58 protein-coding genes, 1 tRNA gene and 2 pseudogenes are annotated in these 50267 nt (G+C 61.6%); 27 read left to right on the forward strand and 34 right to left on the reverse strand.

Annotated elements, in window-relative coordinates; genetic code table 11:
- Positions 1-184 precede the first annotated feature (184 nt).
- The 7 genes from AC0L25_RS24480 to AC0L25_RS24510 form a co-directional block, all read right to left on the reverse strand.
- Positions 185-1093 carry a carbohydrate ABC transporter permease gene (locus AC0L25_RS24480; protein WP_473597877.1) on the reverse strand — a complete coding sequence of 303 codons (909 nt, stop codon included), beginning with the start codon at positions 1091-1093 and terminating at the stop codon, positions 185-187.
- Position 1094: 1 nt separating this feature from the next.
- On the reverse strand, positions 1095-1946 hold the full coding sequence (locus tag AC0L25_RS24485) for a carbohydrate ABC transporter permease (protein WP_473597923.1): 852 nt from the start codon (positions 1944-1946) through the stop codon (positions 1095-1097).
- 207 nt (positions 1947-2153) lie between these two features.
- The gene (locus AC0L25_RS24490) at positions 2154-3479 is read right to left on the reverse strand and encodes an ABC transporter substrate-binding protein (protein ID WP_473597878.1); all 1326 of its coding nucleotides are present in this window, start codon (positions 3477-3479) and stop codon (positions 2154-2156) included.
- A gap of 35 nt (positions 3480-3514) precedes the next feature.
- Entirely contained in the window at positions 3515-4603 is a 1089-nt protein-coding gene (locus AC0L25_RS24495; RefSeq protein ID WP_473597879.1) for an ABC transporter ATP-binding protein, read from the reverse strand.
- A 287-nt stretch (positions 4604-4890) separates the two neighbouring features.
- Positions 4891-5130, reverse strand: coding sequence for a DUF2188 domain-containing protein (locus AC0L25_RS24500; RefSeq protein ID WP_077371423.1), 240 nt, complete (start codon positions 5128-5130; stop codon positions 4891-4893).
- A 31-nt stretch (positions 5131-5161) separates the two neighbouring features.
- On the reverse strand, positions 5162-5470 hold the full coding sequence (locus AC0L25_RS24505) for a DUF982 domain-containing protein (protein ID WP_473597880.1): 309 nt from the start codon (positions 5468-5470) through the stop codon (positions 5162-5164).
- 97 nt (positions 5471-5567) lie between these two features.
- On the reverse strand, positions 5568-6671 hold the full coding sequence (locus AC0L25_RS24510; RefSeq protein ID WP_473597881.1) for an NADH:flavin oxidoreductase/NADH oxidase: 1104 nt from the start codon (positions 6669-6671) through the stop codon (positions 5568-5570).
- Positions 6672-6846: 175 nt separating this feature from the next.
- Here AC0L25_RS24510 and AC0L25_RS24515 point away from each other — a divergent pair, with 175 nt between their 5' ends.
- The gene (locus AC0L25_RS24515) at positions 6847-7425 is read left to right on the forward strand and encodes an NUDIX domain-containing protein (protein ID WP_473597882.1); all 579 of its coding nucleotides are present in this window, start codon (positions 6847-6849) and stop codon (positions 7423-7425) included.
- 346 nt (positions 7426-7771) lie between these two features.
- On the opposite strand, the gene AC0L25_RS24520 is transcribed toward AC0L25_RS24515, so the two are convergent.
- The 3 genes from AC0L25_RS24520 to AC0L25_RS24530 all read right to left on the reverse strand — a co-directional run bounded on the left by AC0L25_RS24520 (position 7772) and on the right by AC0L25_RS24530 (position 8601).
- Positions 7772-7981: a hypothetical protein gene (locus AC0L25_RS24520; protein ID WP_473597883.1), complete on the reverse strand. Its 210-nt coding sequence runs from the start codon at positions 7979-7981 to the stop codon at positions 7772-7774.
- Between the two features lie 71 nt (positions 7982-8052).
- Positions 8053-8244, reverse strand: coding sequence for a hypothetical protein (locus AC0L25_RS24525; RefSeq protein WP_473597884.1), 192 nt, complete (start codon positions 8242-8244; stop codon positions 8053-8055).
- Positions 8245-8247: 3 nt separating this feature from the next.
- A complete protein-coding gene (locus AC0L25_RS24530) occupies positions 8248-8601 on the reverse strand; it encodes a hypothetical protein (RefSeq protein ID WP_473597885.1) in 354 nt (117 codons plus the stop codon).
- Between the two features lie 701 nt (positions 8602-9302).
- Here AC0L25_RS24530 and AC0L25_RS24535 point away from each other — a divergent pair.
- A complete protein-coding gene (locus tag AC0L25_RS24535; RefSeq protein WP_473597886.1) occupies positions 9303-9599 on the forward strand; it encodes a hypothetical protein in 297 nt (98 codons plus the stop codon).
- A 167-nt stretch (positions 9600-9766) separates the two neighbouring features.
- On the opposite strand, the gene AC0L25_RS24540 is transcribed toward AC0L25_RS24535, so the two are convergent.
- Positions 9767-9970, reverse strand: coding sequence for a hypothetical protein (locus AC0L25_RS24540; RefSeq protein WP_352954615.1), 204 nt, complete (start codon positions 9968-9970; stop codon positions 9767-9769).
- A gap of 3 nt (positions 9971-9973) precedes the next feature.
- On the opposite strand from AC0L25_RS24540, the gene AC0L25_RS24545 reads away from it, so the two are divergent.
- Both AC0L25_RS24545 and AC0L25_RS24550 read left to right on the forward strand, forming a co-directional pair.
- Positions 9974-10201: a hypothetical protein gene (locus AC0L25_RS24545; RefSeq protein WP_473597887.1), complete on the forward strand. Its 228-nt coding sequence runs from the start codon at positions 9974-9976 to the stop codon at positions 10199-10201.
- Between the two features lie 495 nt (positions 10202-10696).
- Positions 10697-10885, forward strand: coding sequence for a hypothetical protein (locus tag AC0L25_RS24550; RefSeq protein ID WP_473597888.1), 189 nt, complete (start codon positions 10697-10699; stop codon positions 10883-10885).
- Positions 10886-10995: 110 nt separating this feature from the next.
- Here the strand turns inward: AC0L25_RS24550 and AC0L25_RS24555 are convergent.
- Positions 10996-11081, reverse strand: a tRNA-Leu gene (locus tag AC0L25_RS24555).
- Positions 11082-11309: 228 nt separating this feature from the next.
- Between AC0L25_RS24555 and AC0L25_RS24560 the strand changes: the two genes are divergently transcribed.
- The 3 genes from AC0L25_RS24560 (at position 11310) to ade (ending at position 13999) form a co-directional block, all read left to right on the forward strand.
- Complete coding sequence (locus tag AC0L25_RS24560; RefSeq protein WP_473597889.1) at positions 11310-11498, forward strand: hypothetical protein; 189 nt, start codon at positions 11310-11312, stop codon at positions 11496-11498.
- A gap of 194 nt (positions 11499-11692) precedes the next feature.
- Positions 11693-11872 carry a hypothetical protein gene (locus AC0L25_RS24565; protein ID WP_473597890.1) on the forward strand — a complete coding sequence of 60 codons (180 nt, stop codon included), beginning with the start codon at positions 11693-11695 and terminating at the stop codon, positions 11870-11872.
- A 315-nt stretch (positions 11873-12187) separates the two neighbouring features.
- Positions 12188-13999 (forward strand): adenine deaminase, encoded by a 1812-nt coding sequence (gene ade / locus AC0L25_RS24570; RefSeq protein WP_473597891.1) that lies wholly within the window; start codon positions 12188-12190, stop codon positions 13997-13999.
- Positions 14000-14026: 27 nt separating this feature from the next.
- Here the strand turns inward: ade and AC0L25_RS24575 are convergent.
- A pseudogene (locus AC0L25_RS24575) lies at positions 14027-15150 on the reverse strand (alpha/beta hydrolase).
- Between the two features lie 153 nt (positions 15151-15303).
- On the reverse strand, positions 15304-16371 hold the full coding sequence (locus AC0L25_RS24580; RefSeq protein WP_352954626.1) for an alpha/beta hydrolase: 1068 nt from the start codon (positions 16369-16371) through the stop codon (positions 15304-15306).
- Between the two features lie 222 nt (positions 16372-16593).
- Between AC0L25_RS24580 and ilvA the strand changes: the two genes are divergently transcribed.
- Together ilvA and AC0L25_RS24590 are read left to right on the forward strand one after the other, a co-directional pair.
- Positions 16594-17850 carry a threonine ammonia-lyase IlvA gene (gene ilvA / locus AC0L25_RS24585; RefSeq protein WP_473597892.1) on the forward strand — a complete coding sequence of 419 codons (1257 nt, stop codon included), beginning with the start codon at positions 16594-16596 and terminating at the stop codon, positions 17848-17850.
- 10 nt (positions 17851-17860) lie between these two features.
- Complete coding sequence (locus AC0L25_RS24590) at positions 17861-18406, forward strand: DUF1697 domain-containing protein (RefSeq protein ID WP_473597893.1); 546 nt, start codon at positions 17861-17863, stop codon at positions 18404-18406.
- 20 nt (positions 18407-18426) lie between these two features.
- Here the strand turns inward: AC0L25_RS24590 and AC0L25_RS24595 are convergent, their stop codons facing one another.
- Both AC0L25_RS24595 and gloA read right to left on the reverse strand, forming a co-directional pair.
- Positions 18427-18720, reverse strand: coding sequence for a DUF2218 domain-containing protein (locus tag AC0L25_RS24595; RefSeq protein ID WP_473597894.1), 294 nt, complete (start codon positions 18718-18720; stop codon positions 18427-18429).
- 130 nt (positions 18721-18850) lie between these two features.
- The gene (gloA, locus tag AC0L25_RS24600) at positions 18851-19291 is read right to left on the reverse strand and encodes a lactoylglutathione lyase (RefSeq protein WP_473597895.1); all 441 of its coding nucleotides are present in this window, start codon (positions 19289-19291) and stop codon (positions 18851-18853) included.
- A 219-nt stretch (positions 19292-19510) separates the two neighbouring features.
- On the opposite strand from gloA, the gene AC0L25_RS24605 reads away from it, so the two are divergent.
- From AC0L25_RS24605 to AC0L25_RS24620, 4 genes are all read left to right on the forward strand, one after another.
- Complete coding sequence (locus AC0L25_RS24605) at positions 19511-20104, forward strand: cold-shock protein (protein WP_473597896.1); 594 nt, start codon at positions 19511-19513, stop codon at positions 20102-20104.
- Positions 20105-20228: 124 nt separating this feature from the next.
- A complete protein-coding gene (locus tag AC0L25_RS24610) occupies positions 20229-20741 on the forward strand; it encodes a DUF192 domain-containing protein (RefSeq protein ID WP_473597897.1) in 513 nt (170 codons plus the stop codon).
- Positions 20742-20760: 19 nt separating this feature from the next.
- Positions 20761-21528, forward strand: coding sequence for an alpha/beta fold hydrolase (locus tag AC0L25_RS24615; protein WP_473597898.1), 768 nt, complete (start codon positions 20761-20763; stop codon positions 21526-21528).
- A 133-nt stretch (positions 21529-21661) separates the two neighbouring features.
- Complete coding sequence (locus AC0L25_RS24620) at positions 21662-21973, forward strand: hypothetical protein (RefSeq protein WP_473597899.1); 312 nt, start codon at positions 21662-21664, stop codon at positions 21971-21973.
- 44 nt (positions 21974-22017) lie between these two features.
- Here AC0L25_RS24620 and AC0L25_RS24625 read toward each other — a convergent pair whose 3' ends face one another.
- The gene (locus AC0L25_RS24625; protein WP_473597900.1) at positions 22018-22617 is read right to left on the reverse strand and encodes an HD domain-containing protein; all 600 of its coding nucleotides are present in this window, start codon (positions 22615-22617) and stop codon (positions 22018-22020) included.
- A 141-nt stretch (positions 22618-22758) separates the two neighbouring features.
- Between AC0L25_RS24625 and cysE the strand changes: the two genes are divergently transcribed.
- Together cysE and AC0L25_RS24635 are read left to right on the forward strand one after the other, a co-directional pair.
- Positions 22759-23607: a serine O-acetyltransferase gene (cysE, locus tag AC0L25_RS24630; RefSeq protein ID WP_095489508.1), complete on the forward strand. Its 849-nt coding sequence runs from the start codon at positions 22759-22761 to the stop codon at positions 23605-23607.
- Positions 23608-24000: 393 nt separating this feature from the next.
- The gene (locus tag AC0L25_RS24635) at positions 24001-24204 is read left to right on the forward strand and encodes a DUF3126 family protein (protein WP_013531334.1); all 204 of its coding nucleotides are present in this window, start codon (positions 24001-24003) and stop codon (positions 24202-24204) included.
- 143 nt (positions 24205-24347) lie between these two features.
- On the opposite strand, the gene AC0L25_RS24640 is transcribed toward AC0L25_RS24635, so the two are convergent.
- Complete coding sequence (locus AC0L25_RS24640; RefSeq protein WP_473597901.1) at positions 24348-25079, reverse strand: hypothetical protein; 732 nt, start codon at positions 25077-25079, stop codon at positions 24348-24350.
- A 163-nt stretch (positions 25080-25242) separates the two neighbouring features.
- Between AC0L25_RS24640 and AC0L25_RS24645 the strand changes: the two genes are divergently transcribed.
- Positions 25243-25587: a DUF6949 family protein gene (locus AC0L25_RS24645; RefSeq protein ID WP_473597902.1), complete on the forward strand. Its 345-nt coding sequence runs from the start codon at positions 25243-25245 to the stop codon at positions 25585-25587.
- A 19-nt stretch (positions 25588-25606) separates the two neighbouring features.
- Entirely contained in the window at positions 25607-26134 is a 528-nt protein-coding gene (locus AC0L25_RS24650) for a gamma carbonic anhydrase family protein (protein ID WP_473597903.1), read from the forward strand.
- A gap of 54 nt (positions 26135-26188) precedes the next feature.
- Here the strand turns inward: AC0L25_RS24650 and AC0L25_RS24655 are convergent, their stop codons facing one another.
- The 5 genes from AC0L25_RS24655 to AC0L25_RS24675 all read right to left on the reverse strand — a co-directional run bounded on the left by AC0L25_RS24655 (position 26189) and on the right by AC0L25_RS24675 (position 29867).
- The gene (locus AC0L25_RS24655; protein WP_473597904.1) at positions 26189-26749 is read right to left on the reverse strand and encodes an ankyrin repeat domain-containing protein; all 561 of its coding nucleotides are present in this window, start codon (positions 26747-26749) and stop codon (positions 26189-26191) included.
- Between the two features lie 30 nt (positions 26750-26779).
- The gene (locus tag AC0L25_RS24660) at positions 26780-27163 is read right to left on the reverse strand and encodes an HNH endonuclease (protein WP_473597924.1); all 384 of its coding nucleotides are present in this window, start codon (positions 27161-27163) and stop codon (positions 26780-26782) included.
- A gap of 480 nt (positions 27164-27643) precedes the next feature.
- The gene (locus AC0L25_RS24665) at positions 27644-28252 is read right to left on the reverse strand and encodes a transglutaminase-like cysteine peptidase (protein WP_473597905.1); all 609 of its coding nucleotides are present in this window, start codon (positions 28250-28252) and stop codon (positions 27644-27646) included.
- A 241-nt stretch (positions 28253-28493) separates the two neighbouring features.
- Entirely contained in the window at positions 28494-29111 is a 618-nt protein-coding gene (locus AC0L25_RS24670; RefSeq protein ID WP_095492016.1) for a PilZ domain-containing protein, read from the reverse strand.
- 117 nt (positions 29112-29228) lie between these two features.
- Positions 29229-29867: a PAS domain-containing protein gene (locus AC0L25_RS24675; RefSeq protein WP_473597906.1), complete on the reverse strand. Its 639-nt coding sequence runs from the start codon at positions 29865-29867 to the stop codon at positions 29229-29231.
- Between the two features lie 421 nt (positions 29868-30288).
- Between AC0L25_RS24675 and AC0L25_RS24680 the strand changes: the two genes are divergently transcribed.
- The 4 genes from AC0L25_RS24680 (at position 30289) to AC0L25_RS24695 (ending at position 33710) form a co-directional block, all read left to right on the forward strand.
- Positions 30289-31038, forward strand: a complete 750-nt coding sequence (locus tag AC0L25_RS24680; RefSeq protein ID WP_473597907.1) for a rhomboid family intramembrane serine protease — start codon at positions 30289-30291, stop codon at positions 31036-31038.
- A gap of 102 nt (positions 31039-31140) precedes the next feature.
- On the forward strand, positions 31141-31572 hold the full coding sequence (locus AC0L25_RS24685) for a CBS domain-containing protein (protein ID WP_023798170.1): 432 nt from the start codon (positions 31141-31143) through the stop codon (positions 31570-31572).
- Between the two features lie 145 nt (positions 31573-31717).
- Positions 31718-33217: an Asp-tRNA(Asn)/Glu-tRNA(Gln) amidotransferase subunit GatB gene (gene gatB / locus AC0L25_RS24690; protein ID WP_473597908.1), complete on the forward strand. Its 1500-nt coding sequence runs from the start codon at positions 31718-31720 to the stop codon at positions 33215-33217.
- Positions 33218-33221: 4 nt separating this feature from the next.
- The gene (locus AC0L25_RS24695; RefSeq protein WP_473597925.1) at positions 33222-33710 is read left to right on the forward strand and encodes a GNAT family N-acetyltransferase; all 489 of its coding nucleotides are present in this window, start codon (positions 33222-33224) and stop codon (positions 33708-33710) included.
- A gap of 67 nt (positions 33711-33777) precedes the next feature.
- On the opposite strand, the gene AC0L25_RS24700 is transcribed toward AC0L25_RS24695, so the two are convergent.
- Both AC0L25_RS24700 and AC0L25_RS24705 read right to left on the reverse strand, forming a co-directional pair.
- Positions 33778-34887 (reverse strand): ArnT family glycosyltransferase, encoded by a 1110-nt coding sequence (locus tag AC0L25_RS24700; protein ID WP_473597926.1) that lies wholly within the window; start codon positions 34885-34887, stop codon positions 33778-33780.
- Entirely contained in the window at positions 34833-35174 is a 342-nt protein-coding gene (locus AC0L25_RS24705; RefSeq protein ID WP_473597909.1) for an ArnT family glycosyltransferase, read from the reverse strand. The genes AC0L25_RS24700 and AC0L25_RS24705 overlap by 55 nt, the downstream gene beginning before the upstream one ends.
- A 463-nt stretch (positions 35175-35637) precedes the next feature.
- Between AC0L25_RS24705 and AC0L25_RS24710 the strand changes: the two genes are divergently transcribed.
- Positions 35638-36090 carry a phasin gene (locus tag AC0L25_RS24710; protein WP_473597910.1) on the forward strand — a complete coding sequence of 151 codons (453 nt, stop codon included), beginning with the start codon at positions 35638-35640 and terminating at the stop codon, positions 36088-36090.
- 133 nt (positions 36091-36223) lie between these two features.
- Here AC0L25_RS24710 and panC read toward each other — a convergent pair whose 3' ends face one another.
- Both panC and panB read right to left on the reverse strand, forming a co-directional pair.
- On the reverse strand, positions 36224-37075 hold the full coding sequence (gene panC, locus AC0L25_RS24715; RefSeq protein ID WP_473597911.1) for a pantoate--beta-alanine ligase: 852 nt from the start codon (positions 37073-37075) through the stop codon (positions 36224-36226).
- Positions 37072-37914 carry a 3-methyl-2-oxobutanoate hydroxymethyltransferase gene (panB, locus tag AC0L25_RS24720; protein ID WP_473597912.1) on the reverse strand — a complete coding sequence of 281 codons (843 nt, stop codon included), beginning with the start codon at positions 37912-37914 and terminating at the stop codon, positions 37072-37074. The genes panC and panB overlap by 4 nt, the downstream gene beginning before the upstream one ends.
- Before the next feature lie 233 nt (positions 37915-38147).
- Between panB and AC0L25_RS24725 the strand changes: the two genes are divergently transcribed.
- The 3 genes from AC0L25_RS24725 (at position 38148) to AC0L25_RS24735 (ending at position 39687) form a co-directional block, all read left to right on the forward strand.
- Positions 38148-38546 carry an NADH:ubiquinone oxidoreductase subunit NDUFA12 gene (locus AC0L25_RS24725; protein WP_352954397.1) on the forward strand — a complete coding sequence of 133 codons (399 nt, stop codon included), beginning with the start codon at positions 38148-38150 and terminating at the stop codon, positions 38544-38546.
- A gap of 125 nt (positions 38547-38671) precedes the next feature.
- Positions 38672-39214: a DUF2155 domain-containing protein gene (locus tag AC0L25_RS24730; protein WP_473597913.1), complete on the forward strand. Its 543-nt coding sequence runs from the start codon at positions 38672-38674 to the stop codon at positions 39212-39214.
- 104 nt (positions 39215-39318) lie between these two features.
- Positions 39319-39687, forward strand: coding sequence for a hypothetical protein (locus tag AC0L25_RS24735; protein ID WP_473597914.1), 369 nt, complete (start codon positions 39319-39321; stop codon positions 39685-39687).
- Between the two features lie 12 nt (positions 39688-39699).
- Here the strand turns inward: AC0L25_RS24735 and aat are convergent, their stop codons facing one another.
- The 6 genes from aat to AC0L25_RS24765 form a co-directional block, all read right to left on the reverse strand.
- Positions 39700-40317 (reverse strand): leucyl/phenylalanyl-tRNA--protein transferase, encoded by a 618-nt coding sequence (gene aat, locus AC0L25_RS24740; RefSeq protein ID WP_473597915.1) that lies wholly within the window; start codon positions 40315-40317, stop codon positions 39700-39702.
- A 29-nt stretch (positions 40318-40346) separates the two neighbouring features.
- Positions 40347-41690, reverse strand: a complete 1344-nt coding sequence (gene accC / locus AC0L25_RS24745; protein ID WP_473597916.1) for an acetyl-CoA carboxylase biotin carboxylase subunit — start codon at positions 41688-41690, stop codon at positions 40347-40349.
- A gap of 19 nt (positions 41691-41709) precedes the next feature.
- Positions 41710-42168 (reverse strand): acetyl-CoA carboxylase biotin carboxyl carrier protein, encoded by a 459-nt coding sequence (gene accB / locus AC0L25_RS24750; protein ID WP_473597917.1) that lies wholly within the window; start codon positions 42166-42168, stop codon positions 41710-41712.
- Positions 42169-42194: 26 nt separating this feature from the next.
- Positions 42195-42629 (reverse strand): type II 3-dehydroquinate dehydratase, encoded by a 435-nt coding sequence (gene aroQ, locus AC0L25_RS24755; RefSeq protein WP_473597918.1) that lies wholly within the window; start codon positions 42627-42629, stop codon positions 42195-42197.
- A 297-nt stretch (positions 42630-42926) separates the two neighbouring features.
- A complete protein-coding gene (locus AC0L25_RS24760; protein ID WP_473597919.1) occupies positions 42927-43730 on the reverse strand; it encodes a DsbA family protein in 804 nt (267 codons plus the stop codon).
- A 76-nt stretch (positions 43731-43806) separates the two neighbouring features.
- Entirely contained in the window at positions 43807-45201 is a 1395-nt protein-coding gene (locus AC0L25_RS24765; protein ID WP_473597920.1) for a M48 family metalloprotease, read from the reverse strand.
- Positions 45202-45368: 167 nt separating this feature from the next.
- Between AC0L25_RS24765 and AC0L25_RS24770 the strand changes: the two genes are divergently transcribed.
- Positions 45369-46517 (forward strand): pyridoxal phosphate-dependent aminotransferase, encoded by a 1149-nt coding sequence (locus tag AC0L25_RS24770; RefSeq protein ID WP_473597921.1) that lies wholly within the window; start codon positions 45369-45371, stop codon positions 46515-46517.
- A 5-nt stretch (positions 46518-46522) separates the two neighbouring features.
- Positions 46523-47452 carry a glutaminase gene (locus AC0L25_RS24775; protein ID WP_473597922.1) on the forward strand — a complete coding sequence of 310 codons (930 nt, stop codon included), beginning with the start codon at positions 46523-46525 and terminating at the stop codon, positions 47450-47452.
- 94 nt (positions 47453-47546) lie between these two features.
- On the opposite strand, the pseudogene AC0L25_RS24780 reads toward AC0L25_RS24775, so the two are convergent.
- Positions 47547-50165 (reverse strand): annotated as a pseudogene (locus AC0L25_RS24780) (Rne/Rng family ribonuclease); the annotation flags it as partial.
- Between the last annotated feature and the right edge of the window lie 102 nt (positions 50166-50267).

Raw genomic sequence — 50267 nt, forward strand, 5'->3', positions numbered from 1 at the left:
CCGGTCCTCCCGGCGGACAAGAAAACTGTCACCCATGCAATCGGTCCATTCTGTTACCTATCTATCCGGTTCGGACACCAGCCCCTTCTCCCCGTCACTATACGGGGAGAAGGTGCCGGCAGGCGGATGAGGGGCGGCGCCGACTTCGACAATTGGCCGGTCGAGCGCCGACTGCGGCAGGGCGCTATTCCTTCACCGCACCGGTCATCGAGGACACGTAGTGCTCGACAAAGAAGGAATAAAGCACGACCACCGGCAGCGAGCCGATCAGGGCTCCGGCCATCAGCGCTCCCCACTCGTAGACGTCGGAGCGGACAAGCTCCGTGAGCACCCCGACCGGCACAGTCTTGTTTTCGGACGACTGGATGAACGTCAGCGCATAGATGAATTCGTTCCATGACAGGGTGAATGCGAATATGCCGGCGGAAATCAGGCCGGGCACCGACAGCGGCAGCACGATCTTGGTGAGGATCTGCCACCGGCTCGCCCCGTCAATGAGCGCGCATTCTTCCAGTTCGAACGGGATGGAGCGGAAGTAACCCATCAGCAGCCAAGTGCAGAACGGGATCAGGAAGGTCGGGTAAGTGAGAATGAGCGCGAAGGGCGTGTCGAAAAGCCCAAGGTTGAACACCATCACCGACAGCGGGATGAACAGGATCGAGGGCGGCACGAGATAGGCGAGGAAGATCGCGAGCCCAACGTGCCGCGCTCCCGAAAACCGCAGCCGTTCGATCGCATAGGCCGCGAACACCGCAGCCAGCAGCGACAGGAACGTGGCGGCGGTGGAGATGATGATCGTGTTGAGCAGCCAGCCCGGATAGGACGTGTCGAACAAGAGATAGCGGATGTGCTCGAATGTCGGATGCACGACCCAGAACGGATTGAAATTGGCGTAGTCGGTCATCTCGTGATTGGGCTTAATCGCCGTGATCGTCATCCAGTAGAACGGGAACAACAGCACGATGACGAACACCAGTAACGGCAGATAGACCGTCACCACGCGCCGCGGAAGGCTCTGAAGGTAGCCCATGCCGCCTTCGTCGAGTTCCGGACGTTTCGTTTTTTTGGTCGTGGCCCTCTTGATCGTAGCCATGTCAGTCTCCGCCGCCCTGCTGCCATTTGCGGCGTTGCAGGCCGAAATAGCTGAACAGGATCGCCGCAAGCAGGAACGGGATCATGGCGACCGCGATTGCGGCGCCCTCGCCAAGCTGGCCTCCCGAAATGCCGCGCTGAAACGACAATGTCGCCATCAGATGGGTGGCATTGACCGGTCCGCCGCGGGTCAGGACATAGATCAGCTGGAAATCGGTGAAGGTGAACAGCACGGAAAATGTCATGGTGATGGCGATGATCGGCGTCAGCAGCGGCAGCGTCACAAAACGGAACAATTGCCAGCGGCTGGCGCCGTCGAGCGTGGCGGCCTCGTAAAGCGACTGGGGAATCGTCTGCAAGCCGGCAAGCAGCGTGATGGCGACGAACGGAATGCCGCGCCACACATTGGCGGCGATGACCGAAGCGCGCGCGTTCTCCGGATCGCCGAGGAAATTGATGCGATGGTCGATCAGGCCCATTTCCAAAAGTGCCCAGGACAGGATGGAGAACTGCGAATCGTAGATCCACCAGAAGGCGATGGCCGACAGCACCGTCGGCACCACAAACGGCAGCAGGATGATCGCGCGGAAGAACGATTTGATGGGAAGGTTCTGATTGAGAATAAGCGCCAGCCAGAGGCCGAGCGCGAACTTCAGGATCGAGGCGCTTATCGTGTAGAGCAAGGTGTTGAAGACGGAGAGCCAGAAGACGGCGTCATCCGACAGATATTGGTAGTTTTCGATGCCTATGAAGATACCGGGGCGACCGATGCGGGTATCCGTGAAGCCGAGCCAGACCCCGAGCCCGAGCGGATAGGTGAGGAAGACCAGCAGCAGCGCTGCCGCCGGCAGCATGAAGCCGAAGCTAAGCGCGTTCCGGCTGTCGGCCAGGAGCGACAGGATCCGCGACGGGATCGACGGACGCGGCTGAACGGCAGCGGACGACACGGCCATGGGACGGCTCCTCATCAGATCTGGGTGGCATGGTGGCCTGAGTGGCCGCCACACGATTCTGGGAAACAGACCGGGCAGCGCGGTCGCGGCTGCCCGGCTCGGCTGTGATCAAACGCGATAGTACCGGTTGGCGCGTTTCTCCGCCTCTTCCATCGCCTCCTGCGGCGTGGCCTGGCCCGTCACGGCCTTGGCAAACATGTCGACCAGGACATAATCGGCCATGGTCGCCGCCGAGGCATAGCCGAGCGGCCCGGCATAGCCGTTGGGACGCAGCGTCGCCGAGGCCTTGGCGTAAGCGGCATTGTTCGGGTCGGCCGTCCACACCGGATTGTTGTCGAAGGCTTTGAGTGTCTGGCAGCAGTAGCCGGCCGAGGAGGTGATCCACTCCGCCATTTGCTGTTCCTCGAACATGAACTGCAGATAGGACTTGGCTGCGTTGGGGTAGGGCGTGTAGTCGAAGATCACGGCCGTGGTCACCTGGAACAGCTCGACCGATTTCCCGACGGGACCGATCGGCAGGCTGGTCGTGCGTATGTCCTTGGCGATTTCAGTCAGTTTCGGATCATTGTCCTTGTTGGTCTTGGCAGTGTTATACACGGAAATGCCGTTGGCGATAACGCCCAGTTCGCCGGCCAGGAAGGCGCGGTTGTTGTTCACGTCGAGCCAACTTTCGGTGCCGGGGATGAAGGTCTTGTACAGTTCCTGCGCGTATTCGATCGCCTTGAGCGTCTCGGGGCTGTTGATCGTCACCTTTCCGCTCTCGTCGACCATCTGGCCGCCATGGCTCCAAAGCAGCCAGTGAGCATAGTTGTTGCCGTCGCCGACGCCATGGCCGTGTGTGAAGCCGGCTGGATGGCCCTTCGCCTGTAAGGCCTTGCAAAGCTCGAGGAAGCCCGCCGTGTCCTTCGGAAATTCCGAGAAGCCAGCCTCCTTCACCCAGCTTTCCCGATAGACGATGGCATTGCCGATGGTGGCCAGGGGCAGGCCGAGGAATTTTCCCTCCCGCGTCGCATATTGCTTTGGTCCCTCGTGCCAGCCGCCGTATTTCGTGCCGAGATACTCACCCAGTTCCGTCACGTCGTGCAGCTTGTCTGGATATTGATGCGGATCGTCGAACCAGACCAACATCAGATCTGGACCGGAGCCGACATTGGCGGCAACCGCCGCCTTGGGGCGAATGTCCTCCCAGCTTTCCTTGTCGACGCGGACCTCGACGCCTGTCGCCTCGGTGAACCGCTTGGTGTTGGCCAGCCATTGATCCTCATCGCCCTGCACGAATGGCGACCAGCGCAGCATCCGCAGCTTTGCGCCGTCCTCGGGCTTGTAGGTCAATCCCTCCTGGGCAAAGGCGGAAGAGCCGACGAAACGGCTCCCCAAGGCTCCCGCCGCCACGCCGGCGGTCGTGCGGATCACGTCACGTCTGGTGAATTTCATGCTCGTCTCCTCCTGTTTATTTCCACGCGGTGTTCTTACTGCCGGGCGCGCATTTCGAAGCGCTGCCCGGTTTCGCCATGAAAGAGATGGATGAGGCCCGGCTCGGCCGTGAGCCGGACGGTCTCGCCCGGCGTGAAGGAATGGCGCTCGCGGAAATTGGCGACGATCTCTTCGCCGCCGGCCGTCCGGCCGATGAGCTGCACTTCCGATCCGGTCGGCTCGACCACCGCGACGGTGACCGGAATACCTTGGCCGTCGGACAGCTGCAGATGCTCGGGCCGTATTCCCAGCACCACCGGATCGCCATTGCCGATGGTAGGTGCTGCAGCCAATGGGATTGAAATCCCCCCGGAGCCTCGAAAGGACGGTGAGCCGCCATCTGTTGCGATTTCGCCCCTCAACATGTTCATGGCGGGCGAGCCGATAAAGCTGGCGACGAAGAGATTGTTCGGCCGGTCGTAGAGTTCCAATGGCGGCCCGATCTGCTCGACCAGGCCGTCATGCATGACCACGATCTTGTCGGCCATGGTCATCGCCTCGATCTGGTCGTGGGTGACATAGACCGTCGTGGTCTTCAGCCGCTGGTGCAGTTCCTTGATCTCGGCGCGCATCTGCACCCTGAGCTTGGCGTCGAGGTTGGACAGCGGCTCGTCGAAGAGGAAGACCGCCGGATCGCGCACGATCGCCCGGCCCATGGCGACGCGCTGGCGCTGGCCGCCGGAAAGCTGCCTCGGATAGCGCTCCAGCAATGGCACCAGCCCCAGGATTTCGGCGGCGCGCTTAACGCTGGCAGCGCTTTCGGCTTTCGAAACACCCTTGAGCATGAGCGAGAACGCCATGTTCTCGGCGACGGTCATGTGCGGGTAGAGCGCATAGTTCTGGAAGACCATGGCGACGTCGCGTTCTTTTGGCGCAACGTTGTTGACGACACGGTCGCCAATCGCGATCTGGCCGCGCGAAATCTTTTCCAGGCCGGCGATCATCCTGAGAAGGGTCGATTTTCCGCAGCCAGACGGCCCGACCAGCGTAACGAATTCGCCGTCGTCTATGTCGACGCTGACGCCGTGGAGAATCTCGACGGTTCCGAATGATTTGTAGACATCGCCAATCGCGACAGACGCCATCGATTTCCTCCCGAATGCTTCCTGCGACGTCTTCGAAGGAAACCGCTTCCTAACAGGCCGCGGCAGCTCCCAAGCTCCTCCCTGATCACGCGCGATGATGAAACGGTAGCGCTACCAAGCCTGCCTGTAAAGCGGCTGCGCCGCAAGCACTCTTCTTTGTTGCTCGTGATTGTGAGCGTCCCCGGCACGGACTGAAAGTCGCCATGTCCGGGATCGCAGGGGGATGCTTTGTCAAGCCCCAGCTCTTAAAACCAGAGATGCGAAAAGCCATCAGCAACGACGCCTGCCTAGTCGGAAACTTCGGTTTGCGGCCGGTCCCGGCCGTCGGCGAGCTCGTCGTGCCATTTACCGTCGGCGTCCTCGTACTGGATGCCGTCCGTGGTGCCGGCGACCTGTTGTTCGGCCGAAGCTATCTCGGCGGCGCGCAATGCGTCCTCGTGAGTAGGGAACGTCTCCGAAAATGTCTCGCCGACCTTATAGGCCCAACCCCCGTCATGCTCGACGATCTTGTAGGTCAGCTTCGCCATGAAATCCTCCAGTGGAAAAAGCTCAGTCTGCTCAATGCAGTTTGCCTTGGGACAGTTTGCCTTGGGGCAGTTTGCCTTGGGGCAATCTCTCGTCGGGAACCAGCACGTCCGATTCCTTCGCGGCTTCGACCAATGCCCGGCGTGCATCCGCTGTCGAACGATAACCTTCCAGCACTTTTAGGCAAGTGTCGAGAGCATCGCGATGCCGCGGACCACGATTGAGTGGCCACACCGTCATCAGGCACTCCGCCGCTTCCTGGGTGCTGCGGATCTCACGGTATTTGCCGACATGCCCGAGTTCGACCACGACTGGCTTTTCGAAAGGCTTGTTGTCCATCATCGCCGCCAACGCGGGGCGGCCGATTTGGTTGCACGCCCCTCCGCGTAAAGGTCTCGAGGCTGCGGTCATCGGGGCCGCAGCCATTGGAAATGGCCGCTCAGCCCGCCGCCTTCATCCAGTGCTGCATCGTCGTCACCGAGCGGGCAAACTGCGGCGCCGGGTGGATCGTCTCGCCGAAGGTGGCCGCGGCCCGCCACGCCCAGCGAGGATCGGCGAGGAAGGCGCGGGCCAGAGCCACCATGTCGGCACGGCCCTCGGCAACGATCGCCTCGGCCTGCTTCGGGTCGTCGATCAGGCCGACGGCCCGCGTCGGGATGTCGGCGCCGTTGCGCACGGCTTCCGCCAGATGCACCTGGTAGCCTGGGCCGGTCGGCAGCTTCTGCAGGGGCGAATTGCCGCCGCTCGAGCAGCAGAGATAGGCGACATCAGCTGCCTTCAGCGCCTTGGCCACTTCGATCGCGTCCTCGACATCGAAGCCGCCATCGACCCATTCCTTGACCGACAGGCGCGCCCCAAGCATCAGCTTGGGCACTGCCTTCCTCACCGCCTTGGCGATCTCGACGACAAAACGCATGCGGTTTTCCAGCGAGCCGCCCCAGCGGTCGGTGCGCTGGTTGGAAAGCGGCGACAGGAACTGGAAGATCAGATAGCCGTGTGCCGCGTGCAATTCGATGAAATCGAAGCCGGCGCGCTCGGCCCGTCTTGCCGCCTCGGCGAAGCGTTCGATGATTTGCACGATCTCATCGTCCTCCAGCGCCCGCGGCACCTGCCAGCCCGTGTCGTAAGCGATGGCCGAGGCGGACACGATCGGCCACGGGTCCTGATCGACCTTCAGCGGCCCGCCGCCTTCCCAAGGTTTCTGGTTGGAGGCCTTGCGGCCGGCATGGGCAAGCTGCGTGCCGAACTTGGTGCCAGGAGCGGCGACGCGCTTGGCGGCATCCAGCGCGCGCCGGGCGGCCGCCTCGTTATCGTCGGAATAAAGGCCGAGGCAGCCATGCGAGATGCGGCCCCGCCGCTCGACGTCGGTCATCTCGACGGTGACCATGCCGGCGCCGGACATCGCCAGGTTCATCCAGTGGTACAGGTGCCAGTCGCTGGCCGAACCGTCATCGGCGGAATACTGGCACATCGGCGCCACCGCGATGCGGTTGGGAAAGGTGAGGCCGTCAAGCGTGATCGGATGGAAGAGGGATGTGGTCATCAGAAAACTCCGGGGAGGGCTGTTGCTATTTAGGCGGTGGTTTGCGCCTGTGCCATACACGAGGCGGTGAAGCACGCCTCTGGACCAATTGCTGTCGGGATTGCGCAAATACCGGTTCGCGGTTACGGCTCGCGCCGGCAGCACGGAGTTCACCGCCGGCAGCACGGAGTTCACCATGGAAGATCGCATTCGCATCCGCTCGGAGGAAGTCCTTTCCGATGACTGGGCAGTCCTGAAAAAGACCGTCCTCGATTATCGCCGGCGCGACGGGCAATGGGAGACGCAGATCCGCCAGACCTACGATCGCGGCGACGGGGCGGTCATCCTGCCTTACGACCCCGAGCGCTCGACGGTTCTGCTCGTGCGGCAGTTCCGCTACGCGGCCTACGTCACCGGCTACCGCGATCCGCTGATCGAGGCCTGCGCCGGCCTGCTCGATGAACACGATCCGGAAACCTGCATCCGCAAGGAGGCGGAAGAGGAACTCGGCTACCGGCTGAAGGACGTCGAACGGCTGTTTTCGCCCTATATGAGTCCTGGCAGCGTGACCGAGCGGCTCTGGTTTTTCGTCGCGCGCTATTCGCCGACCGACCGCATCTCGGATGGCGGCGGCGCGCCGGAAGAAGGCGAAGACATCGAGGTTCTGGAAATGCCGCTCGACGAGGCTTTGGCCGGCATCTACGACGGCAGCATTGTCGACGCCAAGACGATTATCCTGATCCAGCACCTGAAGCTGAACCCGATCCGGGCTTGAGCCATGCCGGAACCTGGGTGCCGCCGAGCAACGCCGTCGGTGTGCTGGTGCGGACGACCCGTACGATCAGAGATCAAGGGATTTTAAGTCTCTTTCTAGGTCAACCCTTGGGTATCCAAGAGGGCACTGAGCCAACCGACGACTGGCGCAAGATAGAGACGATCGAGGCGGCAGAACTGGCCGCTCGCGCTGCCAAAGCCGCATCCAAACACAAAAGTCCAGTGGCGGAAAACGCCAGATTTCAGTGCTGAAACCGCACCAAACATGAAATCCATAGTGCGGAAACCGACAGTACAGGGCTTGGTGCGGAAATGCAGCCGAGGCGATTTCAGGTGAGGCAAAAGACTCACATATTGCTGGCTGGGCTGTTGGGATCGATCTTCATCAGCCGTTCCTTGGCCTCGACCAGACGCCGTTGCGTCCGTATCCTGCTGCACAGCGCGTTATTCTCGGCGATCATTTCTTCTGTACGTGCGAGCGCGAGCTCGGCCCGTTTGATGCGTTGCTCGGCAGTCTCGACCGCCGTCCCGCGGCCGTGGGGTTCCATGGTGTCCATGAGTTTGTAACACATGGCGGGCGATATCGTTCCTTGATGTCGGGCGAAACGGGTGTCGCATGAGCGCGGCCCTACTGATCCGCGCGTTGGTCTCCGATCGTGTTTGCTTCGGCCAACCTAGCCAGCGCCTGTTCGACCTTTTGAGCCGACGCGTCCGTGCGCTTGATGTGCTTCAAAATTTGCTGCCTCAGCAGCACGAGCCTTGCGGCACGGTATATCTCGCCGTGTCTCGCATCTTCAAGGTGGAGGGTCGCGAGCATCATGGGTCAATCCTTCCGATCGATCTTCATCATGCGTTCCCTGGCCTCAATGACGCGTTTTTGCTCGGACCGTATGCGGTCGCACAACGCGATATTGACGGCGACGCAGCCATCGTCCGCCAACTTCGCACGCTTAAGCGAGCGCTCGGCCCGTTTTACGCGCAGCCTGGCATTGGCCAGTTCGAAGCTAAAAATATCAATCATCATCATACCGCTTCGTTTGCGGTCCCTTCGATTGTTAACCGGCGTCGATCCCATTTGTTCCGACAGCACGCGGCGCATCGCCGGGACGGAGCGATCTGACTGTGCCGGGAACTCGCCACCGGACGAGATCGTCGCGTCTGTCGACGTCGCGCTCAAGGCAGAGCGCGAGAAGCACAATGCGAAACGAGGGTGGCGGGAGCCGAGGGAGCTTTGCCATAGCCCGTATAACATATGTTACGACGACAGAGGTTCCTTGCCGAATAACCGGACGGACCGTTCACAACGCGGGATCGTGACTTCTTCGGCGATAGGTCTTCGGCCGACCAACTACTCGAGATGCCGACAGCAAGGATGACAGTGGTTGCCAAGCAAACGCGCTTCTTCGCCTCGCTCACCGCCACCCTGCGGCCGCCGCCTCGGCCTCAGAACAAAACTACCTCACCGTACTGCCCATCGCCATTGGATAAGTGCGTTCCGTGACCACGACTGGACCATCGACAGATCAGCACCATGTACTTGGGTACCTGACCTTGGTGGAGACCGGTATGTACCTGTTTATTCTGTCGGCCCTTGCGGCAATTATATTGTGCTTGATCGGATCGGTTATGCTCGTAAGAGAGTTTGTAGGGAGAGCAGACCGCAGGATATTCCGACCGTCTTATTGGTTTGCTGCGGCAGGGGCTATGGTATTGATGGGAGCGGTTTCCCTTTTTGAGATGTGAGTACGGTCTCCTGCTCGCGTGGGCATGCCCCCGCTGCCCGCTGCAGATCGGGACGCAACAACCCGATCGGCCCTGCTTTCACCATCTTGCATTAGAAACGTGGAACATAAGTGAGGCAGAAACATTGTTGGCGCCATGGACAAGAACGATGGTGACAATCCTCCTGAATGGTTTCCGAGCAGCCTGCCAAAGGATCTGGTGATCCGAGCCGATATCGCGAAAAGGTTTTCGAGAGAGACCGACGGTAAAATTGGGCCGGACGATTTGGTGGTCACGAAGGCGAGGCGGGATCGCAATCTGTTTGAGGAACTGGAAAAAGCTGACGCCGCCCTCGACAGCCAACCGACCGTGGTTCCATTGCTCCTGGTTCTGTATGTGTTCTCAATATTGGGCTTGGCAGCATACGCCCTCGCTAGTTGGTATCTTCCATAGCCCCCGCGTGGTGGACAAGCCGTCAGCTTCTTTCGCGCACGAGGCTAATCAGCGGCAAGTCGTCTGCTCCTTTTTCTTTGTCGCCAATCTTGTCCGGTCTGGACAGTATATGACGCGACGCTAATTTAATGCCAATGGCACGTTTTCTGTTGAGCCTCGTTTCGATTTTATTTTGCTGCACGCATCTCCAAGCGCAAGCGTGGCAGCTTTTCGGCGTCAGGCAATTTGGCTTCATATTCGATGTTCCCCCTGGCTTTGTCCTGACGCAGCATTCGGATCAGGGCGCGGAATTTCGGGGCGAAAACGATGCCCTTCTTACCGTGTGGGGCGCAAGGCTCGGCGAGCACAGTTTTCGCGCCGAGATCGAGCACCGCATGGTCGAGGATGAAAAGGAGGGCTGGAAACTGACCTATAGGCACGTCACGCCGAGATGGGCCAGCTACTCGGGTATCAAGAACGAACAGATCCGATATGTCCGCGCCATTGCGGTCTGCAACGACCGTGCCGCGCTCTTTGTCATAAATTACAGCAGCGATGAAAAAATCCCGTACGATCCGATTGTGGTGCGAATGGTGCGATCCCTGAAGGCGGAAAGTTGCTGAGAACCGTTAAACAGTCCATCCATCCCAAACTCGTCATGGCGCTTTTGAAGCATCGGCCGAACCGATATCTGATACGCCAGCACGGAGGGCGGTTGACCAAGCCCTGCTCGGGTTGTGTGTTTCCGGAGAAGTGTTTCCAAACTCCGGCTCCCGATGGCAAGAGTTTATAGATCCGGATCTCGAGGCAGCAGTGTTTGGTAGGATGTGGGGCGGCGATCAAGCCGGGCGCCCGCCGATTGGCGAGATAACCGACCAAGCCATTGCCTATGCTGAAAGGTTTATTGCCTTGACTGGGGATTTAGCCCGCCGTTGTCGGATAGCCGCACCGTCTCCGATCTGCGCAAAGCCGCTGGGATCACAGCCAAAAAGCCTCGACATCGCGATAGCACTCGAAGCGCTTCTGCTGCCGCCAGAAGCGGTTCCGAAATCTCTCATCGACTTAAAGTGAGGGCCGGATTGTTGTTGGGTTCGACGTACGAGGAGAGCCAGGGGATAGTGAAAGTCGTAAAAGACTTTTGCTCCATAAGAAGCAAGGTGGTGCATGGTGCAATCGCCGAGCCCCTCCCGCAGCAATTTAACACTATTGCACAGACGCAGAAGATCGCAGAGCACATCTTACGCATTGAAGTGGATTTGGGAAGAACTCCCAATTTTGATGCAGTCGATTTAGGCGGGCCGGCCTAATGGCAGCCGGTCCTTTTTCGGTGTACGGCTACCCCCACGGCTGCCCAAGAGCGTTGTCACACGGGTATCCTGCAAATGCGGAAAAACCAAATTGATCTTTAATGTCAACGTGGTGCGGACGACGGGAATCGAACCCGTACGATCAGAGATCGAGGGATTTTAAGTCCCTTGCGTCTACCAATTCCGCCACGTCCGCAGGCCAGTCCTTTTCAGACGCCAGCCAAAGGCCGTCAAGCCATCTTCTGCCATCGAAAAATCTGATACTGGAAACACGCTTTGTCGCTGCGCTGCAAGGAACGACATATGGCTTAAAATCTGAACCTTGCCTCAATGTCCATTGATAGCGCTAAAAACCTGGACCAAAAACCCGCCTTGGCGGCGGGGCGTCGGGCGCAAAATCAGCACAAGTGGCCAAATCAACGGCATGGCTGCCGTCATCGAGCCAGCGGCAACCCTCGCCAGCAAGGGCCAATCCACTGATTTTAACTTGATCAAGATCGCCGGAACCATTTCGCAGCGGCTGAGTTTCGGACTGAAGCTACTGGAATCCCGAACATGGCAAAATTTGAGACAGAACGAGGAAAGTCTGTTGCAAACGCCGTACGGCAGTTGATCCGTTCCAAAGACAACCGCCGGTATTTACACGACGTGCTGGATCTTGGCGTCGACCAACGACTGCCCAGCGCCCTTGCTTCATTGCTTGTGACGCTCGATCAGGACGGGCGGGAACCATTGCCGCATTCCCGGGGCCCAAACCAGCGATGACCGGGTAAACGCGCTAATCTTCTCCTCCATCCCCACCCCCCCATGACTCAACGCTACGACATCGAGAAGACACCTGAAGGCACGTGGGACATCATCGATGTGTTCACGGGGCTGCCGGTGGTCGAGGTCGGCGTCCCCTTGATCGACATGCGGATCGAAGAGGCCGACGATCTGGTCGACCTTCTCAATTGCCGCGACAGGGAACAGCGGCAGGATACTTAACGGCGGCGTCCCAGGATCCAGAAAGATCCGCCAACGAGGGCGATCTGATTAGCCGCAAACGGAAACGTCTTCCGGTTGGCACTTTGCCGTGGATGGCCCTGAAACAAAAAAACCCGCCTCGGCGGCGGGTCATTGGCGCAAATCAGCACCATGTCGAAATCAATAGCATAAATGCCGTCACAAAGCAAGGAATCGCGAGCTCGCGACGAGACTCGAAATCGGTCGCCGTGAAGGCCGAGGAGCGCTCGATCATCGCTGATCCTGCTGGTCAAAACGCCATCGGCTTGGCACAGTCGGGAAAACAGGAGTCTCCTCATGGCCAAGACGGCGCGTGCGACGAAACCAAAACCCTGGGCCGAGGCAGCCACGCATCTGGTCGACGTCGCGATGGGCAGGAGGCCCGCCGATCTCGTCATCCGCAACGGGCGCTGGGTCAATGTTCACTCCGGCGAGATCATCGCCGGCACCGACATTGCCATTGCCGGCGGCCGCTTCGCCTATTGCGGACCGAATGCCGGCCACGCCATAGGGCAGGGCACCAAGGTGGTCGACGCCGGCGGGCGCTATCTGGTGCCGGGTCTCTGCGACGCGCATATGCATGTCGAGAGCGGCATGGTGACGGTGACGGAGTTCTGCCGCGCGGTCATCCCGCATGGCACCACCTCGATGTTCATCGATCCGCACGAGATCGCCAATGTGCTCGGCCTTCCGGGTGTGCGGCTGATGCATGACGAGGCCGTCGCCATGCCGATCAACGTGCATGTGCAGATGCCGTCCTGCGTGCCCTCGGCACCGGGGCTGGAGCATGCCGGCGCCGAGCTGACGGTCGCCGATGTCACCGAGGCAATGGCGTGGCAAAACATCATCGGGCTCGGCGAGGTGATGAACTTTCCCGGTGTGGCGGCTAACGATCCGGTGATGGCGGGCGAGATCGCCGCGACGGTGAGGGCGGGCAAGACCGTCGGCGGCCATTATGCCTCGCGCGATCTCGGCCTGCCGTTCCACGGCTACGTCGCCGGCGGACCCGAGGACGACCACGAAGGCACGCGCGCCGAGGACGCTATCGCCCGCGTCCGCCAGGGCATGAAGGCGATGCTGAGGCTGGGCTCGGCCTGGTACGACGTGGCCTCGCAGATCAAGGCGGTGACGGAGAGCGGGCTCGATCCGCGCAACTTCATCCTGTGCACCGACGACAGCCATTCCGGGACGCTTGTCCATGAAGGGCATATGGACCGGGTGGTCCGGCACGCCATCAGCCAAGGGTTGAAGCCGGTGACGGCGATCCAGATGGCGACGCTCAACACCGCTCAGCATTTCAGGCTGGAGCGCGAGCTGGGTTCGATCGCGCCGGGACGGCTTGCCGATCTGCTTATCGTCTCCGATCTGGCCGCAATGACCATCGATGAGGTCTATGGCCGCGGCGTCAGGCTGGCCAAGGGCGGCAAGCTCGACATCGACATTCCGGCCTATGACTATCCGAAGACGGCGAAGAACACCGTCAAGCTCGGCAAGAAGCTCAAAGCGGCGGATTTCGACATCATCGCGCCTATCGGCGCCAACGAGGTTCGGGTGCGGGTCATCGGCGTGATCGAGAACCAGGCACCGACGCGCGCGCTCGAGGCCGATCTCCCGGTGGAGAACGGGCTGGTCGCCATGGACCGCCGCAACGACGTCTGCCAGATCGCGCTGGTCGAGCGCCACCTGGGCACGGGCGGCGTCACCAATGCCTTCGTCTCCGGCTTCGGCTATATGAGCGACTGCGCCATCGCCTCCAGCGTGGCGCATGATGCGCACCACATCATCGTCGTCGGCACTAGCAAGCCGGACATGGCTTTGGCGGTCAACCGGCTGGGCGAGGTCGGCGGTGGCGTCGTGCTGTTCTCCAAGGGCAAGGAGTTGGCGCTGGTCGAAATGCCGATCGCCGGGCTGATGTCGGACGAGCGCGCCGAAATCGTCGCGGCCAAGGCCGACAAGCTGACCGAGGCGATGCGCCAGATGGGCTGTTCGCTGAACAACGCCTACATGCAACACTCGCTGCTGGCGCTGGTCGTCATCCCGGAACTGAGGATTTCCGATGTCGGCCTGATCGACGTGACGACGTTTCAGAAAGTCGACCTGTTCGTCTGACGACGACCAAGGGCGAGCCCAAATTGCTCATCCGCCGGTGGCGATGGTCAGCACCCTGAACGGCGTAGTGATGACGATCTCGGCGACGGAGCCGACGGCCTTGCCGATGCCTTGGCCGAGATTGTCGATCGGCTGCGCCGGATTGACCTCGTCTGACGCCAGGCCGGCTGGCGCGCGCAGCCGGTCGCCGAGCAACTGCACCAAGAAAGGGTTGTCGGCGAATTTGGCGTGGTTCAGGCGGTCGCCGCCTTTGGTCTTGCTCAGGTCGACCACCGAAACGCCGTAGCTGGCGAGGTCGGCCGCGTCGCCGTAGTCGCCGACGCGCGGCTTGTCGCCGGAGATCAGGGAGGACAACCTGAGGGCGCGATCGTCGCCCGAAAGCAGGATGGCGAAAGGCTTGTCGGGCTTGCCATAGCGGATCATCTGCTTCTTGAACACATCGACATCGATGTCGGGCGAGGCCAGGATGACATAGCCGAGCTTGTCGCTGAGATCGCGGTCGCCGGTAATGGCAAGCTGGCGCAGCGCCTCCATCGTCACCCAGGTGCCCATCGAATGGGCGATGATGTCGATGCTCTTGGCCTTCGTCTTGGCCAGCATGCGCAGCGTCTCTTCGAGATCGTCGCGCGCAGCGTTGGCGCTTTCCTTGTCGTAGATATAGCCCGTGGTCTTGCCGCTCGAGTGCGCGATCTGCGTCAGCCGGTAGATGCCGTCGTCAAAACCGTTGTTGAAGCCGTGCACGAAAACCAGGGCGCGGTCGCCGCGCATCGCGATGTCGGCGCCGACCGCCTTGGCGAATTGCGGGGCGCCTTCGTAGAATTCGACCTCAGTTGCCGTGAAGTCCTTCGCCGGATTGCTGTTGGAGGAGCCCCTGACCCGCTCGATGGCGCCGACCCGATGGATTTCGGAACGGTGACCTCGACACTGGCAAAACTGGTGGTCGGTGAACGGTCACCATCGAACACCTGCCGCGGATCTTTCGTGGCTTTCTTGCGGGTGGTGGCGACGAATATCTCATGCTTGGCCGCGATGTCGGAGGCAGGCACCGTGACAGCCGTCGTGTTGAGAAGGTCGTGTGTCTTCCGGCCGGCGCAACCGGTAACGGCGAGCGCAAACGCTACGACGAGAAAAATCTTCGAACGCACGGTCACGCAGGCTCCCGCAAGGGGGACGTCAAGCTGGTGACGTCGCTCGCTATTTCGATAAAGCCAGGGGCCGGCCCGGTCCAGTTGAAAGTGATCCGATGATGCCACAACCGTGAACATGCACGACGAAAGCCTGCCGAACAGGGCGTCGAACGCACCTCATTGCCCGAGCAGGCTGATGCGGTCGGTTACCTCGCGGTCGCTGGCAAATCCGTCATCCTCGCGCAGCCGCTGGCCGATCATCTTCACCAGCTCGGGGTTGTCGGCGAATTTGGTGTGGTTGAAGCGATCCGATCCCTTGACGCTGGAGAGATCGACGACGCTTACGCCATAGTCGGCGAGGTCGGCGGCGTCCTTGTAGTCACCGACGCGCGGCCGCGAGCCGGCGATCAGGCCGGAGAGCCGCAGCGCCCGGTCGTCGTCGGACAAAAGCAGGATGAAGGGTTTGTTCGGCTTGCCGTAGCGGCGCATCTGGCTCTTGAACACGTCGACATCAATGTCGGGCGAGGCCAGCACGACGTCGCCGAGCTTGCCGCCGAGATCGCGGTCGCCGTTGATGGCAAGCTGGCGCAGCGCTTCCATGGTGACCCAGGTTCCCAGCGAGTGCGCGACGATGTCGATGCGTCGCGCGCCGGTCTGCGCGAGCATCCTCAGCGTCACTTCCAGCTGGTCACGGGCAGCACTGGCGCTTTCCCGGTCGTAGACATAGTCCCTGGTCTTGGCGCCCGACGCCCAGGAAAACAGCACCGGCGTGCCCGGGTAGCCGGAATCATGGGCGATCTGGGTGACGCGGTAGACGGCGGCGTCGAAACCGGTGTTGTAGCCGTGGACAAAGACCATGACGCGGCCGCCACGCGCGGCGATGTCGGTGCTGAGCGCGCTGGAGAATTTCGGCGCGGTGTCGTAGCCGACGACGTCGGAGGCCATGAAGTATTTGGCCGGGTCATTAGACTTGCCGCGCGAACGCCGCTCGATCCGACCGGTTTCGTGGGTCCCCGGCACGGTGACGTTGGCGCGGGCATAGTTCAGCGTGGCCGAGCGCTCACGGTCGAAAACCTTGCTGGGATCGTCGGAGCGCTTGCGCGTCGTGGCAATAAAGATGCTGTGGTTGCCGGCGATTTCCGTCACCGGCGCGGACACCATGGCGCTGCCGAGCAGTTCCTCGGTCTGCCGGCCGCCGCAGCCGGCAACGAGCAAAGCAAGGGCAAGGATACAAATCTTCTTCAACTCTAGAATTCCACTCCGGCCGAAAGGCTTAATCCAACCTCCGCGAACCCTCCCGGACAGCCGAAGTGCGGCAGAAGTAAGTCATTTCCAGCCGAAATGCGCTCAGCGCCGCGCGACAGCCATCGCACTGTTGCGCGAAAGCCAAAACGATTGCCCTGATCAAACACGTACGGCGTGTGCTAGCTTCGCGAACATCACAGACGATCCGGGGTAATTTTTCCGATGACCAGTTTCTCTTCCCGCGTCGCTGTCGCTGCTGCCGCGATCCGCGAGATTTTTCCGGAAACGCCGCTGCAGGAAAACGATTATCTGTCGAAGAAGACCGGCGCGCGCGTGCTGCTGAAGCGCGAGGACCTGTCGCCGGTGCGCTCCTATAAGATCAGGGGCGCCTTCAATTTCTTCCGTAAGGCACTCGACGCCGGCAACGATGCCGAGCTGTTCGTTTGCGCTTCCGCCGGCAACCATGCGCAGGGCTTTGCCTTTGTGTGCCGTCATTTCGGCAGACGGGGTGTGGTGTTCATGCCGGTGACGACGCCGCAGCAAAAGATCGACAAGACGCGGCTGTTCGGTGGCGAGTTCGTCGAGATCAGGCTGGTCGGCGACTTTTTTGACGACTGCTACCGCGCCGCCTTCGAATTCACCGAAAGCGCCGGCGCGCACATGGTGCCGCCGTTCGACCACAAAGACATCATCGAGGGGCAGGCCACCGTCGCCTACGAGATATCAGGCCAGATGCCTGGCGCCCGGATGCCCGACATCATCATGCTTCCGGTCGGCGGCGGCGGGCTGGCGGCGGGTGTGACGCATTATTTCGCCGACCAGCGCCGCGACACGCGATTCGTCTTCTGCGAGCCGGCCGGCGCGCCAAGCCTGAGCGAGAGCCTCGCCACCGGCAAGCGCATCAAGCTTGCCAAGGTCGACAATTTCGTCGACGGCGCGGCGGTGGCCGAGATCGGCCGCGAGCCGTTGCGCCATCTCAGGGAGTTTGCCACTGAGGCCGTGCGGCTGATCCCGGAAAACCGGCTCTGCGCGACCATGATCGAGATGCTGAATGTCGAAGGCGTGGTGCTGGAGCCAGCCGGCGCACTGGCGATCGACGCGCTCAAGGATTTTTCGAAGAAGGAAATCAGGGGCAAGACCATCGTCGCGGTGGTTTCCGGCGGCAATTTCGATTTCGAGCGGCTGCCGGATGTGAAGGAAAGGGCGCTGCGTTTCGAGGGGCTGAAGAAGTACTTCATCATCCGCTTTCCGCAGCGGCCGGGCGCGCTGCGCGATTTCCTCGAATTGCTCGGGCCTGACGACGACATTGCCCGCTTCGAATATCTGAAGAAATCGGCGCGCAATTTCGGTTCGGTGCTGATCGGCATCGAAACCAAGGACCGCCGCAATTTCGATCTGCTCAACGAGAATTTCGAAGCCGAGGGCGTCCAGTATCAGGACATCACCGACAACGAGACGCTCGCCGGGTTCATCATATGAGCGCCCGAATATGAGTGAAGAGAAGAAAATCTTCGTTGCATTGTTTTCCGGCATCAATGTCGGCGGCAACCGCATCGTCAAGATGGCCGAACTTCGGTCGTTCTTCGAGGAACTCGGCTTTGGCGACGTCGTCACTTATGTGCAGAGCGGCAACGTCGTGTTCCGTTCGGCAAAGGGCGACGCGGCCACGCTGGCCAAACAGCTGGAAACGGCCTTCGAGAAGAAATGGGGATTTCACTCGCGCATCTTGGTGCGCGATTTCGGCTGGTTCGAGCGGCTGGTGGCGGACAATCCCTATCCGGAAGTTGCCGGGGAGCCGACGAAGCTCCACGCCTATGCGCTGGAGCGCGCTCCGACCGCCGACGAGGTCGCACGGCTGGCCGAAAAATGCACAGGTCCCGAACGGTTCGAGATCAGGGGCGACGTGCTTTACCTGCATTCACCGGAAGGCGTCGGCAAATCGGTGTTTGTCAACCTCATCCCGCGCACGCTGAAGGTGCCCGGCACCGCTCGCAACTGGCGCACGGTGCTGAAGCTGCTGGAGTCGGCCGGCTGAAGCGGCTGAAACGTGGTCGCCTACGCTGCCGAAGCCCTTTTCCAGTCGAACGTCAGCTCTTCGCGGAAAGCGAAGCGTTTGATGTGGTCGGCGACAACCGTTTGCAGGCGCTCCAGCGAGCCGGGTTCGTCAGCGGTTACCGCGATATGCAGCGCTGCCGGATCGGCATCCAGAACCGTGCGGCCCAGTGAGAGATCGACGGTGCCGTGGTTCGGATCGAACTCGACGGGAAACTTGTGCGCCCAGTGCTTGCAAAGCTGCTGCAGATAGCGGCTCGCATGTTCGGTGACGACATCGACATGGCTGGTCGGCATGAATGGATTTCTCCTGAGGCAAGATGTGCCAATTTCGGAAGCAGGCGCGATTGCCGGACAGATAGTCGCAATCTCGAGAAACGCCATAAAATGTCCGGCTTGGTCGTACCCGCTCTCGATCTTGTGATGATTACCAGCTTCCGGTGTTCGCCATCGACGCCCAGGGCTCGGCCTTGGCCTTGGCCGGGCCTTTCTGCAAAAGCTCGATCGATATGCCGTCCGGCGATTTGACGAAGGCCATGTTGCCGTCGCGCGGCGGCCGGTTGATCGTGACGCCCTTGTCCATCAGCCGCTGGCAGGTGGCGTAGATGTCGTCGACCTCGTAGGCGAGGTGGCCGAAATTGCGGCCGCCCTTGTAGTCTTCCGGATCCCAATTGTAGGTGAGCTCGATCAGCGGCGCCTTGTCGGCGATGCCGCTTTGCTCGTCCTCAGGCGCGGCGAGGAAGATCAGCGTGTAGCGCCCCTGTTCGTTTTCATGGCGGCGCACTTCCTTGAGGCCGAGCTTGTTGCAGTAGAAATCAAGCGATGCATCGATGTCGGCGACACGAACCATGGTGTGCAGGTAGCGCATGTGATTTTCCTCGAAATGTTGCGTTGGCGGCGGAACATAGGGGCCACCCGGCCAAAGGGCAATTCCCGATAGTCGGTCGTGTCGGCAAACAACGAATCCGGTATTCCTGCAATGAACCGTGAAAAAAGGCACGGCAGGTCTTGCACACACCGGAAGCGGCAGTGTTAATCTAACGTCAAGAATCAGTTGCGGTATTCTTGGAAAAAGGGGGGCGTTCTTATGGGGGAAAAGGCCTCTTTCATGGGGCGGGACGGAACCGGTAACGCCTTGCGAAGGGACGAGAGCGGCGATGCGGCCGATCTCGTCGAGATTGCGGGTGCCATCAAATGGTTCGACGTGGCCAAAGGCTACGGTTTCATTCTTCCCGATGACGGCGCTTCCGGCGATATTCTCCTCCATGTGACGTGTCTTCGAAAGGATGGTTTCCAGACCGCCCTGGAAGGCGCGCGCGTCGTCTGCCTCGTCAAGCAAGGCGAGCGCGGATTGCAGGCGTTCCGTGTGCTCTCGATGGATCTCACCACGGCGACCCATCCGGCGGAGATGCAGGAGCAGCGCACCCACGTGTCGGTGACACCGGAAAGCGGTCTCGAGCGGGCGCTGGTGAAATGGTTCAACCGCACCAAGGGGTTCGGTTTTCTGACCCGGGGCGAGGGCACCGAAGACATTTTCGTCCATATGGAGACGCTGCGTCGCTACGGCATCACCGAGCTCAGGCCGGGGCAGGTCGTACTGGTCCGCTTCGGGCGCGGCGACAAAGGCCTTATGGCTGCCGAAATTCACCCGGATATGGGTACCTTGCCGGTCTCGCATTAGGCTTCCATCCTGGTCGAATCGGGATGGGACCCTAGTGCTTTTTGCTTGACCATGATCTCCAGCGAAAACCGGGTTCCACTTTTTGGGATCATGGTCTACGACGATTTCCGGCCGAGGATTTTGCATGACTCACAGGAACTGGCTGACAACGGGCGCAGTCTGCGCCGCGATCGCCTTCGTCGTCGCCACCGGCGCTTTCTTCCATTCGCAGCAACCGGCTTCGGCAGACGGCCGGGCGATGATCCTTGCGGTCGACCCGCAGCCGCTGGTCGCGGTGACGAAAGCCGGCGAGCGCTCTTTCTCGATCGAAATCGCCGACACCTCCGCCGAGCGCGAGGCCGGCCTGATGTTTCGCGAGGAGATGGCCGACGATCATGGCATGCTGTTCGTGTTCGAGGAGCCTCGGGATGTGAGCTTCTGGATGAAGAACACGCCGATGCCGCTCGACCTGATCTTTGTCGGTCAGGACGGCAAGATCCGGGCGATCAAGCAAGGCGAGCCGCAATCCGAGGCGATGATCTCGCCCGGCGAGCCGGTTCGCTTCGTGCTGGAGCTCAAGGCGGGCACTGCCGCCAGGGGCGGCATCGAGGATGGCGACCTGTTGCGCCACCCGGCAATCGGCACTGCGCACAACTGAACGCCCAGGATCGTCGCAGATGCAGTTTTTCTCCCATGATGGTTTTGATCTTGCCTTCCTTGACCGCCAGCCGGCATCGGGGCAGGGCGATCCGGTGCTCATGATCCATGGCTTCGCCTCGACCCATTACGTCAACTGGGTATCGCCCGGCTGGTTCAAGGCGCTGAACGATGCCGGCTACCGCGCCATCGCCTTCGACAATCGCGGCCATGGCGCCTCGTCGAAGAGCTATGAAGAGGCCGATTATACGCCCGCAAAAATGGCTTCCGACGGGGCAGCGTTGCTGAACCATCTCGGCATCGAACGCGCCCATGTCATGGGCTATTCGATGGGCGCGCGGATATCGGCGTTCCTGGCCCTTTCCGATCCGGACAAAGTGGCGACGCTGGTCTTCGGCGGTCTCGGCGTCGGCATGGTCGACGGCGTCGGCGACTGGGATCCGATCGCCGCCGCCCTTCTCGCCGACGATCCCGATACCACCAGCCATCTGCGCGGCCGCTCGTTTCGCGCCTTCGCCGACCAGACCCGCAGCGACCGCCGGGCGCTGGCCGCCTGCATCGCCACCTCGCGGGAATTGCTGGCCGAGGCCGACATTGCACGCATCGCCCAGCCGACGTTGATCGCCCTCGGCACCAATGACGATATCGGCGGTTCGCCCGACGAACTGGCCGCCTTGATGCCGAACGCCAGGGCTTTTCACATCGAGGGCCGCGACCACATGCTCGCCGTCGGCGACAAGACCTTCAAGCGGCGGGTGCTGGAGTTCTATGCCGAAAATCCGCTGTGAACTGGCGACAGTGCATTGCCACCATTTGGGAAAGCGCGCTGTCGGGCGCGATCGCAACAGGCGGCTAGTCGTGAAAGCCTGACGCTACCGCTCAGGGTGGAAAGCTGGATATTCGCTTCGTTAGGGTTAAGGCATGACGTTCGACCCACTACTGATCACCCTCGTTGTGCCAGCGGTCCTAATCGTCGGCGCCGCGATTGGTTTGCGGTTTGGGCTTCCCCTCTGGATCGCCCTCTCCATGACCGGGATTGTTCTGGCTGTGGGCGGATATGTTCTTCGTGGAGGTGTTAATCAAAGCTGCCTCATCGACCAGAGCGAGTGCGTTGGCACAACAGCTACCGCCTATGTCATTTCGGCATTCTGGTTCATGGCCGTTGCAATACTAATAGTCAGTGCGGCCCGGAACATGCGAAAACATCGCGGGCGCGCAACACGCAAGCCTTAAGGGTCCACAAAAGGTCGAACCCCTGCCACTAGAACCTCTCTGAGTCATGCCTTAAGCGCTTCGATCGACCGCGCCATGTTTTGCCGAGCCTGAGCCTCGAACCGCTGCCGGAACTCCTCGGTGTGGAAGATGCGAGGGCGGGCGAGGAAACTCTTCAGGACAGCACTGCGGCCGGCGCGCCACATCGGCTCTTCCACCCAGCCATATTCGCGGCGCACCGCCTGTTCATAGGCATCGAAGGCATCGGGCGGCGCCCCCAGGATCGCCAGGTCAAAATCGAGGAACAGCGCTGCGTCGCGGACGGCAGTCTCGTCGTCAAAGTCCGGTAATTCATGCGTGGCGGTGGCTGATATCATCGCCGTGATGCGGCCAAGGCGCTGCGCATCGGTGCGGCCGGCGAGCTTTTTCTCGGCGAGGGCGGCACTCCTCGCCTCATTGTCCTTGGCCCGGCTGTCGTAGATGGCGTCGTGGAACCATATCGCCGCCTCGACCGCCTTGGGGTCGTGCAGGGATGCCCGATAGTCGTCGGCCAGCGCCAGCATCGCCTTGATATGGGCAAAGCTGTGATAGTGGCGGCCTTCGGCCCGATAGAGCACGGAAAGCTCGTGCTTCAGCGGCTCGTCGATCAAGGGTTCGTTTTCCATGGCCGCTTGAATTTCCGTGAACCAAATCCATTTGACAAAGCACTAAGGAAAATTGAGTTCAACCGTGCTACGATCTGGCTTATATGTGCGGCCGGAGAATAGGCAACCCGCCAAGCCGGATTAGACGGCCGGAGACCATTGATGAACAGCGTTACGATTGCCCGCCCGACCATGGTGAAGCCGATCGATCCGATCTGGCGCTCGATCCGCGACGAAGCGATGGAGGCGGTCAACCGCGATCCGCTGCTGGCGGCGTTCCTCTATTCGACCATCCTCAACCAGGAAAGCCTGGAGGAGGCGGTCATCCATCGGCTGGCCGAGCGGCTCGCCCATCAGGATATCGGTTCCGATCTCATCCGCCAGACATTCAAGGCGATGGCAGCCGACGACAAGGACTGGGCGTCGACGGTGCGTGTCGACATCCAGGCCTATTACGACCGCGATCCGGCCTGCGACCGCTTCATCATGCCGGTGCTCTATTTCAAGGGCTTTCACGCCATCCAGACCCACCGGCTGGCGCATTGGCTGTGGAACCAGGGCCGCCAGGACTTCGCGCTCTACCTGCAGAGCCGGTCGTCCTCGGTGTTCCAGACCGACATCAACCCGGCCGCCCGCATCGGCAAGGGCATCTTCCTCGACCACGCCACCGGCCTCGTCGTCGGCCAGACGGCGGTGATTGAGGACGACGTGTCCATCCTGCACGGCGTGACGCTGGGCGGCACCGGCAAGGCCGGCGGCGACCGCCATCCAAAAATCCGCTATGGCGTGCTGATCGGCGCCGGCGCCAAGATCCTCGGCAACATCGAAGTCGGCCATTGCTCGAAGATCGCGGCAGGCTCGGTGGTGCTGTCGCCGGTGCCCCACAACAAGACGGTTGCCGGCGTGCCGGCACGCGTCGTCGGTGAGACCGGCTGCGACCAGCCTTCGCGGCAGATGGACCAGCTTTTGCCGTCGCAGACGATGGACCACGTCGTCAGCTTCGATATTTGATTTCAAGGCGCTCAGACATACGGCTGAACTCCGATTGTGCGCTCCGGTGGGGTGGCGTCTGGTTCTCTCGCCAGGACAATCGCTTCAGACCAATCATCGATGTCGGCACCGCCCCTCATCTGCCTGCCGGCATCTTCTCCCCGTATAGTGACGGGGAGAAGGGGCTGGCCGCGACCTCGGCACCCTTTCTGCGACGCTGGAGATTGGCGAAATTCTTGGCGAAGGCGTCCTTCTCCCCGTCACTATACGGGGAGAAGTGCCTGGCAGGCGATGAGGGGCAGCGCAGACTTGAGGCGATTACCCAGGTTCTGTCGCCGGCTTGCCTTTACATCGCCATTGTCGACGTGCCAGAAGCGCGCTCAAACGAGCAAGACCGACGATCGGAGAAGACTTTTGAAGCCGGACGAAATCAGAAAGCTGGACGCCTATTTCAAGCGCGTCTTCCAGAACCCCAAGCTTGAAGTGAAGGCGCGGCCGCGCAAGGACGATTCGGCCGAGGTCTATGTCGGCGACGAATTCCTCGGCATCGTCTTCAAGGACGAGGACGACGGCGACTATAATTTCTCGATGGCGATCCTCGACATCGATCTGGCCTGAGTCGGAGTTTCCGGTTACGGCAGGCGCCCCGTCATCCCTGCCGCGGAGAAGGGGGCGCTAATCTCCGCCTTTTGCGATTTTGCCCCCAAAACGCGTCGCATAATCCTATAGACACGCCGCGTAATCCCTTCAGACACAATGCGTTAGCGCCCGGTCTTCAGCATACGCGCAGCCTCGGCGGCGATGGCTGCGTCGAGCGCCTGCCAGTCGCCCAGAAATTCCATGGGAAAGCGGTAGGTGAGGCTGAGATTGTCGCCGACCAGAATGTCGCGTTCGCAGGGCGCCAGCGATTGCGCAGCACTCGGGCCGCCCAGGCAGCGGGCCACGAACGGGTTCTTGCCCCGGCGATCGGCGACCGCCAGCACCTCGTTGAAATAGCCTGATTTTTCGGTGAAGCCGTAGAGCGTCGTGCCGCCCGGGCCGGGCGTGCCGGGTTCGACGATCAGGGCGCTGTAGATCGGCGCGAAGCGGCCGCTCATGTCGCGCGACATTATCTGCCGTTCGAACGACAGGAAGACGATGTCCTTGCTCGATCCGGTGTGGTTGAAATCGTCGCGGGCGGCCTCGCTGTAGCCGTCCATCTCGGGATAGCGCAGATAGAGGTCGAGCCGCGAGGCGATGCCGTCGCGCCGGGCCTGGTCGAAGCGGATGACGTTGGCCGGCACGGCGATGACATTGTTGCCGATCACCACCTCGTGGATTGTCGTGTCGTCGGTGTATCCGGCCATGGCGATCGAGCGGCCGAGCCATTTGCCGCCAAGGCTGATCGCCACCGAAAGCATTGCCAGCGCCGCGAACACGTAGAACACCCGCTTCATCAGCTTGGAATCGACGACGGTGAGTTGCGGACTGTTGGCGGTGGCTGCCTGCTTCATCGCGATCCCCAATTTCGGCCGCCTGTCCCAAGATGTCCCATGGGCGTCCCCTGGGGACGTCCCTCTTGGGGTGTGCGTAGGCGGCACATGTGGCGCGGCACGGCTCTTGCAACGGCGCCTGTCGAACACGACTGTGCGATTTCATGGTAAATGGAAGGTAAAGATGGGTCCGGTCGAATACACACTCTTTGCTTTTATGATTGGCCTGACGGCGTGCGGCCTGGCCGGATCGGCTATGGAGCTGATATCAGGCCGCCGGCTTGCCTTCGTCGAGCCCTATGTGTCGCCGGCGCATGTGCTGCGCTCGCTCTTCGCGACGGCCTGCGCCGGGCCCCTGATGTTCGCCAACGAAGCCCTGGACGCCTGGCGGCAAGGCCGCATTTCCGCCCCGGCGCTGATCTCTTGCGGTTGCACCGCTACGGTCTGGGCGTTGGCGTTGGGCGTCGCGCTGATCGACATTGCATCCCGAGCGGGCATTCTCCTAGGTTCGGCTGATTTTTCAGCGTGAGACGATTCGGAGGCGAAAAATGCCGCTCTATGCGATCGACGGAAAGGCGCCCGGTTTCGAGGACGCAGACAGCAACTGGATCGCGCCCGACGCGACATTGATCGGCGATGTCAGGGTCGGCCGCAATGCAGGTTTCTGGTTCGGCGTCGTCATCCGCGGCGACAACGAGCCGATCGTTATCGGCGCTGATACCAATGTGCAGGAGCACACGGTCATGCATACCGACGTCGGTTTTCCCCTGACCATCGGGCAAAGCTGCACGATCGGCCACCGGGCCTTGCTGCATGGCTGCGCGATCGGCGACAACAGCCTGATCGGCATGGGCGCCATCGTGCTGAACGGCGCAAAAATCGGCAAGAACTCGCTGGTCGGCGCCGGCGCTCTGGTCACCGAAGGCAAGGAATTCCCCGACAATTCGCTGATCATCGGCTCGCCCGCGCGTTTTATGCGAGAGCTGGACGATGCTGCGGTCGCCAGGCTGCGCGCTTCGGCCGCGCACTACGTCGCCAACGGCAAACGCTTCAAGGCGGGGCTGACGAAGGCCTGAGGCCAGCCTTGCTCATATCTTCGGCTATACGGTTCACTGGCATCGTCGCACAACTCACCGTCCATTGGAGCCGCGCCTAGTCATCGCATCGCGCAGCAACGAAGCGCCGGCTTCAAAGCCGGCATTGTCGGCGTCCTCGATGGCTGTCGTATAGTCGTCGATGCGGGTTTCGAGCGATGGGTCGGCGCCCGCCGCCAACAGCAGGCGGATGGCATCGACGCTACGGGTGGCGACCGCATAGTGAAGCGGCGTCCAGTCGTTTACGCCCCGCATGTTGAGGTCCGCGCCACCATCGATCAGGATCCGGACGATTTCCAGTCTGTCAGCCCGGTCGGTGGAGAGCGCCGCGATGATTGCCGGAAAACCGCCGTGGTGGTGATAGTTCGGGTCCGAGCCCGCATCCAGTAAGGTCGAGATGAAAGCGGTGGGGCTCCAATAGATCGCATATTCCAGTGGATGCCCAAGGCCGAGTTCAAAAGGCATCTGCTCTTCGAACCAGCAGGGTGAGCCGCCGAGAGCCACACCGAGGGCCTCGAAGTCGCCCGCCTTGAATGCGTCGTCGATGGCTTTGAACATCCGGTGGCGCTCGCACCGATCTTCCGGGATTTCCAACATCGCAGCGATCCGGAGGTTGAAATTGACGGTTCATACCGCATCGGTCAATACCCTTGGAAAGCTGGACCGAGCCAAGAGTTTCTGGCTCTGTTCCGATGTCCGTAGCGGCCGTGGTCTTCCGATGGATCGTCTGACGTTACACCATTTCAACAAGTGGTGACACGTGAGCGGATGCCATTTCCGGGCCCTTACTCGCTTTCGGGCGTGCCGCTGGTACGTGGCCGGCGATAGCACTTTACCCATTCGATGCCGGGTTAGATTGCAAAACTTGCACGCCGCAACAAGGTTCTCTTGTACGTCCTCGCCGCCGTCCATCCGGGGGTTCAGATGTTCCGCGGTGCAGCGGAAGCGGTCGAGCGATCCAACAGGGAGATGATAACGCTCTGAAAACAGCGTCGGGTCTCCATCCCACATCTGAAAACCACAGTAGAAGCATCGCCAATTTTGCTTCTTGGCCTGCACGGTTCTGAGTTTTGCTTATTTGTTTGAATTATTCAATTCACACATCCCTTTGCTTCATCAACATGAAGCGGATGTGCAGCAACCTGTAAGCGATTGCTCCTTATTCAGAAGGGACAAGCCCTCGCACTAGACGGCACCCGTAAGAGTGCCACTCCGCAGTATTAAAGCGGTAGATGCCGAACTTGAGATCGGCTTCCATACAGTCACCAATTACGGATCCCAGACGAATTAGAGAACGTCTCCACGATTCTTTCAATACTTCAAAATTTGGCGACGCTCAAGTCGAGTTCTGCTATCTGTCGAGTTCTGCTATCTGGGCTTCTTCGGGTCTCTCCCGAAAAGGTGGAGCCGGCCCGGGACGGGGCCGGCTCCTAAAACCCGGTCGTGGGGGCGGGGAGGGTGGGGACTCGACCGGGTTTTTGCATCGCGTCCTTAGCGGACGCTGGCGACCGCGTCGGAGCGGCCGTCGTTGATCGTTACCCAAGCGCCCGAATTCTGGCTCGATTGGCGCTTCAGGTAGGTGTAGTCGGTGGCGGTCCAGGACAGCACCCTGGTTTCCAGATTGTCGAGGATGAACTCTCCGAGGCTGGTGCGCACGGTCAGCACCGCGTGGCCGTCTCCGTTCGGCTGGCGCGCAACCGTCATCAGCAGGTCGCCGGCCGGGACGCCGATGCTCATCAGGGCGCGGCGCTTCGCCAGCGCATAGTCCTCGCAGTCGCCGAACCCGCTGTTGGGATAGGACCAGACTTCTTCTTTGCCCCACAGTTCCATGTCGGTGCGCGGCGCGATCTTGCCGTTGACCGAATTGTTGATGCTCACGATCTTCGCCCACAGCTTGCGGGTCAGCTCGATCGGCGCCTGCTTCGGCGTCCGCTGATTGCATTCCTGCGGAATCTGCTGACAGAACTCGTAATGGCCGACCGGCTGTGTGGTGCGGCTGCCGGTGTGCATGAACGCAGGTCCCGCTGCGTACGCCGTTCCCCAGGCGGTAAGCTGCATCGCCATTGCCAAGAGCAACAGCTTGCCCCTCGTCTTCTTCATCGTCCAGTCTCCCCGTTTGAGGAGACAATGACACGATTGGATTTATTCGACGCAAAAGCTCGAAGTAGACATTAAGTAAAACTCCTATAGAATAAACATAAAATTTGAATCATTTCAGTATAAAATTGTTCAGGCGTTCTCGCGGAGCCGTATCGGCCGGCGCGGCGCCTTGGCGCGGCATCGGGGCAACAAAAAAACCGGCCGAAATGGGCCGGTCGCTTGCGGTAATGTGCGCTGTTTGTCAGGTGCCGGATGCGTTGAATTCGGAATCGAGCGTTTCCGGCCGCTGGATGACGGCGAACTCGATGGCGACGCCGTCCTCGAAATGGCGCACCACTTGGCCGCGCATCGTGCCGAGCATGACCTGGATGCCGATTGCCGGCTTGACGTCGATCTCGACCGCGGCGCCCGAAAGCGACAGGTCGATGATGCGGCATTGGTACTGGCGCCCGTCACTGAGCTGAAGCACGCTGGTCGGATTGCGCGGCGCCACGCGTTCGTGACGACGATCTTCCGGCAGATCGAGCTCGTGCTTGTTGGCAAGCCAGGTCAATTGCGCTGCAAGCTTGTCCTTCTTGCGTTCCGAGGCGATGACCGTCATCGCGAAACCATCCTGCAAGATGCGGGTAACGACGCCTTCGATGCGGCCGATGTGATCGATATAGGCGATGACTTTCTCGCCCGGCATGCCGATGCGCTCGGTGCGAAGCGCCACATTGCCCGGCGACATGTCGACCACCTGGCACGGATGTTCGGTGCGATCCTCCAGCATGAAGCGTCCGTAGATTTTCACGCGAACGCGCTGAAAGTTACGCCTTTCAGCTCGGGACGGCGCGGTGTCGACCGCCGCTGACCTCATGACTGCCTACACCCCGTCTGGCATTCCGCGCGTTGATGCGAGGAACTTCGTCAGAAAGCTACAGCAAAGCAGGTTAACAAAGGGGAAAGCCTGACACCGCTACTTTAGCGTTCTGGATTATTCACCGCGCCCGCCGTCGAACACGACCAGATGGCGGATGCGACGCGCCTGGCCGAGCGCCGAAATCGTCTGGGGCGGATCGAGTTCCGACGGGACAAGCGAAGGAACGTCGATGGCCGGCCGGTTCTTGGCGAATGTCGATTCATTCTCCGGATCGACGACACGGATCGAATCGATCAGGGCGTCGGCGATCGGATCCGCGCCCAGCCAGAAGGGTTTTTCAGCGGCGCTTATCACGCCGAGGCAGCGCGGATTTTCGACGCCGCCGTCGAGCGGCAGGGCGAGCAGTTCGAACTTGGTGGAGCGGTCGGTGCGGCTGAAACCTTCATAAGTGATGAGCACTACGGATTTCTGATCGAAGACGCCGTGGATCAGTTTTGAGACAAGCCGCTGGTCCCTCTCGCGCCACAGCGACGGAAAGGAAAACCCCTTGAGTTCACGGCCATAGACCGCGCAAAGTCTGGTGCCGGCGAGCCGGAATACCGCTTCGCCGCGAGTATCCTTTTCCAGGATGAAGGTGTCGGCCAGCAGCGACTTGATGTCGGCTGGCTCGACTTCCGAACGCTTCGGGGCAGGGCGCCCGTCACGCAGCCGGTTCCAATAATGGAACAGCGTGATCGATCCGTTCTGGTTCATGCTGTGCTGCTCCGCGCAATCTGTCGTCTGATGTCCCATCGGTGAACAGAAGGGCGCCCTCCGAGGACCTACATGCGTTGCGGAGCAGGATGCGTGCCAGCATCGTTAACACTTGTTCACGGGTCGGGGTCGTTAAGGTTAACAAGTGGTTTACGTTGCGCCCCGCCGACGCACGTGGCACGCTAAAACCACTCCAGAAGCGGTCGTTTCGCAGCGATCGGCAGCAGTTCAGTCAAGAGTTTGGGGGAGCACGGGGGCTCGACCAGCCGTTCAAGGGCAACCTTGGACGGCTTCTTTTTGATTCGCGCCAGTTTTGATTCGCCCCAGCTTTGATTGCGAGGGGCGATTCGCCCCTTTGTGAATCGGGTGACCGTGATCTACATGCTCGCGAAGTCGAATCCAGCGACTGAGTGCGAGCCATATGAGCGAACCAGCAAGCCCATCGGAAATCGAACAGGGCGAGGGCGGCCGCGAGCCGGAGCCGCGCCGCGAGCCGGTATTCAACATGCCGCCTGTTGTGCTGGCGCTGATCGGGATCTGCGTTGTCGTTCATCTGATCCGGCTCTACTGGCTCACCGAGGACCAGGATTTCTCCCTGCTTATCCGGACCGCCTTCATTCCGATCCGCTATTCCGGTCGCTTCGACCTCGATTTCCACGCGTTTTCGAGCCCCTTCACCTATGCCTTCCTGCATGGCGGCTTTGCTCATCTTGCCGTCAACATGGTGTGGCTGGCGGCTTTCGGCTCACCGCTGGCGAACCGCTTCGGCGCGCTTCGTTTCAGCCTGTTCTTCGCGGCGACGGGGCTGGCGGCGGTGGTGCTGTTCTGGGCCGTGCATCCGCTCGGCCAGGCGCCGCTGGTCGGCGCATCGGGCGCGATTTCCGGCATGATGGGGGCCGCCGCCCGCTTTGGCTTCCGCACCGACCGCTCGTCCGGCAAAGCCGCCTTCGCCGGCGCGCCGCTGCCGATGGCGGCGGTGTTCCGCTCGCGCGGCGTTGTGACTTTTCTTGCCATCTGGATGGTGATCAATCTCGCCACCGGCCTCGTTGCCTTCGCGCCCGGCATCGACAGCCAGATCGCCTGGGAGGCTCATATTGGCGGTTTCGTCGCCGGCTTTTTCGGGCTGCGCGCTTTTGATCGACGGCAGCAGCCGGACGAGTTCAGGGCTTGAGCCTCGCCGCACTTGAAAAGCAATCGATCGCGGCGCACGATGTCTGGCACTATCGAAAGCCGGTCAGGGCAGGAACCGGCAAGTAAAACTGAGGAGGACGCCATGACTGTTAAGGCAATTCTCGAGCAGAAAGGCCATGACGTGTTGACGCTCGGGCCGAACGAAAAGCTGAGCGAGGCCATTCGTATCCTGGCCGAACACAGGATCGGTGCGCTGGTCATCACCAATGGCGATCACAAGATTGTCGGCATTCTTTCCGAGCGCGATGTCGTGCGGGTCCTCGCCAGGGAAGGAGCCGCCGCCCTGGATATCGCGGTGCGTTCGGCAATGACGCCCAAGGTGAAGATCTGTAATGAGAACCACACCGTCAATGAGGTCATGGAGATCATGACCAGTGGCCGTTTCCGCCATCTGCCGGTGGAAAAGGACGGCCTGCTCGACGGCATCGTATCAATAGGCGATGTGGTCAAGCGGCGCATCGAGGATGTCGAGCGCGAGGCCGCGGAGATCAGGGCCTACATCGCGACGGCGTGACGCCTTATTTCTTCAGCCGGCCGGCTGGATTCGATGTGAAGCGTCGGCTTCGGCTTTGCGCTTGTCTCTTTTTGTGGTTTGCACTAGCGAGTGACGGAATTCACGTTGGGAATTGAATTCCGTCACCGATAACTCGCAGGCCATTATGACCCTAATCGATACCCGCACACCCGACCCCAAGCGCCTGATATCAGGTGCCACCGGCGACTGGGAAATCATCATCGGCCTCGAGGTGCACGCACAGGTGACCTCGCAAGCTAAGCTGTTCTCCGGCGCCTCGACGGCTTTCGGCGCGCCGCCAAACGCCAATGTCAGCCTCGTCGATGCCGCGATGCCGGGCATGCTGCCGGTTATCAACGAGGAATGCGTCAAGCAGGCGATCCGCACCGGCCTCGGGCTGAAGGCCGAGATCAACCATAAGTCGGTCTTCGACCGTAAGAATTATTTTTATCCCGATTTGCCGCAGGGCTACCAGATCTCGCAGTTCAAACAGCCGATCGTCGGCGAGGGCAAGGTGATCGTCTCCGTCGGCCCGGACCGGCAGGGCGAGTTCGAGGATATCGAGGTCGGCATCGAGCGCCTGCACCTGGAGCAGGATGCCGGCAAGTCGATGCACGACCAGCATGCGACCATGTCCTATGTTGACCTCAACCGCTCCGGCGTGGCGCTGATGGAGATCGTCTCCAAGCCCGACATGCGCTCCGCCGACGAGGCCAAGGCCTATGTCACCAAGCTGCGCACCATCGTGCGCTATCTCGGCACTTGCGACGGCAACATGGACGAAGGCTCGCTGCGCGCCGACGTCAATGTCTCGGTGCGCCGGCCCGGCGGCGAATTCGGCACGCGCTGCGAGATCAAGAACGTCAACTCCATCCGCTTCATCGGCCAGGCCATCGACTACGAGGCGCGCCGCCAGATCGCCATCCTCGAGGATGGCGGCAAAATCGACCAGGAAACTCGGCTGTTCGACCCCAACAAGGGCGAGACGCGCTCGATGCGTTCCAAGGAAGAAGCGCACGACTACCGCTATTTCCCGGATCCCGACCTTCTGCCGCTGGAATTCGACCAGGCCTATGTCGATGCGCTGGCAAAGGATCTGCCTGAACTGCCCGACGCCAAGAAGGCGCGGCTGATCTCCTCGCTCGGCCTGTCGACCTACGACGCCTCGATCCTGGTGTCGGAAAAGGCGGTCGCCGACTATTTCGAGAAGGTGGCCGCAGGTCGCGACGGCAAGCTCGCCGCCAACTGGGTCATCAACGATCTTCTGGGTGCGTTGAACAGAGCCGGCAAGGGCATTGAAAATGCTCCGGTTTCGCCCGATCAGCTCGGCGCGGTCATCGACCTGATCAAGGAGGGCACCATCTCCGGCAAGATCGCCAAGGATTTGTTCGAGATCGTCTGGAAAGAGGGCGGCGATCCGCGCCAGCTGGTCGAAAGCCGCGGCATGAAGCAGGTGACCGACACCGGCGCCATCGAAAAGGCGGTTGATGAGGTGATATCAGCCAATCCGGACAAGGTCGAGCAGGCTCGCGCCAAGCCGAGCATGGCCGGCTGGTTCGTCGGCCAGGTGATGAAGGCGACAGGCGGCAAGGCCAACCCGCAAGCGGTCAACGACCTCGTCAAGGCCAAGCTCGGGATCGAATAGGATGATGTTCGTCCGCACCGCCGGCGAGCGCGATCTTGCCGCGGTCCGCGCGCTGCTGGTCGAAACCTGGCACGCCACCTATGACGCCATCTATGGTGCTGCAAAAGTCACCGACATCACTGACGAATGGCATTCGATCGCCTCGCTCCAGGCGCGGCTGACACGACCGAATTCCGAATTCCTGGTCGCAGACGACGGCAACCGCATCGGCGGCATGGCTTTCGCCGCAGCCACCACCGATGCGAAGATCGTCATGCTGAACCAGCTCTACGTGCATCCAGCCTGCCAGAGGCAAGGGATCGGCCAGGCGCTGCTGGAAGAGGTCGAGGCCAGCTTTCCGGAGGCGCGGACGCTGCGTGTCGAAGTTGAAGAGGCAAACGCTTCGGCCGTCGCCTTCTACCGCTCGAAAGGGTTTTTGGCCGCGGGCAACACCGCTGACTGTGGCGGTGGTTCAGGGTTGCCGGCGCTGATTCTCGAGAAGGCGATCGGATAGATTTGTCTGCCCGGATATGTCGCAGTCAGTTGCGTTTTACGGGCAGCGTCGGTCGGTTGCGGCGCCGTCAATGTTGTCCCCTAAGGACGACAAGATAGCCTCGCTCGACGTGAAGGCGGAAAGCGATTTGCTCCGACGTGCCAGGGTCTTTAGATTTGTCGATGACATAGCCGCCAGGATGCGAGCGCAACCATTCCTGGGGATTGTCGGTGCTTTCGAACGGCTTCTGCAACCGGGCGAGGAAGCCGACCTCGTCCTGGTAATCGAAGGCGACAGCCCAGTCGGCATTCTTTCGCCCGTCGATGAAGTTGGCCAGCGGCATGAGATCTTCGCGTTTGAAAGCGGTCGCTGATGCTATGGCATGACCGATGCCGAAAATGGCGAGCAGGGCGACGGCCGAGTTTCTGAGCCTCGCGAGTGGAATCTCCGCCATGAAATATCCGAAAAGAATGGTCGCAAATGGCAACATCGGCACCAGATAGTGAGGCTGCTTGCCGGATATCGCGCTGAAAACCAGTAAAACCGCGACGAACGAGAACGACAGCAGGCGCAGCGCGCGCAGGTCCGGCGATCTCGTATCGATCAGGCTACGTATCCGGGCGCCCAGCTTCAGCCGCCACGTTTCGGGTATGAAGATCCACGGCATAAGCATGATCGGCAGCAGCACGACGTAGAAATAGAACGGCCTGTGGTGGGAGTTGTGCAGGTTGCCGGTGACACGCCCTGCCGACTGGTTCCAGACAAGGTCGTAGACGAAGTTGCCTTTCGTCTGGATGGTTGCCGGCACCAGCCAGATCGCCACCGGGATCAATGCGGCGAGAATTGCCAGACCCGCCCCGGCGAAGAATTTCGGCGTCACCAGCCCGGCTTGCCGATCGCGCCAGAACGGATAGAGCAGGACGGGGGCGCCGACATGGATGAGCACCACCGGACCCTTCGTCAAAACACCCAGTCCGATGAACAATCCTGCCAGCACGGCGTGCCAACGGTTGCCGCTTGTGGCAAAGGCAAGCAATGACAAAAGCGCGGCGAGCATGAAGACCGTCAGCAGCATGTCGAACAGGATCAGCGTCGAATAAATGACGAAGATGGTGCTTCCGGCGACGAGCCAGGGGACACGGCTTACGATGTCGTCGCGCCCGGGAAGAGGGTTTTTGCCAGACGCGTCGTCAGCCAGATGACGAGCGACGAGGCGACGAAGATGACGAGCATCGCGGCAACCCGGCTTGCGCCGAAAATGTCCCAGGCCAGATCGATAAGCCAGAACAGCAGCGGTGGTTTTTGCAGGTAGGGCGCGAAATTCATCGTCGGAACGAAGATCTGTCCGCTCAGATACATCTCCCAGGTGACGCTGAGGTATCGCGTTTCATCGACAGGCAGGAGCGGCCGGAAGGCGACCGCGATGCAGGTCAATGCAAGCAGGAACAGATAGGGGAGCAGCCGCTCGACATTTGCCGGTATCAAGTTTGGAATCCGCGCCAGGAATCGTTGTCATTCCAGTCGAGCATCGATGCTGCGCCCCTGGAGCGCGCAGGACCGCACCATGATTTTGGCCGAATTGTAACGGAGCCGGCCCGGTTCTCCGGATTTTGGGAATCAGCCATGCATCTTGTGCCAGAAAAGCGAGGCACGGTGTCACACCCGTGGCATCTGTCACGGCTCGAGTCCTCCACATCGCCGGGCCGAACCGTGTATCGGACAGGCGTGCTTGAAACCGGCCACTGCTTTGCAATTCTTGCCTAAATACTTTCTCAGCTCTGGTCCGCAAAACACGCCCGGTAAGATTTCAGCAGTGGCTAACGCTGAGGCAAAAAAGGCATGGTGCGACGCACAAAAATATTGCAATGCACTGCAGATGCCGTAACGTCAGGCTGCTAGATGAACGAGACGGCTTTTCTACAAGGTCGCCCACCCAAAGGATGGAAACATGACCAAGACCGCTGATAAAACTGCTGAAATCATCGAGAACGCAGAAGTCCCGACCGAGGCAACCGATCAGTTCCGCGCTGTCGCCGAAAAGGGCGTCGAGCAGTCCAAAGAAGCCTTATCGAAATTGGCGACCGGCGCCGAAGCGACCCAGAAGGCTCTCGAGTCATCCTTCGAAACAGCCAAGACCGCTGGCAATGAGCTGTCGCCGAAGACCATCGCCGCGCTGCGCGCAAATGCTGAGGCCAGCTTTTCTCACCTCGAAGCCCTGGTTGCCGTGAAATCGCCCTCCGAGTTCATCGAACTGCAGACTGCCTTCCTGCGCAAGCAGGTGGAAAAGACCGTCGAGCAGGGCAAGGAGTTTCAGGCGGCGGCGACGAAAGCCGCCGAAGACGTATCCAAGCCGATCAAAGATGTCTACGAGAAGGCGATGAAGGATCTCAAGGTCGCCTGATTGGCCTAATGCATGTCGCGCAAAAGCATGCCCTCGGGCCTGACCCGAGGGTGCGCAGCGGTTTCGCGATAACGACATGCATAACAACAAGAACTCGAAGCGCGTCGCATGAATCATCCAAACGCGACGCGCTTTAGGCGGAGGGAACTTCCACATTGTCGATGAGGCGGGTCTTGCCCAGCCAGGCGGCTGCGAGCAGGCGTCCGTCACGGTTTCGCCGCCACGGGGCGAGCGTCAGGCTTTCGCGCGCCGCGACATAGTCGACCTTGTCGAAGCCGGCTTTGACGAGCGCGCGGCTGGCCTCGGCGGTCGCGCTGCCTTCATCCGCGCCTGCCGCTAGTGCCGCCGCCGTCCGGCGCAAGATGGCGTTGAGCTGGCGCGCCGCCTCGAGCTCGGCTTCGCTCAGATAGGCATTGCGCGAGGACATGGCGAGGCCATGTGCGTCGCGTACCGTTGGCGCGCCGATGATTTCCACCGGCAGATCGAGGTCGCGGCAGAGCTGCCTGACGACGCAAAGCTGCTGGTAGTCCTTGTCACCGAAGACCGCATAGTCGGGCGACGCCTGCAGGAAGAGCTTTGCCACGACCGTCGCGACGCCGTCGAAGAAGGTCGGTCGGAAATCCGATTCCAGCCCGGCGGCTGGCCCGCCGACTGAGATCCTGGTGGCGAAGCCGGCCGGGTACATCTCCGCCACACCAGGGGTGAAAGCGAGTTGTGCGCCGGCCTCGGCCAGCCGGTCGAGATCGCGGGCGAGCTGGCGCGGATATTTGTCGAGGTCTTCGCTCGGCGCGAACTGCGTCGGGTTGACAAAGATCGAGACAACACAGCGATCGGCCTTTTCCAGCGCGATCCTGATCAGCGAGATGTGGCCGTCATGCAGCGCACCCATGGTCGGCACCATGGCAACGCTCAGGCCATCGCGACGCCAGTCACGGATTTGCGCACGAAGGGCGGCGACGCTGTCGACGACGAGAGGCCGGCTCATGCTTCGTTCTTGTCGGCTGCGGCGGAAAAGACGTGGCCCGGGCCGGGGAATGTCCGGCTGCGCACCTCCGCTGCATAGCTGGCTGCCGCCTGCGATATGACGCTGCGCAGGTCGGCATATTGCTTGACGAATTTCGGCACCCGGTCGACGGTCAGGCCGACCATGTCGTCGATGACCAGGATCTGACCGTCGCAGTCGCCGCTGGCGCCGATGCCGATGGTTGGAATGGAAATATGCCGGGTGAGGTCGGCGGCGACGGTCTCGACGGTGCCTTCGATGACCACAGAAAACGCGCCGGCCTTCTCGACCGCGTCGGCGTCGCGATAAAGCGCCGCCACATTCTCCTCGGTCCGTCCCTTGATCCTGTAGCCGCCGTCGCTTTCCACCGATTGCGGCTGCAAGCCGATATGTCCCATGACCGGAATGCCGGCCGCGACGATCGCCGCGATTTGCCCGGCAACGGTGACGCCGCCCTCCAGCTTGACGGCCTGGCAACCGGTTTCGCCGGCGATCCGCCGCGCCGAGGCGACGGCCTGCGCGGCCGACCCCTCATAGCTTCCGGCCGGCATGTCGACCACCACGCAGGCCCTGGCTGAACCTCGCATCACCGCTTGTCCATGGGCGATCATCATCTCCAGCGAGGCGCCCAGCGTGGTCTTGTGGCCATGGAGAACCATGGCGACGCTGTCGCCGACCAGAAGCAGGTCGACATGCTCATCGAGCAGGCGAGCGACGGGGTAGGTATAGGCGGTGAGGCAGACGACCGGGACGCCGCCCTTGCGCAGGCGAATGGAGCTGGCACTGATCCGCAGCTCAGGGTCGGATGCATCCGGGGCCATCTTTACCTCCCTCAACCGTCAATCAAGCTGGGTACCTGCATGGACGCGCAGAGCTTTAGAAAGACGAGGCAGCCTTGGCAAGGCATGCCTCGACAAGACGCGAAAGGCTTGCCACGCTGCATCGGTTTTCCGACGGCCATTTGCGCGGCTCTTGCGGCAAAACCCTTGCCTTAGCGATGACCTGACGCCATAAGCAGGAAACAGGCGCCGCTGCTGCCGCCGCGAGGATTTGGATGAAGACTTTCCTTCTGCAGTTTTTCACTTGGTGGAACAGCCAGACGCTGGGCACGCGCTTCCACACCTGGCGGCATGGCAAGAAAGTCGGGCAGGACGAGGCCGGCAACGTCTACTACGAGGGTGGTGTCGATTCGGAAGGCCGCACGCGCCGCTGGGTCATCTATCGGGACTATTCGGAAGCCTCGATGATTCCGCCAGGCTGGCATGGCTGGATGCATCACCGCGTCGATGCCGCGCCGCCGAGCGAAAACTATCAGCCACGCGACTGGCAGAAGCCGCATCAGCCGAACCTCACCGGAAGTGCCGCCGCCTATCGCCCCAAGGGCTCCATACTCACCAATCAGCACCGCCCGCAGGTGACCGGCGATTACGACGCCTGGACGCCCGGGTCGTAACCGCTCGCCGAGGCGGATCGGTCCTTTATCGCCACAATTGGCGTTTAGCTGCTTGCCGAGCTGACAGCAGCGACTAGCCTTGGGCGCGACAGAATCGCCCCGGGCGCAAACCACCGGACCCTTGCATGAGCATTTTCAGCCGAATCTCGATGGGTGGACTGACGATGGCCGCCGCCGCTTTTGCGGCTTTTAGCATGGCCGCCGCACAGACGCTTGAGGCGCCAGTGGAACCGGGGGCACCGATGGAGCTGGAGGCGCCAATGGAACCGGGGGCGCCAGTGGAACCGGAGGCGACAGTGGCGCCGGCGGCACCGGCGGCACCGGAACGCATCACCAATCCCGTCGCCGAATTCGCCGGCATCGACAAGATCACCGGCCGCATCATCACCTTCGATGTCTATATCGACGAGACGGTGCAGTTCGGTGCTTTGCAGGTGACGCCGCGCATCTGCTATTCGCGGCCGCAAACCGAAGAGCCGAAGACCGATTCCTTCGTCGAGGTCGACGAGATCACGCTGGATCGCAAGATCCGCCGCATCTTCACCGGCTGGATGTTTGCCGAAAGCCCTGGTCTCAACGCCGTCGAGCACGCGGTCTACGATGTCTGGCTGAGGGGTTGCAAGCAGAAGTCGGAGGTGCCGGCACCCGACGCTGCTAAATCCAATTAGAGCGCCAGGCGCGCGGGATCCCCTGTTCGGGATCACATACTGAGCTTCCGGAACCGCCTTATTCTCCGTGCGTTGGTCATGGCTGGCGGTACGGAGATGTTCCCATGATGGCCAACAAGGACGAACTCCTCGACCTCGAAAGAGGGTTCTGGACCGGCGACGCTGCCTATTTCAAAGCCAATGCCGACACCGAATGCCTGGTGGCTTTCCCACAGATGGCGCAAACGATGAGTAACGCCGATCTGGCCGAAACCGCGACGGACCCGAACCGCTGGCGCGATCTCGACATCGACCTCAAGGGCATCATCGAGCCGGGCAGCGACATTGTCATGCTGACCTATGAGGCCCATGCCACTCGCGAGAATGGCGAGCCTTATGCGGCGCTGGTCAGCACCGGTTATGTCCATCGCGTCAATGGCTGGAAGATGATGTTCCACGCGCAGACGCCTCTTGAGCCTGCCGCAAAAAACTGACCCTGGCGCAGATCATGGGAAAAAGACCGCTTCGCCCGTCAGCGCGTCGGCCAGCATCTTTTCATACTTGCCCCTCGGCACGTCGACCGCGCCGAAACGTTTGAGGTGCTCGGTGGTGAACTGCGTGTCGAGCAGCGCAAAGCGCCGTTCCTTCAGGCGTTCGACCAGATGCACTAGGCAGACCTTCGACGCGTCCGTCTCCCTGGCGAACATGCTTTCGCCGAAGAACACCCGGCCGAGCGACACGCCGTAGAGGCCGCCAACCAGCCGACCCTCGCGCCAGGCTTCGACCGAATGGCAATGGCCCATCCGGTGGAGTTCGACATAGGCCTCGCGGATAGGCGCGTTGATCCAGGTCGACCGGCGTTCCTCGCGCCTCTCGGCGCAGCCGTCGATGGTCGCCTCGAAGTCGAAATCGAAACGGATATCGAACAGGTTTTTCCGGATCGCCTTCCTCAGGCTTTTGGGCGTATGAAAACCATCGAGAGGGATGATGCCGCGCGTCTCTGGCCGGACCCAGAACACTTCGGGATCGGTGGCGCTTTCGGCCATCGGAAAGACGCCCGAGGCGTAGGCCTTGAGCAGCAGGTCGGTCGGGATGCGATAGCCTGGTGCGTAGGGACGGGTCATCGCGCCATTATATTCTATAAGTTCGCGACCTAATCCTCTTCGGCCAGATATTTTTCCAGCCAGTGGATGTCATACTCGCCATTGGCGATATCGGCATTGCCGACAAGATCACGAAACAGCGGCAGCGTCGTCTTGATGCCGTCGACAACGAATTCGTCGAGCGCCCGCCGCAGCCGCATCATGCATTCGACACGGTTGCGGCCGTGCACGATCAGCTTGCCGATCAGGCTGTCGTAGTAAGGCGGGATCTTGTAGCCGGAATAGACGCCGGAATCGACACGGATGCCAAGGCCGCCCGGCGTGTGGAAGTGGGTGATCGTGCCGGGCGAGGGGGTGAAGGTGCGCGGATCCTCAGCATTGATGCGGCATTCGATGGCGTGGCCCTGAAAGCGGATCTCTTCCTGGCGCATGGAAAGCCCACCGCCCGAAGCGACGCGGATCTGCTCATGCACGAGGTCGATGCCGGTGATTGCCTCCGTCACCGGATGCTCGACCTGCAGGCGCGTGTTCATCTCGATGAAATAGAACTCGCCGTTCTCATAGAGGAATTCGATGGTGCCGGCGCCGGAGTAGCCGAGATCGGCGATCGCCCTGGCACAGACGCCGCCGATATGCGCCCGCTCCTCGGCATTGAGCGCCGGCGAGGGCGCCTCTTCCCAGACCTTCTGGTGACGGCGCTGCAGCGAACAGTCGCGTTCGCCGAAATGCACGCCGCGGCCGGCACCGTCACCGAACACCTGGACCTCGATGTGGCGCGGCTTTTCGAGATACTTCTCGATGTAGACGGCGTCGTCGCCGAAGGCGGCACCGGCTTCCGAGCGCGCCGTCTGCAGCGCGACGACAAGATCGGCTTCGCTGCGCGCCACCTTCATGCCGCGTCCGCCGCCGCCGGCCGACGCCTTGATGATCACGGGATAGCCGATCTCGGCGGCGATGCGCCTGGCTTCCTTTTCCTCGGTGACCGCGCCGTCGGAGCCTGGCACCACCGGAATGCCGAGACGCTTTGCCGTGCGCTTGGCCTCGATCTTGTCGCCCATGATGCGGATGTGATCGCCGGACGGGCCGATGAAGGTGATGTTGTGCGCGGCGAGGATATCGGCGAACTTGGCGTTCTCCGACAGGAAGCCGTAGCCCGGATGCACCGCGTCGGCGCCGGTGATCTCGCACGCCGCGACAATCTGGTGGATGTTGAGATAGCTGTCGCGCGACGGCGGCGGGCCGATGCAGACGCTCTCGTCGGCAAGCCGCACATGCATGGCGTCGGCGTCGGCGGTCGAATGCACCACCACCGTCTGGATGCCGAGCTCTTTGCAGGCGCGCAGCACCCTCAGAGCGATTTCGCCGCGATTGGCGATGAGGATTTTCTGGAACATTTTTCGGCTGTTCCCGGCTCTACTCGATCACGACAAGCGGCATGCCATATTCGACCGGCTGCGCATCCTCGAACAGGATCGCCGTCACCGTTCCGGCACGCGGCGAGGGGATCTGGTTCATCGTCTTCATCGCCTCGATGATCAGCAACGTCTGGCCTTCCTTGACCTGTTGGCCGACTTCGATGAACGCCTTGGCGTCGGGCGACGGCGCCAGGTAGGCGGTGCCGACCATCGGCGAGGCCACTGCGTTCTTGGACACGTCGGCCGTTGCCGGGGCAGCTGCGCCAGCCGGCTGCGCTGCCGGCGGCGCATAGGCGGGCTGCGGTGCAGCGACCGCATGGACGGCCGGCGCCTGTCGCGACACGCGCACCTTCAAGTCGCCCAGCTCGACCTCGATCTCGGTGAGGTTGGTGTCGTTCAGTATGCCCGCCAGATCGCGGATAAGCTGCTGGTCAACACCATTTTTCTTTATCGACATTTTCGAGCCTTCTGTTTGTTGGCCGGTCATAGGCGTGCGGCCAGCGCCTGCAGCGCCAGTGTGTAGCCGAGCGGCCCGAACCCGCAGATCACACCGACGGCGACCGGCGAGACCATGGAGACGTGGCGGAATGATTCCCGCGCATGGATGTTGGAAAGATGAACTTCGGCGACGGGCAATGGCGCGACTGAGCGGATGGCGTCGTGAATGGCGATCGAGGCGTGGCTGTAGGCGCCTGGATTGATGACGATGCCGACAGCCTTGTCGGCGGCTTCCTGTATCCAATCGACGAGGTCGCCCTCATGGTTCGACTGACGGAAATCGATCTCGAGCCCAAGCGCCGCACCTGCCTGCTTGCAATCGTCGGCGATCGCGGCAAGCGTCTTGCCGCCATAGATGCCCGGCTCGCGCTTGCCGAGCGCGTTGAGGTTGGGACCGTTCAGGACGAAAACCGTTTTCAAAATGCCGACCTTTCCCAGTGTGGTTTTGAATCCGAAATTCGCAATACCTTGGTGCAACGCTTTGAACGAATTTCGGATTCAAAGCCACACTGGCAATTTATACATTTCTGATGTGATGGATTTGAAGTTCCTGAACGCTGATGCCACCAAGTAGCAGGAACTTCAAATCCACCACATCAGCGCCGCCATCAGTCGGCGCGCCGGACCTCTATAATGGGCTTAGACGCCTGCGAAAAGAGCGCAAGTGGGTTCTTTCGCTGTCCACAACAGGCGGAAAATGGCTTGCGCCGAACCCGATCAGAGTGCGGCCTTGGCCGCCTCGATCTTCTCCGCCAGCACTTCCTGGCCGAGCGCCCCGAACACCACCTCGTTGCCGACCACATAGGAGGGCGTTCCGGTGATGGCCAGCTTGTTGGCAAGGTCATAGGTCTTGGAGAGGGCCTCGGCGATCGACGGGTCCTTCATCTTCTCGCGCAGCGTCGCTTCGTCGGCGCCGAGCGAAAGCGCTACCTTGATGGCCGCCGCTTCGGTGGCGCGTCCCTGGGCGCCGAGCAGCGCGTTGTGGAACTCGCCGTATTTCTCCGGCATCATCAGGTGGAAGGCCATCGAGACGACGCTCGCCTTCTGCGAATCCGGGCCGAGGATCGGGAACTCTTTGAGCACGAAGCGCAGATCCGGATCGGCTGTCGTCAGCGTCTGCATGTCCTCCATGGCGCGTTTGCAGTAGCCGCAATTGTAATCGTAGAACTCGACGATGGTGACTTTGCCGTTCGGATTGCCGACGACGCCGTCGAAGGCCGAGTTGAAGATCTGGTCCTTGGCATTTTTGATGATGGCGAGACTGGCGAGGCGCTGCGCCTCCTTCTGCTTGGCCTCGAGCGCTTCCTGAGCCTCCAGCAGCACTTCCGGGTTCTTCAGGAGATAGTCGCGGATGATGCCTTCGACTTCGGCCCGGTCGATCTTGGTTTCGGCGGGCGCCGCCTGGGCGATCTGCACGGCATCGGCCTTTGCCGTCTGCGGACTTCCGGTCACGAACCCGAAACCCAGCATGGCGAGAGCGACCGCCACTCCCGTGGTGCCCAGCAGAATTGCCTTGTTCATCGTCCCTAATCCTCTTGCCTGGTTTCCGGCCCGACCCGATTGGGCCACTACATGTCGCCGCGCACGGCCGGAAGGTTCACTTTTTCTTGCCGGATGGTGCGTAGTTTATGATGTCCTGCGCCCGGATCCAGCCCGGCTCGCCGCGCTTCATTTTCATCTGTGCGCGCATTGCGAAGATCTTGGCATCCTTGTAGGCGCCGGAATAGAAATGGCCTTCGGCGGTTGCAAGATCCGCGGCCGGGATGTTGCCGAGTTCGCCATAGGCCTGCGCCAGATGGCGGTAACCGACGGCGTTTTCCCGGTCGCGCCCGAGGCCCTTGTTGATCTGCACCACCGCTTTCTCCAGGGAATCGGGCGTGCCGATGGCCATCAGCGCCTGGCCGTAGGAGACCGACAGCAGCCCGGATCGCGCCGGATCGAGGCTGACCGCCTTGGCATAGGCTTCGGCGGCAGCCTTCGGTCTGTTCGCCTTCATCAGGATGTCGCCGCGCAATTCCTGGAAATAGGGGTTTTTCGGCTGTGCCTTGATCAGCGCGTTGGTCTTGGCGAGCGCCCCGGCCAGATCGCCGAAAAGATAGCTCGTCTGCGCGTCGCCATATTGCGAGGCGAGGCTGCCCGGGTTCTTGCGCATCAGCCGCGATGCGGCGGCCTTGCCTCCCATATAGGCGGCGATCTTGATGCGCATCATGTCGTGCCGCTGCTGCAGTGCCGGCGCATCGACCTTGTCGACGTAAGGGCTCTGCTTGACCAGCACTTCGAGATTGGCGATGCGTTCCCGCGGCAGCGGATGGCTGATCCGGTAGGGATCGACCTGCGCCCCTGACAGCGAGAGCGCGCTCTGAAAGCGGCCGAAGGTCTTCAGCATGCCCAGGCCGGACTGGCCGGTGGCATTGAGATAGGTTATCGCCGAACGGTCGGCGGTCATCTCTTCGGTGCGCTGATAGGCGAGGATACTGCGCTGCGCCATCTCGCCGCCGCCAGCCGCGACCCCCATGCCGGCGCCGGCGAGGCCCCGGCTTTTGGTGGTGGCGCCGGCAGCGATGGCACCAGCGCCAAGCAGCGTCGCGATGATAGCCATCGTTTTGGCGCGTTCGATCTGGTTGCGCAACTTTTGCTGGTGCCCGCCGGCAATGTGGCCGGCTTCATGGGCGATGACGCCGATGATCTCGTTGGGCGTATCCGCCGACATCAGGGCGCCGGTGTTGATGAACAGGCGGGACCCGGCAACGAAGGCATTGAAACTCTGGTCGTTGACCAGCACGATGTCGACGCCATCTTCCGGCAAGCCGGCGGCCCTGAAGATCGGCCGCGCATAGTCGCGCACCAGCGCTTCGATCTCGGCATCGCGCACCACCGGCACGTTTTGCGCGAAGACGCTGGCGGTGCCGGTCACAGCGACCGTCGTTGCAAGAGAAAGCGTCGCGAAGGCGCGCGCTGCCCTGGCTATCATCGATTTGGGTCGGCTCAACATGGCAGGTCCACTGGTAGACGAGCGGGCGAAGGATGAAAAGTCGGCACTGAAACTTTACCGAACTTGTGATCCTCACATCAATCGGGCATTTGTGCGGCGCGGGACGCCAAGCTGGGCGCCGGCAGCCGGCAAGGGCCGACCCAAGGGCCGACAAGGAACGAGGTCAAATGGTTGTATCGCTTTCGCGTCGCGGCGACGTCGAGCCGTTCCACGCCATGGACATTCTGGCGGAAGCGAATCGGCTGAGGGCAAAGGGCATACCGGTCGTTTCCATGGCGGTTGGCCAGCCGTCCGATCCGGCGCCGGCTAGGGTCAGGGAAGCGGCGACGAACGCTTTGAAGATGGGGCGCATCGGCTACACCGACGCATTGGGTCTTGCGGGCCTGCGCGAGGCCATCGCGCAGCACTATGCGGACCACTACGGGCTTGACGTCTTGCCCAGCCGGATCGCCGTCACCACCGGATCGTCGGCCGCCTTCAACCTGGCCTTTCTGGCGATGTTCGATCCAGGGGACCGTGTCGCCATCGCGGCACCCGGTTATCCGGCCTACCGCAACATCATGGCCGCGCTCGGCATCGAGATCGTCGAAATCGAGCTCCACGGTGATGCCTATCTCCACGCCGAACACCTCAAGGGCGCGCATCGCGAAAAGCCGCTGAAGGGCGTGTTGTTCGCCAGTCCGGCCAATCCGACCGGGGCAATTATCCCCGCTGACGAGCTGTCGGCGCTGGTGACGACGGCGCAAGAGCTCAGCATCGCCGTGATCTCCGACGAGATCTATCACCGGCTGGCTTACGCTGCGCCGGACACCACGGCGCTTGCCTACGGCCAGGACGTGACGGTGATCAATTCCTTCTCGAAATATTACTGCATGACCGGTTGGCGCATCGGCTGGATGGTGCTGCCGGAACCATTGGTGCGGCCGGTCGAGCGCATCGCCCAGAGTCTCTACATCTCACCGCCGGAACTGTCCCAGATCGCCGCGATCGAGGCGTTCAAGGCGACCGGGGAATTGGAGGGGGTGAAGGCGCGCTACGCGGGGAATCGCGAGCTTTTGATCAAACGCCTGCCCGAACTCGGCTTTGCGCTGGCGGCACCGATGGACGGGGCGTTCTACGCCTTCTGCGATGTCACCAGGCACACCAACGACAGCATGGCCTTCGCGCGCAAGATGCTGGCCGAGGCGCATGTGGCTGCAACGCCCGGCCGCGATTTCGATCCGCTTCAAGGCCATCGAACCATGCGCTTTTCCTATGCCGGCAGCCACGATGAGATGGTCGAGGCGATGATGCGCCTCGAACGTTGGCTGAAATAGCGCGAATGCCGGAACTCGAACAGGCTTTAACCGAAATTGCCGCCGAAATGGCGGAGCGTACGGATCGCGGCGAAGTCGCGACCTACATTCCGCAACTCGGCAAGGTCGATCCGAAAAAGTTCGGTATCGCCGCCGTGACCAATGACGGTCGCGTGCTGATGGCGGGCGACGCCGATGAGCCGTTTTCGATCCAGAGCATTTCGAAGGTCTTTACGCTGACATTGGCGCTCGGCAATGTCGGCGACGCGCTGTGGCAGCGTGTCGGACGCGAGCCTTCGGGCAACCCGTTCAACTCGATCGTCCAGCTCGAGCATGAGAACGGCATTCCGCGCAATCCGTTCATCAATGCCGGCGCCATCGTCATTTCCGACGTTCTGCTCGCCGGTCATCAGCCCCGCGAGGCGATCGGCGAGATCCTGCGTTTCATCCAGTTCCTGGCCGACGACGAGACCATCATCATCGACCGCGAAGTCGCGGCTTCGGAACGCGCTACCGGTTTTCGGAATTTGGCGCTTGCCAACTACATGAAATCCTTCGGCAATCTCCACCACGCGCCGGACCTGGCGCTGGGCGTCTATTTCCACCATTGCGCTATCGCGATGAGCTGCCGGCAACTGGCTTTGGCTGGCCGCTTCCTCGCCAATGGCGGCAAGAACCCGGCGACCGGCCATTCCGTGGTGTCGGCCGAGCGCGCCCGCCGCATCGGCGCGATGATGCTGACCTGCGGTCATTATGACGGCTCCGGCGATTTCGCCTTTCGCGTCGGCATTCCCGGCAAGAGCGGCGTCGGCGGCGGCATTTTAGCAATCGTGCCGGGTGTGGCCTCGCTCGCCGTCTGGTCGCCCGGCCTCAACGCCAACGGCAATTCCAGGCTGGGTTCGATTGCGCTGGAAAGGCTGGCGAAGATGATGAACTGGTCAGTCTTCGCGCCATAGAGCTTGTGGCGCTTCAGATAAGAAAAATCCCGCGCTGTCGACAGGACAGCGCGGGATTCTTTGGTCAAAAGATCAGGCTAAACCACCGAAAAGCTTAGAAGAAGCCTTTCCGCTGCCACCAACCGGCACGCTTCGGCTTTTCCTCGGTCTTTTCCTCTTCGGCAACAGTCGAAGACACGATCGGCTCAACCGGAGCATCTACCGGCACAGGCTTGCGTCGCGATGGGCGGCCCTTCGGTTTTTCGTCGACGGCGGCGACGGCTGTTTCCTCCGGAACAGGTGCGGGAGCCTCGGCAGAGGTTTCCGGCTCGGCTACCGGCATCTCGGCGATGACGTCCGCCGCCGCCTTCTTCGGCTTGGCGGCGCGGCGCGGCTTCTTCGGCTTCTCGACGCTCGGCGTGTCGTCATTGGCCGGAGCAAGGTCCACAGGCTCTTCGACCGGCGTCGCTGCTACCGGCTCGCTGGAGACGGCTACGCCCTCCAAGACTTCGCCTTCAGGGCTGTCAGCCGATTCTGCAGTGCCTGCATCGACCTCGCCTTCGCCGTCTTCACGGCGATTGCGCTTGCCGCCGCGCTTGCCGCGCCGGCGCTTCTTGCCCTGACCTTCATCCGCTCCTTGACCGTCATCCGACGTTTCCACCGCCTCGGTGACGCCGACCGGCACCTCGTGCTGTGCTTCGACGCCTTCATCGCTTGAGGCTTCGGAGACGTCATCGGCAGCGGCCGAGAGGGACGCGCCTTCCACGGGGGCGCCATGCTCGCGGTCGCGATCCTTGCCGCCGCGCCGTCTGCGGCGCTTGCGGCGCTTGCGGTCGCGGCCTTCGCCATCCTCGCTTGGCCTTGGCTGCTGCGGCTGCTGAGCTTGGCGCGGTTGCTCCGCCGGTGCAACGGCCTCGTCTTCCACCTCCTCGATGACGATTTCGTCGGCGGGCTCTTCCGGCTCGACATAGGCGGGCAAGGTGCGCACCTCCACGAAGCCTTCAGGCTTTTCAGCCAGCGCGCCGCGGAAGATCGCATAGTGTTGGGCGCCGACCGTGTCGTCGGCTTCGACGGTGATGGTCAGGCCGAAGCGGCTTTCGAGTTCCACCAGCGTGCCGCGCTTGTGGTTGAGCACATAGAGCGCGGTCGCCGCCGGCGTCCGCACCGTGATGTGGCTGCGCGAATCCTTGAGCAGGAATTCCTCGATCGCCCGCACCACCATCAGCGCGACAGACGAATCGGACCGCACATGGCCGGTGCCGCCGCAATGCGGGCAAGGCTTCATCGTCGATTCCAGCACGCTGGCACGGATGCGCTGGCGCGACATCTCCATCAGGCCGAAATGCGAGATGCGGCCGACCTGGATGCGGGCGCGGTCGTTCTTGAGGTGATCCTTCAGCCGCTTTTCGACGGAGCGGTTGTTGCGGTTCTCCTCCATGTCGATGAAGTCGATGACGATCAGGCCGGCAAGATCGCGCAGCCTCAGCTGCCGTGCGACTTCTTCGGCCGCTTCCAGGTTGGTGTGAAGCGCCGTGTCCTCGATCGAGTGCTCCTTGGTGGAGCGGCCCGAATTGACGTCGATGGCGACCAGCGCTTCGGTCTGGTTGATGATGATATAGCCGCCGCTCTTCAGCGTCACCTGCGGCTGCAGCATGCGGTCGAGCTGCGCCTCAATGCCATTGCGTACGAAGATCGGCGTCGTGTCGCGGAACGGCTGCACGACCTTGGCGTGGCTCGGCATCAGCATGCGCATGAAGTCCTTGGCCTCGCGATAGCCCTCTTCGCCGGAAACCAGGATCTCGTCGATGTCCTTGTTGTAGAGATCGCGTACCGAGCGCTTGATCAGGCTGCCTTCCTCGTAGACCAGAGCAGGGGCCGTGGACTGCAGCGTCAGATTGCGGACGTTTTCCCAAAGCCGCATCAGATATTCGTAGTCGCGCTTGATCTCGGCCTTGGTGCGGCTTTCGCCGGCTGTGCGCAGGATGACGCCCATGCCCTGCGGGACTTCGAGATCGGCAACGACCTCCTTCAGCCGCTTGCGGTCCTGTGCGTTGGTGATCTTGCGCGAGATGCCGCCGCCGCGCGCCGTGTTCGGCATCAGCACCGAATAGCGGCCGGCAAGCGACAGGTAGGTGGTGAGCGCCGCGCCCTTGTTGCCGCGTTCTTCCTTCACGACCTGCACCAGAAGGATCTGGCGGCGCTTGATCACTTCCTGGATCTTGTACTGCCGGCGCACCGGCTTGCGGCGGTCGCGCGCTTCTTCCAGCGCATCCTCGGCGCCGACCGATTCGACCTCATGGTCGTCCGGGTGCGAGGACTGCACCTCTTCCAGCATGCCGCGATCATTGTCGGTGGACGTGGCTTCGCCGGCCGACTCCGCCTGCGGCACGGCTTCGGAAATCACATCCGCTTCGATGCTGGCGGCGATGGAATTGGGACCGCCTTCGGAAGGCCCAGTCTCATCATGAGTCGTCTTATCATGACTCGCCTCACCATGAATCACCTCACCGTGACTGGCGACATCCTCGAGATGTTCCGAAGTATCGGAAGGCGTGTCCACATTTTGGGAAACGGCATCGACATTCTCCGCGACCGCATCCTCGCCGTGTTCGCCGCCCTCATTGGAACCGCTGTCGTTGGACTCGACAGAATCGTCCGAATCGGCCGCACCTGCATCACGCTTGTGCTCGCCTCGATCGCGGCTCTTGCCGCCGCGCCGGCGTGCGCGCCCCCCCCCCCCCCCGCGGGGGGGGGGGGGGGCCGGCCGGCGCCCCGGGGGGGGGGGGGGCGCACAACACGCCGCGGGGGGCGCCCCCCCCCCCGCCGGGGGGCGCCG

Source organism: Mesorhizobium sp. WSM4813 (assembly GCF_055811555.1).

Bases quoted from the DNA above. Each gene is read 5' to 3' on its own strand.
- AC0L25_RS24480 (WP_473597877.1), bottom strand. From the start codon at position 1,093: ATGGCTACGATCAAGAGGGCCACGACCAAAAAAACGAAACGTCCGGAA.
- AC0L25_RS24485 (WP_473597923.1), bottom strand. From the start codon at position 1,946: ATGCTGCCGGCGGCAGCGCTGCTGCTGGTCTTCCTCACCTATCCGCTC.
- AC0L25_RS24490 (WP_473597878.1), bottom strand. From the start codon at position 3,479: ATGAAATTCACCAGACGTGACGTGATCCGCACGACCGCCGGCGTGGCG.
- AC0L25_RS24495 (WP_473597879.1), bottom strand. From the start codon at position 4,603: ATGGCGTCTGTCGCGATTGGCGATGTCTACAAATCATTCGGAACCGTC.
- AC0L25_RS24500 (WP_077371423.1), bottom strand. From the start codon at position 5,130: ATGGCGAAGCTGACCTACAAGATCGTCGAGCATGACGGGGGTTGGGCC.
- AC0L25_RS24505 (WP_473597880.1), bottom strand. From the start codon at position 5,470: ATGATGGACAACAAGCCTTTCGAAAAGCCAGTCGTGGTCGAACTCGGG.
- AC0L25_RS24510 (WP_473597881.1), bottom strand. From the start codon at position 6,671: ATGACCACATCCCTCTTCCATCCGATCACGCTTGACGGCCTCACCTTT.
- AC0L25_RS24515 (WP_473597882.1), top strand. From the start codon at position 6,847: ATGGAAGATCGCATTCGCATCCGCTCGGAGGAAGTCCTTTCCGATGAC.
- AC0L25_RS24520 (WP_473597883.1), bottom strand. From the start codon at position 7,981: ATGGACACCATGGAACCCCACGGCCGCGGGACGGCGGTCGAGACTGCC.
- AC0L25_RS24525 (WP_473597884.1), bottom strand. From the start codon at position 8,244: ATGATGCTCGCGACCCTCCACCTTGAAGATGCGAGACACGGCGAGATA.
- AC0L25_RS24535 (WP_473597886.1), top strand. From the start codon at position 9,303: ATGGACAAGAACGATGGTGACAATCCTCCTGAATGGTTTCCGAGCAGC.
- AC0L25_RS24545 (WP_473597887.1), top strand. From the start codon at position 9,974: ATGGTCGAGGATGAAAAGGAGGGCTGGAAACTGACCTATAGGCACGTC.
- AC0L25_RS24560 (WP_473597889.1), top strand. From the start codon at position 11,310: ATGGCTGCCGTCATCGAGCCAGCGGCAACCCTCGCCAGCAAGGGCCAA.
- AC0L25_RS24565 (WP_473597890.1), top strand. From the start codon at position 11,693: ATGACTCAACGCTACGACATCGAGAAGACACCTGAAGGCACGTGGGAC.
- ade (WP_473597891.1), top strand. From the start codon at position 12,188: ATGGCCAAGACGGCGCGTGCGACGAAACCAAAACCCTGGGCCGAGGCA.
- ilvA (WP_473597892.1), top strand. From the start codon at position 16,594: ATGACCAGTTTCTCTTCCCGCGTCGCTGTCGCTGCTGCCGCGATCCGC.
- AC0L25_RS24590 (WP_473597893.1), top strand. From the start codon at position 17,861: ATGAGTGAAGAGAAGAAAATCTTCGTTGCATTGTTTTCCGGCATCAAT.
- AC0L25_RS24595 (WP_473597894.1), bottom strand. From the start codon at position 18,720: ATGCCGACCAGCCATGTCGATGTCGTCACCGAACATGCGAGCCGCTAT.
- gloA (WP_473597895.1), bottom strand. From the start codon at position 19,291: ATGCGCTACCTGCACACCATGGTTCGTGTCGCCGACATCGATGCATCG.
- AC0L25_RS24605 (WP_473597896.1), top strand. From the start codon at position 19,511: ATGGGGGAAAAGGCCTCTTTCATGGGGCGGGACGGAACCGGTAACGCC.
- AC0L25_RS24610 (WP_473597897.1), top strand. From the start codon at position 20,229: ATGACTCACAGGAACTGGCTGACAACGGGCGCAGTCTGCGCCGCGATC.
- AC0L25_RS24615 (WP_473597898.1), top strand. From the start codon at position 20,761: ATGCAGTTTTTCTCCCATGATGGTTTTGATCTTGCCTTCCTTGACCGC.
- AC0L25_RS24620 (WP_473597899.1), top strand. From the start codon at position 21,662: ATGACGTTCGACCCACTACTGATCACCCTCGTTGTGCCAGCGGTCCTA.
- AC0L25_RS24625 (WP_473597900.1), bottom strand. From the start codon at position 22,617: ATGGAAAACGAACCCTTGATCGACGAGCCGCTGAAGCACGAGCTTTCC.
- cysE (WP_095489508.1), top strand. From the start codon at position 22,759: ATGAACAGCGTTACGATTGCCCGCCCGACCATGGTGAAGCCGATCGAT.
- AC0L25_RS24640 (WP_473597901.1), bottom strand. From the start codon at position 25,079: ATGAAGCAGGCAGCCACCGCCAACAGTCCGCAACTCACCGTCGTCGAT.
- AC0L25_RS24645 (WP_473597902.1), top strand. From the start codon at position 25,243: ATGGGTCCGGTCGAATACACACTCTTTGCTTTTATGATTGGCCTGACG.
- AC0L25_RS24650 (WP_473597903.1), top strand. From the start codon at position 25,607: ATGCCGCTCTATGCGATCGACGGAAAGGCGCCCGGTTTCGAGGACGCA.
- AC0L25_RS24655 (WP_473597904.1), bottom strand. From the start codon at position 26,749: ATGTTGGAAATCCCGGAAGATCGGTGCGAGCGCCACCGGATGTTCAAA.
- AC0L25_RS24660 (WP_473597924.1), bottom strand. From the start codon at position 27,163: ATGTGGGATGGAGACCCGACGCTGTTTTCAGAGCGTTATCATCTCCCT.
- AC0L25_RS24665 (WP_473597905.1), bottom strand. From the start codon at position 28,252: ATGAAGAAGACGAGGGGCAAGCTGTTGCTCTTGGCAATGGCGATGCAG.
- AC0L25_RS24670 (WP_095492016.1), bottom strand. From the start codon at position 29,111: ATGAGGTCAGCGGCGGTCGACACCGCGCCGTCCCGAGCTGAAAGGCGT.
- AC0L25_RS24675 (WP_473597906.1), bottom strand. From the start codon at position 29,867: ATGAACCAGAACGGATCGATCACGCTGTTCCATTATTGGAACCGGCTG.
- AC0L25_RS24680 (WP_473597907.1), top strand. From the start codon at position 30,289: ATGAGCGAACCAGCAAGCCCATCGGAAATCGAACAGGGCGAGGGCGGC.
- AC0L25_RS24685 (WP_023798170.1), top strand. From the start codon at position 31,141: ATGACTGTTAAGGCAATTCTCGAGCAGAAAGGCCATGACGTGTTGACG.
- gatB (WP_473597908.1), top strand. From the start codon at position 31,718: ATGACCCTAATCGATACCCGCACACCCGACCCCAAGCGCCTGATATCA.
- AC0L25_RS24695 (WP_473597925.1), top strand. From the start codon at position 33,222: ATGTTCGTCCGCACCGCCGGCGAGCGCGATCTTGCCGCGGTCCGCGCG.
- AC0L25_RS24710 (WP_473597910.1), top strand. From the start codon at position 35,638: ATGACCAAGACCGCTGATAAAACTGCTGAAATCATCGAGAACGCAGAA.
- panC (WP_473597911.1), bottom strand. From the start codon at position 37,075: ATGAGCCGGCCTCTCGTCGTCGACAGCGTCGCCGCCCTTCGTGCGCAA.
- panB (WP_473597912.1), bottom strand. From the start codon at position 37,914: ATGGCCCCGGATGCATCCGACCCTGAGCTGCGGATCAGTGCCAGCTCC.
- AC0L25_RS24725 (WP_352954397.1), top strand. From the start codon at position 38,148: ATGAAGACTTTCCTTCTGCAGTTTTTCACTTGGTGGAACAGCCAGACG.
- AC0L25_RS24730 (WP_473597913.1), top strand. From the start codon at position 38,672: ATGAGCATTTTCAGCCGAATCTCGATGGGTGGACTGACGATGGCCGCC.
- AC0L25_RS24735 (WP_473597914.1), top strand. From the start codon at position 39,319: ATGATGGCCAACAAGGACGAACTCCTCGACCTCGAAAGAGGGTTCTGG.
- aat (WP_473597915.1), bottom strand. From the start codon at position 40,317: ATGACCCGTCCCTACGCACCAGGCTATCGCATCCCGACCGACCTGCTG.
- accC (WP_473597916.1), bottom strand. From the start codon at position 41,690: ATGTTCCAGAAAATCCTCATCGCCAATCGCGGCGAAATCGCTCTGAGG.
- accB (WP_473597917.1), bottom strand. From the start codon at position 42,168: ATGTCGATAAAGAAAAATGGTGTTGACCAGCAGCTTATCCGCGATCTG.
- AC0L25_RS24760 (WP_473597919.1), bottom strand. From the start codon at position 43,730: ATGAACAAGGCAATTCTGCTGGGCACCACGGGAGTGGCGGTCGCTCTC.
- AC0L25_RS24765 (WP_473597920.1), bottom strand. From the start codon at position 45,201: ATGTTGAGCCGACCCAAATCGATGATAGCCAGGGCAGCGCGCGCCTTC.
- AC0L25_RS24770 (WP_473597921.1), top strand. From the start codon at position 45,369: ATGGTTGTATCGCTTTCGCGTCGCGGCGACGTCGAGCCGTTCCACGCC.
- AC0L25_RS24775 (WP_473597922.1), top strand. From the start codon at position 46,523: ATGCCGGAACTCGAACAGGCTTTAACCGAAATTGCCGCCGAAATGGCG.